Consider the following 45,570-nt stretch of genomic DNA (forward strand, 5'->3'; position numbering starts at 1 on the left):
ACGGTGCGAAATAATTGCCACAGCCGCCATGTTTTATTTGTCAAATCTTGGGCCGGAAGAAGCGGTGCAACTTGCTGCGCTTTCCGCGGCCAAGGGTGCGAGAAGAATAGGTGATGGTTTCCGGCGAGGTCAGTCTCTCATCTCGGATGCTGACAATAAAAGTGTTGGGAGAGCTTGGGCCGAGGCGGTGAATGTTCTTGATCATGCTGAAAGGATAGAGAAAGGTGTATTGCAATCCATTTTTACTTTTAACGATAATGAAATAGTAAAATCAATTGTTACAGGTCTGGAGGGAGGTCATACACAACAGGCGGAATCTTATAGAACAGTGCTGGCCGCTCTGGCACGAAAAAAAGGTGCGACCACTAAAACTCCTTCTGCAGTGATTACCAATATCGACAGCCAAGTTCCAGTTAGAACAACACGAGGACCTCTGGCGTTTGGCCTGCCGGGAAGTAAATTGCCTAAAGCTGAAGCTGCATGGTATTCCGGCAAAGATTTCACACTCACTGGCGCGGAACGGTTTGAGCTGGTTAATTTTGTTGATGGAAAGATGACGGTAACGGAAATTCGTAACGCTTTAAGCGCTGAATTCCGTCCTATCCGGCAACGGGAAGTGAAACGTTATCTTGAAGATTTGATAAAAGTAGGCGTGCTTAAATGGAAATAGGGCGGAAGACAGTTTTATTTGCCGGACAGAGTGTTTGAGTTCACTACTCAAAAACATCCAGGTCTTTTCCTGAAACCACGGCCCCGTTGTAGTTTTCCTGAATTTCTCTCAGTATTTCTTCTTCAGTAGCGCCCCAGAAGATCTGGTGATAGAGCACCAGAAGCTTCGGTCTGGCCTGGGTGGCAATCTCAGCCAGCTCACTTGTGGATGTATGATAGCTGGAGTGATATGCCTTCCATTCTGGTGTCTTAAGCTGAAATTTCTCCAGTGAGTAAACTTCATGAAAAAGCATGTCGCACCCGTTGCACTGTTCAACAATGGATTCACTTGGAGCGGTATCGCCGGAAATGACGATTGTTTTGTCTTCGGTTTCGAACTTGTATCCGTACGCCTCTTCGATCTCCCCGTGATTTACTTTAAATGCTGTTACTTTCAGATCATTATCGTCGAAAATCACACCGGGACGTATATCGGTGGCATTCACTTTGTAGCCGGTCGTATTTTGTGGTTGACGGCCGTTGATTCGGATGTCAATATCTTCCCGGTAAGCTCTGATAATGTTTCGTGCCATGGCCTTGATTCCCCGTGGACCATACACTGCCATGGGCTGGTCCCTGTCCAGAACCCAGGGAGTGAAGATGAGGTCAGCAAAACCGACGGTATGATCAGAATGAAGGTGGGTTACGAAAGCATGGGTGAGATTGGACATGGCCAGTTCCTCAACACCGTTATTGAATGCCTCTGATGCTCTCCTGACAACACCTGGGCCAAAATCCACCAGGTAGGGTTTGCCGTTTGTGATAACGGCAATAGAGGCGCCCATCCTTTCCGGATTGGCGTTAGGGTTGCCGGTTCCAAGGAGAACAACCTTCGTCTGGGCCAGGGTGAGGGAGAGGAGAAAGTAAAGGAGGAGGCCGGCCCTCACTTCGCGAATTTCTGAATCCTCATACCAAAATGAACATCGCCCACGTAGACAGACCCTTTGGAATCAACACCAACATCGTGGGGCCAGTCCATCTGGCCGTCATACTGGCCAAAGGAACCAAAGCTGCCCAGCACATTTCCTGACAGGTCCATTTTTACAATACGACTTCGCTGAACACCTGAAGGACTCGGGTCTCCACCATCCACAACGTAAAGGACCCTGTCTTGACCAACTGCCATGCCCCACGGCCTACCGATTTCTGTGGACTGCCATGCATCAATAAAAGTACCATCAGATTTAAATATCTGAAGCCGGCTATTGCTTCTGTCGGCCACGTAAATGCGGCCGTTGGCATCCATGGCTATACCATGAGGAAGATTGAACTGTCCGTTACCTTCACCACCACTTCCCCATTCAAACTTGAATGTGCCATCCGGTGAGAAGACCGCTACGCGATTATTACCATAACCATCTGAAACATAAATGGTGCCATCAGGGGCAACAACCATATCTGTCGGCTGGTTGAAATGCGTTTTATCCCAACCAGGTACACTTTTCTCACCAAGTGTCATAATAAGTTCACCGTCATGGCTGAACTTGTATACTTGATGGTACTGCACATCTGTGACCCAGACATTATCTTTTGAATCAACGGTAAGTCCATGGGGCGTAAGGAAGGCATCTTTTCCCCAGGAATCCAAAAGGGCCCCACTGTTGTTGTCTAACATGAGGATGGTCGGTTCTTGGATGTTCTGGAACTCGCTATCACTTCCCAGATAGGCGGCATTCTTCCCTCGGTGAAATGCGAAAATGTGATCGTGCGAGTCAACTTCTACTCCCGAAACCTGCCCGAGAATAAAACCCTTCGGCAATTTCGGCCAATCGTGTACCACGCTATATCCAGTACCTGCCTGCTCACATGAGATGAGTAGAATGAGGGAGAGGATTAGATTGATTCTTTTCATTTTAAACCTCCTGCTTTCATAAAATCGACAATTAATGTGGACATTGCTTCCATACCGACCGAAATACATGAATCATCTGCTCTGAAAGTGGGTGTATGATGCCCGCCAGAAACGGTCCCCGGCTTCACCATACCAAGGCGGTAGTAGAAACCAGGTACAATATTAGAGAAAAACGAAAAATCCTCACCGCCCATAGTGGGAGGAATAGCCATGACATTTTCTTTACCTATGGCGCGTTCAAGACTCGGCACAACCTGAGTGGTCAGAGCGGGATTGTTGATGGTAGCTGGGGTTCCCCGGTTGTAATCCAGTTCATATGATCCTCCATAGGCCAGGGTTATACCTTTGAGAATTTCACCCATCCTTCTTTCAACACTGTCCCTGGTCTCTTTGCTGTATGTTCGGACCGTTCCTTCCAAATGGACTTCAGCCGGGATGATATTAAAACGCTCTCCGCCACGGATAATACCAACGGTGATAACGCTGGGCTCCCGGGGATTCAGTGATCTGGAACGAATGGTCTGAAAAGCTGTTACAACCTCAGAGGCCATAACGATGGGATCGATAGATTCATCGGGATGGGCACCGTGGGCTTGCTTTCCTTTGACTATTGCAATGAAATGATCAACTGCGGCAAAAGATGGTCCAGAAGTATACCCAATTTTTCCAACTTCCATACTGGCAAGAGAATGAAGGCCGAAAACTGCCACAGGCCGGGGATTTTCCAGGGCGTTTTCACGCACCATCAATTCAGCGCCACCCTCTTCACCCGGTGGGGGTCCTTCTTCGGCAGGCTGGAAAATGAATTTCACGGTTCCGGGGAGATCTTTTTTCATGGATGCCAAGACAGATGCCACCCCAAGCTGTACAGAGGTGTGGATATCGTGTCCGCAAGCATGCATGACACCCACATCTTTACCGAGATAAGTTGCCCGTACGGTAGACTTGAACGGGAGATCGGTGTCCTCTGTAACTGGAAGAGCATCCATGTCAGCCCTTACGCCCACAACGGGACCCGGTTTGCCGCCCTTCAGAAGCCCGATAACACCTGTATGGGCCACACCAGTCGTTATTTCCATCCCTAGGCTCTTCAGATGATTGGCTATCATTTCGGCTGTCTTGAACTCTCTGTTACCCAGTTCAGGATTTTGATGTATCTGATGACGTAGTTCGACGATTTTTGGTGTATACTTCTTAACAGCTTTCTTTATGGCACGGTCGTTAGCGGTGGTTAAACCGGACAAAAATACAACTATTGTGAACAAGCGAATAAACGAATTGTTTTTAATCATTAACTATCTTCTCCTATTATGACTTACAGTTTACAGTGATTTTTTATGGATGAACTATTCATAATGTTTATACATATTATGTGAACACTTTCATAATGGTTTGTAAGTCATATCCTGAATGTAGCATTGATAATTACAATTGTTCTAGTTAACTCTTCAAGCGTCCCTGAGGGTGTATAGCTATCGGAAGACTGTCTGTCCCACGATGAATTCAGAAAAGTGAAGTTAAGGATAAAGCGCTGTGTAGGTGAAATGGCAATTCCTCCCGTAAGGAAATTGCGATCCGGGTCTGGTAATGAAGATATTGGAGATGGATATATTGCATAACCGCCGCGAAAACTCACAGCCAATCCGCCAATTCGGAGAACATATTCTCCACCGAAATGCAATTCTACTGTTGGTTCATAATCAGATGATAAAATTCGATTTTCAGCGTCGAGATCTTGGTATAAGTCTGAATCAGACGGAATTGTTTTGAGATCGAAACTTGTACTGGACCAGTCCCGAAAGCGGATCGACGAGCCGATTGTAAATGACTGATTTGATAATGAGAGACCACCATCCAAGGTCATGGGTGTTTTGACTTTGTATTCCCAAAAGCCTGCCGTGGTGGTATCAGACTTTGTTCCGTCATCAAAGGTCAATACTTCCTTTATAAAGTGTTGTTCTGAGATCTCAAAAGTCGAAGGCAATGCAAGTGAAAGGCCGACCTTTAAACTGCGGGAGAGTGCCGTCAGAATGCCCCCTTTGATCTGTATTGCGGTCCCTTCCAATGAAAGCTCCTGAGTGACTTTATAGTGGTCAAAGTCAGCTGGGTAGGTTTGAAAGTTTTTTTCTGAATCCTCTTGTGTGAAAAGAAATCTGTATTCTTCCGTGGTGCCAAGAGATGATAAAGAGAGTCCGGCTGTGGTTCTTGGAGAGAGTGCCACACCCATTCCAAAAGAGATTTGATCAATACCTCCCACATTGCGTACCTCTTCTGAGCGAAGTGTGCTCGTACTGAATGGATAAACGATCTCCTGTTCGTTTTCAATAAATGTGAAACCCAGGCTGTTATCCACGTTGCTGAATCCTGAAAAATTAAGATAGTTATCATAACTGGCAATCCGGTTGATTCCAACCGCAATGACAAAACTCCCTCTCACAGTTGGCACTGCAGCCACCAGTCCCATGGCGCTGAGGAAGTTATTTTCATCTGTGGCGGAAGTCATTCGCCCCAAATAATTGACGTTATTGGACAGTATATTTCTGCCGCCTTCAGTGAAAACGCCACCGCCAGGTATGGATGCTAGGCCGGCAGGATTCCAGTAAATTGCGGAAAAATCGTTAGCCATAGCCGTATAGGCTCCGCCCATGGCCATGGCTCTGGCGCCAAATCCAGTTTCATTTTTGATTATTCGGATTGCATCAGCCGCAGTTTGGGATAAGACGGCAGATGGATAACTAACAATAAATATGGCAGAAACAACCAGACAGAGTCGTGCCCAGTTGTACATAGACTTTATTCTGATAATGGCGAGGAAGATTACCGCCGGCGTGTCACCCGGCCGCCGGAAGAAGAAGAACTTGAGCTTGTTCCAGATGAAGAGCTTGAAGAGCCGCTACTAAAAGATCTGCCGCCCGAAGAATTGGACCCGCCAGATCTGGAAGAAGACATAGTACCTCTGTAGGAAGGTCTGCTGTAATCGGTGTTTGACACATCCCACCACCTCTGGTAATTCATCCGTTGGGGAATAGGCGGTTCTTTTCTGATCGGTTTTGCAGTAACAGCTGCCAGAGGCGGCTCGCGTCTTATGATCAGATTGGACCGGCTTGATGATTCGTCTCCATGGCGATCCCAATTGCGACGCACCTCAACATTGTTTTCACTTACAATAACAGGAGTTGTAAGCCCATAACCATATCCTGAATTGTAGTATGGGTGGTTGGTCATACCATAGTAGGAATTGTAAGGTGAATAAAGACTAAAAGGAGACCCATAATACCCATAATTTGACCAAAAAGTTGGATCGTAACCGTAATAGCGCCTTCCGTTATAAGTACTGCCCAGATAGGGTTCGAAATCGGAAGATCTTTCAATGGCTGAAAGACCGTACGGATCATTTTCGCCATACATGGACTGTTCCTCAGGTTCAGGCGTATGAAACAATGCTAACTGTGTATAGCACGCCTGAGTTGAAAGGAGAAGAACTATAATGGGGCATAGTAAGAGTTTTTTAATCATTCCGAATAAGTTTACTGACAGCAACAAAGGGATGTCAAGGTTTTTCTTTAGAACCTTTGGTGAGACAGCCTTCCCCTACGTTCACTTCGCGAAAGGTAAAGTCTTCTCCTATTTCCACAAATCGTATCTTGAAATCTTCATTGATGTCGACAAAACTCCACCGCCCTGGGTTATTGGCCATTTCTTCTGAAACGAATTTTACCTGAAGATCTTCCCATTCGCCTGGATCAACCTTTCTCACTCTGTAGTCTTCCCCACCGATTACGATTTTAATTTTACCGTATACTTTGCAAATCTCTTTTTTAGGTAACTTACTCTTTTCCAGTGTGTAAGTCTCACCATTATCAGGTTTCAAAGATTTTATTAATTCGAAAGTTAGTGTTAACCCCCCTAGGTAATAAAAAAAGGATCTTTCTTTAGGCAAAGTGAAAGGTGCCTCGCCTTGGTCTGGCATTTCCCAAATCATGTTTCTTGCGTAATTCAGTGTGGCATAGGTGATCATCAACCCCATTAACCCGATAATTTGGTTTTGAAGTTGTGTTCTTTTTACGGCTCTCCTGAAGCAGTTACGATATTTTGCCTGATCCTGATAATCTGCGTAAGGGACAGATGCTGGTTGTGGTGCATATAAGTATGCTGCTGCAATGGCGCTGTAGGGAACCAGATAATTGCCTAGGAACCCGCCGGCCCACCACCCTGGACGCCATACAGCATCTCTTGCATCCTGTTGTGCTTGAACACAGGGGTCAACATTTTGGGAAGAAGATGGCGAGATAAAAAGAAGACATAGAAAAAATAGTATGCCGTTTCTCACCGAGGCACTAATCGCTGCTACTTAACTTTCAATTTAAACAGTGCCTGCTATAATAATCGTGACAGATATCACTGTTTTCAGTTCTATCCGATTATTCTTTTCTATACTTTTCGAACCAATCCAGGATTTCAGCTACCTTCGAAATGTGCTGGCTCGGCCGCAGGTAAATTCCATGGGAGGCACCGGGGATTCGAACCAGTTTGGTATCAATTTTCCTGAGCTTTAGAGCTTGATAGTACTGTTCCGATTCAGAGATGGGCGTGCGATAGTCGGCCTCACCGGTCAGGAGCATGGTAGGTGTGGTGACATTGCCTACAAGAGAGAGAGGGGACCTCTTATGGTAGTGATCAGGAATATTCCATGGGAAATCTGGAAACCAGTACTTGATAAAAAATCCGTAACTATCAGCAGTAAGAACAAAACTGTACCAGTTAATTACTGGTTTCGCTGAGACAGCGGCGGAGAACCTGTCCGTTCGGCCAACCAACCATGCGGTGAGAACACCTCCTCCACTCCCGCCTGTAACAAAAAGGTTTTTTTCATCAATATAGCCCTTGGCAATTACAGCGTCCACACCGGACATGAGATCGAAGAAATCATCACCTGGATAGGCATGGTGAATGAGATTACCGAACTCTTCACCGTAACTGGTGCTGCCGCGAGGATTGGTGTAAAGTACCACATATCCGGCGGCGGCAAAGGCCTGTATTTCTGCTGAGAATCTGTTACCGTAATTAGCGAAAGGCCCCCCGTGAATCTCAAGAATCAGAGGATACTTTTTCTTTGGGTCAAAACCGGGCGGTTTTGTGATCCAGCCATGAATATCACGGCCGTCGTGTGATGACTTGTACCAAATTTCCTCCACTTCTGCCAGTTCTTTGTGTCCAAAGAGATCATCATTCAAAGAGGTAATTTTTTTTGGTGTTCCGCCTTTAGCATTTACAATGGCTATATCAGCGGGGCGATCAGGACGGGAAATGGTATACGCAATGTCGCCGTCTTTGGTAACAGTAAAAGAACCGCTGGAGTAAGGTCTCCCGATGGAAGTTCCTCCAAGGTTACTGGCGAGAACTTTTACTTTTCCCTTTACAGTAGCATAAGCCACTTTCCCGTTACCTTTATCGTTATAAGAGACATAGACACCTTTCCCATCTCCACTCCAAACGGGACTTCCCACAGAGCGATCCAGAGACTTGGTGATCATTTTTGAGCTGCTGCCATCCCTGTTCATTGTATAAAGGTGAGTTACCTGATAACCCTGGTACCGGTCATCGTAGCCTGTGTAGGCGATCTTTTTCCCGTCGGCTGAAAGAACGGGTGAACTGTCCGGCCCTTGTCTTTTGGTAATCTGTCTGAGTGAGCCGTCCGCCACTGAAATTTCGTACAGATCTGAATCGGCCGGTTCGTATTCCCAGTCGTTGCGACGGTTAGCTGAAAAGATAATTTTTGAGCCGTCGGTAGTCCACTGAAGCCGTCCACCGTGATGATAGTCACCAGACGTAATCTGACGGGGAGTGCCGCCATCCTCAGGGAGAGTGAAGATGTGTGTAAAACCATTTTCCTGGTATCCAGAGCCGTCGGCGCGGTAGGTCATTTTGTCGATCACCTTTGGCGGGTCAGCCCATTTGGCCCCTTCCGGTTTTTCAGGCATTTTCGCGGGCTTGGATGGAAGTGATTTCACAAACATGGTAAATGCGATCATTTTTCCATCTGGAGCCCACGCAATGTTTCCCGGTGAATATTGGACATTTGTGAGCCTGGCAGTCTGTCCTGTGTCTATCCAGCGAATGTAGACTTCAGAGGAACCTTCCTTGTTTGATACATAGATAAGCTTGGACCCGTCTGGAGACCAGCGTGGCGATCTGTCATTCCGGTGTCCGGTGGTGAGTGGCCTGTGATCACTACCGTCTATGTCGATGATCCAAAGGTTGGAGTAGCGTCTGTCCGTCATAATATCAGCAAAATTCCGGACGTATATAACCTGATTACCCTCAGGAGAAATTTGAGGATCTGAGGCGTATTCCAGCTCAAAAAATTCCCTCATAGTAAAGATTTCACCACTTCCTGCGACGGCGATTCTTGTCAGAATCAAGGTAGACAGAAATACTAACGGCAATTTTTTCATCTCACGACTCCTTGAAAAATGATTGTGAAACATGTGAATGTATATATCCCAGCGTGACGTGGCAAGGAGGTCAGTAAACTGAGACCAAAAACGGGCGGCTTTAACTAATAAATGGAGAGTCTAAATGTGAAATTAATGTCCAAGTGATTAAAGGGAACTGCGTGGGTCGGGAGATTTAGCTGATTACCCTTAAATGACCACTCTATTTCCGGTACAATAAAATTAGGTATTGCATGGTAGCGCACCATCAAGCCAATTGCTGCCAATTGGGAAAGAGTATAATCCAAACCCGTCATCAGCATTCCCCCAACTAATGAGCCTGGAACTTCAGTTGGTGCGTACCCGTCTTGTGTATCCAGTTCGTATAAGACATTGTTGAATGAAAGACCCAGGTTCCCACGAGCAGTAAATGCACTACCTAGTGGAATAGAAAGTCCCGTGTAAATATATTGAGTTTTTAACCTGTAGAGAACAGAAGCAAATTCATCTAAGGGAGTTCTGCCATTTACATTACCGTAATGATCATTTTGAATCCCCACCCCTGCCACTAAGAAATCAGTTGGGGCCAACTCAATTTGTATAAAAGCATTTTCCTTAGAGGCGGGTTCACTAAAAGGATAGACCTCCTCTATCTCAATATAAAGAGGGTGGGAGACAATTCTGCTGCTGGCAAAACCGTTTTTCCCAAGCATTGATAACAAATGTTCAATGGTCTCTGTCTGATGAACACCTAACCCACCTTGAATTTTCAAAGTTGACAGTAATCCTTTACCTGCCTGTCCAGATCCAGTGGATATAAGAAGTAGAAAGAAGAGGAGGAATCTGGGTGATTTTGCTTGGCTCATAGACTTCTTATGGAATTTAGCCATCATGTTTCAAAATCTAACTTGTGGCTATCATTTCAAGTGCATCTCAAAAAGTTTGAATATCCGTCGATATTCATCAGTCCAACTGCTCGGTTCTCGGAAGCCGTGTCCTTCTAGAGGATAGATGGCGACTTCCCAGTTTTCCTTCCCGAGTTCTATGAGACGTTGTGAGAGCCTTACCACATCCTGGAAGTGAACATTTGTATCAATCATGCCGTGGCAGATAAGCAGTGCTCCTTCCAGCCCTTCGGCATGGTAAATGGGTGAACTTCTGACATAAGCAAGACTGTCTGCTTGAGGGATATTCAGGATGTTTGATGTATAAGGGTGATTATAATGAGCCCAATCGGTTACAGGCCGAAGCGAAGCACCGGCAGCGAAAACACCCGGTTCGGTGAACATGGCCATCAACGTGATAAAGCCACCGTATGAACCGCCATAAATGCCGATACGTTTTGGATCGACGTTGAACTTTTCAACGAGCAGTTTTGCCCCATCCACCTGATCACTGAGATCTTTACCGCCCATGTAGCGATAGATGGCAGTCCGCCAATCCCGGCCGTAGCCGGCGCTGGCACGATAATCAATGTCCAGCACGGTGTATCCATTATCAACTAGCAAATTGTGGAACATGAATTCCCTATAATAACTGCTCCACCATTTGTGGACGTTCTGAAGATAGCCGGCACCATGTACAAAGACGACTGCCGGACCATTCTTTTCTGGATTTTCCGGCCTGTAAAGACGGGCATAAACCTCCGCTCCGTCATCAGCTGAGAAAGTGATGATCTCAGGATCGCGCCACGGATAAGCCTTCCACTCACCGGTCTGAGAATCGGTCAGGCGTGTCGCCTTGGCTTTGGGTTTGTTCTTTATGACAAAAAGGTCCCAGGGGCGATTGCTGTAAGAGTGACGGATGGCGACAGTTTTTTCATCCGGAGAGAAGTCTCCGTCATTGTTACCGGTCATGGTTGTTATTTGCTCCCATTTGCCACCGCCTATTGGCATTCTGTAAAGATGAAGTTCGCCGGGATGTACCTCGTTGGAGCGAAAGTACCACCATTTCTTATCTCTGGAGATGCGAACATCTCTTACTTCGAATTTACCTTTCGTCAGTTGGTTTTTTTCGCCCGTTGCCGTATTCACCGTGTAAAGATGGGAGTATCCGGTGGCCTCTGACTGGAACCAGAAGTTCTTGTTGTCAGGCGTCCAGCCGATACTGACGGCACCGCGCCACCGACGGATACCTGGCCCGCCAACCCAGGCATCATCGTGTTGATGATCCAGCAACTTCAGGTTGGCTGAGGTGAGATCCAGAGCCACAATCCACCGGTCTTTATTGTCCAGTGACTGCAGAACGGTTGCGCACTGCTTACCATCATCAGACCAGTAGGGGCCCGAGAAATAGACTTCTCTTTTTTTCGAACCATCTGACTTTTCAAGCTCCGTGAATTGCGGGCGCTCAAAGATTCCTGGAAGGCTGTCTGTGGACACATACATGACGGTATCAGTAAGAATGTTGTAAATACCTAGTTCATACGTGCCGTTGGGGCGACCCACTTTATCGCGAGCATTAAGATCTTCCGTGAAGCCGGTCTCTGCTACGTAACTGGGGACAATGGTACGCTTGGCGTCCTTTGCCGCTTTGTTGAGTTGAAAAGTGACATAATTTCCATCTGGGCTCGGCTGAATATTCTGAACCGCCTTGCTGCCGTAGAATATCTCTAATGGTCGCTTTGGTTTTTCAGCATCTTCCATTTTTTCTGTTCTTTCACGCTTGGTTTTCCTCTCCTCCAGTATACCGATGAGTCTCAGCTCTTCCTGCTTCAGCCATTTTTCGTGTTCTGTCTTGGGCTCTTTGTCCTCACTTTTGTTTTCCCCTTCCCGGAAGTCAGTAATCTGTTTAACGCTCCCGGCAGTCATGAACCACCTGTAGATATTCCCGCCTGACAAAAAAGTAACGCTCTTTTCATTGCTTGAAAATTTTGGGTTTGACTCGCGATCTACTGTATTGGTGATCTGTATTGTGTTTCCGTTCTTGATATTTAGCATGAAAATATCGCCGTTCTTTGAATACACTTTTTTCATCCAATCTTTACTGTAATCTCCGTAGCGGGAGGGGAGTGACTGGCGTTCCTTTGGAGAGACCTTCTGCGGCTTTTCCCCTTTCGGCGAAACTTTGTAGAGAGAATCACTCATGGCCTCATCCGGGTTCCAGTTGAAGTAGATCCATTTTCCATCTTCGGACCAGTGAACATTTGAAGGGGAGATCCCGATCCATTTGGGATCCTGCATAATCTTCGCCACTGTTAACTCGTACGGCTTTTCACTGAACAGTTTTGTGGCACCTATGAGAACGACGCATAAAACACAAAGGGATTTTTTCAGCATACTTGACTCCATATTTAAGTATAAAAGTTTTTATGAAAATACGAGTCCAATGATACAACAGACGTACGAAAGTTTCAATCTGAAGAGAGCATTGGTCTGTTTTTATTCGTTTTCTTGCAAAGTAGATTGGCAACCCTTTTCTGGGTTAAGAATGAACAAAAAATATATAATTCAGTTTCTAGTGGTTCTTTGTGTGCCGTCTTTAGCAGTAGCCCAGGTAACTCAGGCTCAGAAAGTGAATCCTGTCGTCGAAACACGTGACATAGGGAGATCTGAGATCAAACTGGATGGTGTGCTTGATGAGGAAGTTTGGAGTTCCGTCTCTCCAGCTACAGGTTTTATTCAGGAGGATCCCAACGAAGGGGAGCCGTGCACCGAGAGGTCAGAGGTATACATTCTTTATAATAATGAGAACCTTTACATCGGTGCTAAGCTTTACGACAATGATCCTTCTGGGATTTTAGCCTATCAGAAACGCAGAGATGCAAGCCTCCGGACCGATGACCGTTTCATGTGGATTCTTGACACTTTTCTGGATGGCAGGACCGGCTACTTTTTTGAGATTAACCCAGCGGGGCTCATGGGTGACGGTATACTCGGCGCCGGTGGCCATTGGAATGTAAACAAGTCGTGGGATGGCATCTGGGATGCTAGGGTTGTGGTCGATGATGAGGGGTGGTCGGCCGAAATCGTCATTCCTTTCCGGACTCTCAACTTCGATCCGGGGCTCGACACTTGGGGCATCAACTTTCAGAGAACTATTCGGAGGAAAAATGAAGATGCCCGGTGGAGTGGTTACAAGCGGAATCAGAATCTCACACAGCCCATTCACGCGGGGCGCGTCACAGGGCTAAATAATCTCTCCCAAGGCAAGGGTATTGAAGTGAAGCCCTATGGTATCGTTAAAGAGCAGTGGAGTTCCGATGGAGTTCCTGCAAATCCCAATGAAGCAGGCTTTGACTTATCTTTCAATATTACATCAGGCCTGAGAGGTTCCTTCACTTACAATACCGATTTTGCAGAGGCAGAAGTTGATGAGAGGCGCGTGAACCTGACCCGGTTCCCGTTACGGTTCCGAGAAAAGCGGGACTTTTTTCTTGAAGGGTCAGGCGTCTATTCATTTTCAAGCCGGAATGGCGTGACACCATTTTTCAGCAGACGGATCGGAATATCTGAAGGAAGCCAAATACCTATTGTTTACGGTGGTCGCCTCACCGGTCAGGTTGGTGATTATGAAATCGGAATGATAAATGTAAAGACTAAGAGTCTCGGCCCCGTCCCTGCGGAAAACTTCAACGTGGCTCGTGTCAAGAAATCACTCTTCCGGGAATCTTACCTTGGGCTCGTCTACACAAGTCGTTCCGCTGATGCAGATTCTGTCTATAGAGACCAGGATCTTTTTGGGTTGGATCTGGATCTCTCCACCTCCCGGTTCAGAGGTGATCAGAACCTGAAGTTTCAGGCATTCTTTGTGGGCCACTCCTCCTCTAAGGACAATCCGGAAGCGTCGTTGGGCGATCTCTCCACGCGGGGTATTCGGCTCACCTATCCCAACGACCTGTGGCAGGCACACGTGTCGTATCGTGAGTTTGGGGAGGAGTTTGATCCCGCCGTAGGCTTCAACTCAAGGAATGGTTTTAAAAGGATAGAACCGTCGGTGAACTACCGTCCCCGACCGGAGAACTGGGAACTTGTGCGGCAGATGGAGTTCGGAGTTAAGTTTGAATATATGGTTGATATGAGGAACCGGTTACTGAAACGACAAACGAAGGTGACACTGTTCGAACTGAACTTTGAAAGCGCTGACCGGCTCTCAGCGGAGATGATCAATCTGAAGGAGTATCTCGACAGAGACTTTGAAATCATAGAAGGCAATACCATAACTGTGGGGAACTATGTGACGAACGGCTTCCACATTTCCGGCGAAACGTCAGAAAAAAGGATGGTAGCTGGTGAACTGTCATACTCAACGGGTGAATTCTGGACCGGAAAAAAGCAAACGGTTGAGAGTGAACTTTCCATCAAGCCGTTCCCGGGGTTGACTCTTCAGGGCGGTTCTGAATATAATTCCGTTTCCCTGTCTGCGGGAGAATTCGATACCCAACTGTACCGCCTGACCGTCGGTATATATCCCACTCCAAGAACTGCCTTTTACAGCAATATTCAGTATGACGATGTCTCTAATCTGTTGGGCCTCTTTGCCAAACTGCGCCATACCATCCAACCAGGAAGTGATCTCTACTTGGTCTACACACACAACTGGTGGAGTCTTGGTGACAGTTTGTTTGATAGAGAGCTAGAAACCGTTTCCAAGGTGAGTTCAGTCAAAGTAAACTACACCCACCGTTTCTGATTCAAACACTGATTTCCAAATACAGTGATTGAAACTGTTCGTGGTCTTTACTATACTCTCACCTTATCATTTCAAGATAATCAATCACAGGTGAAAAATGAGAAACTACCTTAACTGTTGTGCACCCCTGACAGATGCCAGTTATAATCAGTGCCAACTGACCGGCCTAGTGGTGATGCGTGTCCTCATTGGGTGGCATTTTCTTTATGAAGGAATTGCCAAACTCCTTAACCCTTATTGGTCATCGGCCGCCTATTTGCTGGAGTCAAAATGGATTTTTTCCGGGCTTGCCACCACCATCGTCGCCAACCCAACTCTTCTGACCATGGTGGACAATATTAATATGTGGGGGCTCACACTTATTGGTCTTGCGTTAATGCTTGGTATAGTTGAACGGCCTGCTGCTCTTGTCGGGATGACACTTGTATTGCTCTATTATCTGTTTATGCCGCCTTTCGTGGGATTCGAATACTCACGGCCGGCAGAAGGGAGTTATATCATTGTGAACAAAAATCTTATTGAAGCGGCTGCTCTCTTTGTGGTAGCCTGCTTCCCGAGCGGCGGGATAATAGGTATCGACAAATTTCTTTTTTCAAAGAATGAAACTGACCGGGAGGGATCCTCATGAGTGATTCAAATAAAGAAAATGTGGCAGATATGAATACAGCAGATGAGACCAGTCTGGAGCGGCGGGAAGTATTGAAAGGCCTGGCTACTCTGCCCGTGGTGGGTGTGTTTTTCTATAACTTGTGGAAGAAACTTCGAATCGACGCCATGAAAAAGAACAATATTCTTGCTGATCTGTTAACGACCAAAGATGCACCAGCCGTCGTGTCTTCGGCATCTTCAGGGGATCATCTCCGCATCGGCATCATTGGTTACGGTGGGAGGGGTCAGCACCTTGTCCGTGGCGCAGGGTTTGCTGCACCTGAATGGACGCAAAGGGCATCAGAGAATGCAAAAGAAAACAAGCTTGACAAAGGCTTTGAGACCTTCATGCAACAGGAGGATCTTAATGTATCACTGGTGGGTGTCTGCGACCTTTTTGATGTGAGAGCTGACTTGGGGATTGAGGCATCAAAAAATGAAATCAGACCGGGGGGTAAACCCATGGAGACGGCCAAGCGGTACAGGCATCATGAAAATCTTCTGGAAAATGATGACATAGATGCGGTCATTATTGGCACACCGGACCATTGGCATGCTCAAATCGCCATGGATGCGGCTAATGCTGGGAAACATGTGTACTGTGAAAAGGGTCTTACTCGCACATTTGATGAAGCCATAGATTTGTATGATACAGTAAAAAGAACTGGCATCACTTTTCAGCTAGGTCATCAGAATAGACAGGTAGAGGCCAATGAAAAAGCAAAACAAATTATTGAACAGGGCTTATTAGGGAAAATAAATTTAGTTGAATTAGCTACAAACCGTAATTCTCCATGGGGTGCTTGGGTTTGGGATATCCATCCTGAAGGCAACAGCAAAACCATTGATTGGGATACGTTCCAAAAGAAGGCTCCTAATAAAATAGAGTTTGGGGAAGAAGCGCTTAAACGGTTTTTCCGTTGGCGTTGCTGGTTTGATTATGGAACTGGTCTTTCGGGTGATCTATTGTCTCATGATTTTGATGCCATAAATCAAATTATGGAATTAGGTATCCCCAAATACGCGTCCTCATCAGGAGGAATTTATTATTACAAAGATGGTCGAGATGTACCGGATGTATGGAATGCAACTTTTGAGTATCCTGAGAAAGATCTTACCCTTCTTTATAGTGCAACACTTTCGAGTAATGACCCTCGTGGAAATCGAATAATGGGGCATGATGCAACTATGCAAATGGGTGGTCAAAGTGGAGGCGGATCAGTTCATGGTTTTATTGTAAAAGCTGATCCAGAATCAACCCGTTATAAAGAGCGTATGGAAAGCGGTATCATCAATACACAGTATCCGATTTATACTTACTCACCAGGATCCAAACAAATTGATGGTGTCACATCTGCAACATCCCGCTATTTCGCCAACAAAGGACTCCTTTATACTTATCGTGAAGGCAAACGGGTTGATTCTACCCATCTTCATGTAAAAGATTGGCTCGATGCTATACGTAACGGTGGCCAGCCAAAATGTAATATCGAAGTTGCACTGCATGAAGCTGTGGCCTGTCATATGGCGACAGAATCGTACCTCAAAGGTCGTCGGATTGAATGGGATCCGAAAAGGCGCAGACTGGTATAGCAATATCCTAAACCGTTAAGCAGGGAGGCTCTTCCATGAGCAAGAACAGTCGTCTCGGGACAATGATGTTTTTGCAGTACGCTCTCTGGGGAGCGTGGCTGCCGGTCACGGCCAGATACCTTTCAGCCAGTGTTGCTGAAGGAGGCCTCGGTTTTTCCGGTTCTGAAATAGGGATGATTCTTGGGTTGGCGGGATCCATTGGTGCAGTGGCGGCACCATTCATTGCAGGTCAGATTGCAGACCGCTACTTCAGCACCGAAAGAATACTTGCCGCCCTGGTTCTCATTGGGGGCGTGGTAAAATGGATAACCGCCTTCCAAACCACCTATTCAGCCTGGCTCATCCTTTCCATTATTTACAGTATTGTCTACATGCCGACCCTGGCACTCTCAAATTCAATCACCTTTTCACATATGCAGGACCCGGACAGCGACTTTCCCAAGATCCGGGTCTGGGGCACCATTGGATGGATAACCGCCAGCTGGGCCTTCCCCATGATCTGGCTCCAGACAGACCTCGGCTTTCAGTGGATGCCGCCGTTCATTGTGGGGTCAGAAGTAGCCAATGTGACAAGCCGTTTGGCAGATGCACTCATTTTTTCTGGTGTCATCTCTGTAGCTTACGGAGCGTTCTGTTTTACACTTCCACATACGGCGCCGAAGCGGGACGCTATAGAAAAATTGGCATTTAAAAAAGCATTCCGGCTCTTTAACTATTCTTCGTTCACTGTTCTTGTCGTTGCCAGTTTGGCGGTTAGTGTGATTCATCAGATTTACTTTCTTCAGACCGGCCCGTTCCTATCATCAATTGGACTGAAAGACAGCCAGATCGGACCCGCAATGACGGTGGGGCAGTTTGCTGAAATTGCAGCCATGGCTTATCTTGGATTCTTTCTGAAAAGACTTGGTTTCCGGAAAGTGATCTTCCTGGGCGTACTCGCATACTCCGCACGTTACGCTGTTTTCGGTACTGTATCGTTTCCTATTTGGATCATGGTAGTCAGTCAGGCTTTCCACGGAATTTGCTATGCTTTCTTTTTTGCAGGAGCTTATATCTATGTTGACAGGATCGCCGATGAAGATGTCCGCCATTCTGCTCAAACTGTCTTTGGAATTATCATTCTTGGCGGCGGTCCGGTAATAGGTGGCTGGCTCTCTGGCTATCTCCAGGAGACATACACTCAAGAAGGTCTGTTCAACTACGCACCGTTCTGGTACACTCTTTCAGCTGTAGGTTTTATCACCGCACTTTTTTTCGTATTTATGTTTAGGGAACAGTTAGAAGGAGGAGAAGCGTAGCATGCCCACTAAAAGATTAGGAATCGGCTTTATCGGTGGTGGTTTTATTTCCCGCTTTCACATTCGGTCTCTCATCGGAGTGCGGGATGTGGATGTGCACGGTGTCTGTTCAAAAACAAAAGCTTCCGCGGAGGAGACAGCGGCACTTGCCAGAGAAACAGGCGTTGGCCAAGCGAAAGCCTATGACTCCATCACAGACATGGTGGCAAATTCTGATATAGATGCACTTTGGATCTGTTCTCCCAACTTTACCAGAATGGAAGTGATGGAAGAGATTGTTCAGGCTGTGGAGTCCGGTAAGGGAGAACTTATTGGTATAACGTGCGAAAAGCCTCTTGGCCGTAATGTGAGTGAGGCAAAAAGAATGGTGGAACTCGCCCAAGGAGCTAATCTTTTGGATGGTTATCTTGAGAACCAAGTTTTTGCACCTTCTGTTACTCGAGGTAAAGAGATCGTCTGGGCTCGCGGTGCCTCTACTACGGGGCCGCCTTTCCTTGCTCGTGCGGCGGAGGAGCACAGTGGTCCTCACATGCCTTGGTTCTGGGAAGGTGAACTCCAGGGTGGTGGCGTGCTTAACGATATGATGTGTCACTCGGTAGAAGAGGCACGATTCATGCTGACACCTCCGGGCGAAAGCAGGGAAGTACTGACACCCATAAGTGTAAATGCTTACACCGCATGTCTGAAATGGCAGCGGCCAGAGTATGCAAAAATTCTGTCAGATAACAGTAGCGGGAAAACAGACTATATAAAAAGACCTTCAGAAGATTTTGCCAGGTCTCTCATTGAATATGTGACAAAGGACGGTCATAAAGTCGTAGTAGAGACCACCACATCCTGGTGCTTTGTTGGTGCGGGACTGAGGCTGAGCATGGAGCTTTTTGGTCCTGAATATTCTATGTTTGTAAATACACTCGACTCTGATCTTCGGGTCTTTTTCAGCAGGAATGTGAAAGGGTCTGAAGGAGAAGATCTTGTTGAAAAGCAGAATGCCGAATCGGGCGAGATGCCGGTGGTAAGCAATGAAACCGATGCCTATGGCTACACCGCCGAAAACCGCCATATGGTCCAATCATTTCTAACCGGAAACAGACCGGATGAAAACTTCAATGACGGACTAAACGTAACAGAACTCCTCATGACCGCTTACATGAGTGCTGAACAAGATAAAACTATATCATTTCCGCCACCCGATCTGGACACTTTTATCCCCGCTGTTGCCCGGGGCGAATGGAATCCCAAGGAGAGTTAACGCAATGATGAAAAGATATTTGTTTCCTGTTCTTTTTCTGGTATTTCAGGCGTGCAGTTCAAATCTTGAAAGAGAGGGTTTTGAACGAATATTGAAAGAGAATGAAGGTGTCTTTTCCAAACACGGTTGGAATCATTACGGTCCAGGGCATTTTGAACTGGACAAAGAGACAGGCGTTCTCAGTTCCTCCGGCGGCATGGGACTTTTCTGGTACAGTGTCAGTAAATACAAAGATTTTGTCCTTGAAATGGAATTCAAATGTTCGGAGTCAAAAACCAATTCGGGTGTTTTTTTGAGAGTACCTGAAGTTCCTTCTAGCGATGAATATATTTATCACTCATTCGAAGTTCAAATCAATGAGGATGGGGAAGGCATTCACAAAACGGCGGCTGTATATGATGCGGAGCCACCATCTCATGATGCTTCAAAACCCACTGGCGAATGGAATCAATACAGAATCACTTTCTTGGGAAAGCGTATTCAGGTTGAACTAAATGGTGAGACAGTAGTGGACTGGGAGGCCGAGCCGAGGGGGAAAATCACTGACTTTGCTGACGAGGGTTATATCGGCCTACAAAACCATGACTGGGACACAACCGTCTCTTTCCGGAATATTTACGTTAAAGAACTGAAGTAGTTCACTTATTCAGTAAGGTTTTACGTTCATTCCTGAACTTTGCTGAGATCTAAACCGGTCCGCAGTTTCCCTTATAATTAAGAACGCTTCCACTTCCGGGAGTGATTCCACCAGTTCCAGTCCATCGGTTATAGACATTACCATAAGAGCTGTTGCCAAAGCGTCAGCATCTGTGCAGGTGGGTGCAGTGACAGTAGCTGATGCAATTCCAGATTGGGAGGGATATCCTGTCCGAGGATCGATTTCATGGGAGTATATCTCACCGTCAATCTCAAAGTAGTTTCGGTAATCTCCTGATGTAGCCATAGCTTGATTATCCAAATTTATCACCCAGTCAAAACCTTCTTCTCTTTCGGCCGACAGTTTAGGTCTCTCAATAGCTATTGCCCATTGTTTTGCTTGAAGGTTTTTACCTTTTACTCTGACTTCTCCGCCAATCTCAACCATCATGTCAGAGACGTTTTGAGACTCCAGATAATCGAACACCGCATCCACTCCAAAGCCTTTGGCAATGGCGTTTAGATCTATGCTGATGTAAGGATCAAGTTTCACAATTGAAGATTTTTCAGTTCTGATTTTTTCATAGCCAACATGGGACATCCTTCGGTTGATTGTCGATGAATCAGGGAATTGATCCGGCACTCCTGTATCCCCGGGGCCGAAGCCCCACAGGTAGAGAAGAGGGAAGACGGTAATGTCAAAAGCGCCATTACTTTTTCGGGACCAGTAGAGAGCGCGGTTTACTACATAATAAAATTCTTCCCCCACAGTAATAGGTTCGGTGGATTCTGAGCGGTTGAACCAAGATATTTCACTGCCAGGTATATAGGTTGACATTTGTCTGTTGACTTCTATTAACACAGAATCGATACCTACTTTTAGGACTGCCGGGACTGTCAGGCCGTTTGGGGAAACATATTTTAGCTGATAGGTTGTTCCCATGGTAATCCCCTCCAGTACCGTGAGGCTGGAAGGGCCGCCACAGGCGGTAAATATAAGTGAAATTGTAGCGGCAAGAGTGAGTGATCGAAACATGGGAAAAGGCTATATTCCAGGGGAAAAAATGAGGTCAAACAATAGGATGAAACAGATTGGAAGAAGAGAATTTATTAAAAAATCAATTGGACTTGCTGGAGGTGTGAGTATCATGAGTGTAACAAGTACCGGTTTAACCTCATGTTCTGGTACGCCGTCATTCAAAATCTCTTTAGCGGAGTGGTCGCTCCATAGAGCAATCAGGGCCGGAGGAGTGGAACATCTTAATTTTGCTTCCATCGCCAGAAATGAATTTGGTTTAGACGCTATTGAATATGTGAACATTTTCTTTTTTGACAAGGTGGAGGACCAATCCTACCTGAAAGAGATGAAATCTCGGGCTGACAGTGAAGGAGTGAAAAGCCTTCTGATCATGTGCGACAATGAGGGGAATCTTGGAGATCCGGACAGTGAGGCCCGGCACCAAGCCGTTGAGAATCATCATAAATTGGTGAGGGCGGCGAAATATCTGGGCTGTCACTCCATTCGGGTAAATGCCAGGAGCGAGGGTAGTTGGGAAGAGCAGATGAAACTGGCGTCGGACGGCCTCAGAACTTTGACGGAATTTGGGGATGATCTCGGTATCAATGTGATTGTGGAAAACCACGGTGGTCTTTCAAGCAACGGTCAATGGCTATCGGGCGTGATAGAGAAAGTAGATCATCCCCGGTGCGGCACACTGCCCGACTTTGGGAACTTCCAGTTGAGCGAGGGTGAGTGGTACGATCGTTACAAAGGGATCGCCGAACTGATGCCTTATGCCAAGGCTGTAAGTGCAAAAAGCCACGATTTTGATTCAGACGGTAATGAGATTAACACAGATTATTTCAAGATGATGGGGATCGTTCTTGACGCCGGTTACAAAGGTTATGTGGGGATAGAATATGAGGGGCAGAATATTTCTGAAATGGATGGGATCAGGGCGACAAAGAATTTGTTAGAGCGAGTACGAATTAGTTTGGAATAACTCAACTTAGTTACAGGAAAATCACCTCAATAAAGATGAACATGTTGGAGCATTGATCAAGAGTAATTGTTCTACATTTCACTGCTTGTTTCAAATCGCTCTCTGAGATAATCCTCATAGAGAATTCTCCAATTCTGCTGCACGCGGAGCATATTGTCCACTCTAATGATAATGCCGAATCCGACATCGTGAAATTCAGCTATTATTCGGTCACTGTAGATCAGATGCTCCAAGTCATTTTTACTTATGAGGTGACCGCACTGAGATTCAAATGCTCTTGTGGGTAAGAAATAGACCGCTTTCCCATTATCACCTATAAGGGCGATGTGAGACAAAGTTGTGAGACCAGTCCAAGAAAATTCATCCAAATTGAATTGAATACACATTTCGATTGAATCCTTTTTTACGTTTTCTAAAAAAATGAGATTGAAAAAAAGGATGCTCCCAATTCCTCCTTTTACTTTTGATGAGAGTGTAGTGTAATCCTGGACACCGTTGTTATACTGCCGAAATATAATCACTTTGTTTAGTCGACTCTCTGTCCTTAGTACTCTATAACGCAGGTTAGACATTGCCAATTGATGTTCAGAGATAAGCACTTTGGTCGGGGACCGAATAAAGCCGAGAGGTATTTCAAAATGGGTAGTAGAGGATGCCGTCATAGGGAAAGTGGTATTAACAAAATGACGACCGAATTCATTGGTGGTTCCCAGACGCCATTCACCAATCTTGGTGGGAAATGAGAAAGAGAGAGAAAGTGCAATTGATGTGAAATTCTGATTTCGAGCGCGAAACTGGTGATTATAAAAGTCTGAGTGAGCATTAATTCCGGTTCTGAAATAATGGTTACCTGATATGGCGAGACGTATGAATTTTCCAACAGGAGCTTCTATACCAAAGCCCAAATAGCTTTTCCGCCAGCTTATTGAATGGGGAACATTCACTTCTTCCCAGATGGGATCTTTAGCCAACATATAGCTCAGGCCATCTTCAAAAGACACAAAATGAAAATTGGGTGTGATCTTCCGCCACCTAAAACGGGGGCCAGCATAATATTTCATGCCAAAGACCAGTCCACCGCCTGAAGCTGTCAGTTGACTGTATTCCCATTGGTATCCAAAAGGGTTATGTACCCAGAGATTTGAAGCAAGCCCCTCCAGTGGAACAGGTTCATTTAGTTCATAACTATTCTGTCCAAGAATGAGAGAAAATCCATCCTTTATTTGCTGAGCAGATGTAGTGACGGGCCAGAGGAAAATAAGGAATGACCAGAGGAGCTTGAGAATCAAGCTGATGGGTCAACCTTCAATCGTGTTAAAGCAATCTCACTTTCCAGTAATCACACCTGTGAGATTGTGCTTTCTCAACAGCCTATCGAAAGTTGGAATATCATCACGCAAAATTTCATCAAACTGTCTTTCATAGCTTGTAAGCCGTTCTTTCAGAATTTGATGGACTTTTCGTTGTTGATCATTGGGAGGGAAATCAGCCACCGCCACATTGCCGGCGAGATAATTGAGCCTGCCAGCTAACTTGGTAGGCCACCGAACGCGATCCTGACCGGTGCCTGTAAGTTTCATCTGATACAGTTCACTTTCTACATCAATGAGTTTTTCATTCAACGATTCAACAGCCGATGCAATCTCATCAGCTGCGTCATGATCTTCAGTCATTGTCCTTAGGTTATAGATCTGGCTGCGGATTATCTCGATTCTGTTTATGAAAGATGCCACCGAGTTCATGTCAGCCTGAATATCCTGGACCATTTCTGTCTGCTCAACAATGTCAGATATACTGCCTTCTGAATGAGGGTCTTTAACCACTGCTAGTCTCTGACTGGATTTTTGGTCGCCAGTCTCGAGTTCCACGATGTATGTACCGGGAGGTGCCAAAGTTGAAATCCTGCCCACAACAGCATCCCGTGTACCTTCTTCGTCGAGCTGGACCCAGTCAGCGTAAAGGGGCTTGGTCCGCATGACAATCTTGGTGGTTGGTTCGCCTTGCAGATTCCACCAGACACGATTAATGCCAGCAACACTCGGTCCCTTCATTTTCTTGATCAGGTTGCCCGAACTGTCTGAAATTTTGATTGTAGCACTGTCATCAGATGCTTGTTTCAACCAGTAGTTAATTGATGCGCCATAGGGCGGATTTTCACCAGCTGATGGATCATCAAACATTGTAAAGGGGGACGTCATGGAGCGGAAACGGTATGCTTTTCTCGGCTCAAACAGATAAGCATCTGATGATGTTACCTCATCCGTCAGTTGCTGAAGCGGCGTAATATCATCTAAGATCCATATGCCGCGGCCATAGGTTCCTACTACAAGATCATTGAATTCCTCTTGAATAACGATCCAGTACATGGGGGAAGCAGGCATATTATTCATGAGAGGCTGCCAATTATCTCCGTCATTCAAGGAGACATAGAGAGTATTCTCGGTACCAAGATAGAGAAGCCCCGGTCGGATGGGATCCTCCCGGACATTCCGCGTGTAACTGAGGGTGCTGCTGGGAATACCCCTTGTAATCTTTTTCCATCGTCGGCCATAATTCTCAGTCTTGTAAATGTATGGTTCAAAATTACCCACTTGATGAAAGTCAACAGTGATATAAGCTTTGCCAGCATCCCATTTGGAAGCGTCTATGTTCCGCACAGTTCCAAGAGGCGGGAGAGCGGGGATATTGCCAGTAACATCCTTCCAAGTCTTTCCATCGTCTCGGCTAACATGGACAAGACCGTCATTTGTTCCGGCCCATAACACACCTTTTTCTACAGGTGACTCATCAAAAGCATAGATGACGCAGCAATATTCCACGCCAATGTTGTCAGGTGTAAGACCACCGGAAATGCCTTGTTTACTCTCATCATTGGTACTCAAATCGGGGCTGATAACGTCCCAGCTCTGTCCACCATTTCTGGTCTTGTGGACATGTTGGCTTGTCACATAGACTGTATTGTTATCGTGAGATGAAATATGCAGTGGAAAAGTCCACTGGAAGCGATACTTCAAACCTTTGGCTGGCCACCCACCGGTGCTTTCGGGCCACACTTCCAATTGTCTATATTGACGGTTCTTTTCATTATATCGAACCACAATGCCACCTCGAGCGCCCGCACCGGAAGCGCTGGACCAAATGATGTCAGGATCGATTGGATCAGGGGTGGCAAAACCGCTTTCGCCACCACCTACAGAATGCCACATGCCTCTCGATATGCCACCTCCAAAAAATCCGCCTGTCCTGCTTCGACTGGGACCTCTGGTAGAAGGCCCGTCTTGTCGATTGGCATACACGTAATAAGGAACGTTATTATCCACGGTGACATGATACAGTTGAGCAACAGGTAGCTGTATCCGGAACCATGTTTTCCCCCGATTATTTGAAATGGCAACACCACCGTCTCCGGCCACTGCCATCCGGTCAGCGTTGGTGGGATCTATCCACATGTCATGATGGTCCCAGTTTGGGCGGCCAGCATCTGTGATTACTTCAGAAGTAAGGCCGCCATCCTTAGTCGTGCTGTATGCTGCTGCAAGGAAATATACTTCATCAGGATCATCGGGAGAGACGGCACATCTCGAGTAATAGGCTGTCCGTCCTGCCAAGTCTCGATTGTGATTCACCAGTTTCCAGGTATTGCCGCCGTTGTCCGTACGCCAGAGTTCCCCTGATTCCGTTTCTCGGCCGTGCCAAGGGACACCGTCCCCAGTTTCAATTAGAGCATAGATACGGTTGGAATTGGCTGGAGTATTACAAACCGCTACTTTCCCAACGGGGAGCTTCGGAAGTTCACTGCCCTTAAGCCGTTCCCACGTGTCACCACCGTTTCTGGTCATGAAAAGCCCACTGCCCGGACCGCCACTCTCCCGTCCCCACGTCTTAATATCAAGTTGCCACATTCCGGCAAATAGGATTCTCGGATTATTGGGGTCCATCACCAGGTCAGATGCACCTGTACTGTCATTCACTGCCAAGACCAGGTCCCAGGTTTCTCCGCCGTCTTTTGTTCTGTAAATCCCGCGCTCCTTCTGCGGGAGATAGGCATGACCTAGGGATGCTGCGTAGACTACATCAGGATTGGTGGGATGGATGACCATACGACTGATTCTTCCTGTTTTATCAAGCCCCATATGAGTCCAGTTTTTGCCGGCATCGGTAGATTTCCAGACACCGTCACCAATGGAAACATTGGACCGGATGAAAGGCTCTCCAGTTCCTGCCCAGACAACATTTGGATCAGATGATGCCACTGCCAGTGCACCGATGGCGTGCACAGGTTGCCCGTCAAAAATGGGCTGCCAGTTCAAGCCGCCGTCAATAGTTTTCCAGATTCCACCGGATGCAGCACCGGCGTAATAGGTTAAAGGGTTACCGGGTATGCCTGCGACAGAAACAACGCGATTGCCCACGGGGCCGATGTGCCGGTATTTCAGCTGATCATATTGGTCAGGCGAAATATCTTGAGACAAGGCCGGTACCAAGAAAATGATCAACAATAATGAGATGAATTCTGCGAAGGGCAGTCTCTTTTGTTTAATAGAATTGGTATTCATAAGTACCTCCTTCATGCCGTACGGTTCAATTATCACTCACGTTCTCAGACAGAATACAGAGGATTTCATAAACAAGTGTGGCCGCTACCAATGCTGTGTTTCCTGACTGATCAAAGGGAGGGCTCACCTCCACCACATCAGCTCCTACTAGATTTTTGTGTCTCAATCCACGGATTATCTGTTGACCTTCGTACGGTGTTAGTCCTCCGATCTCCGGCGTCCCTGTGCCGGGGGCATAGACGGGGTCAATAGAATCTATATCGAAGGAAAGATAACTTTTCTCCTCTCCAATAACAGATTCAATCTCATTTAAAACACCCTTAACACCAAGCTCTCTGAACTCCTCAATAAAGATAACTCTCATACCTGAGTCTTGGGAGAATTTCCACCCTTCGTCAGAGTTCTGAGCTCCCCGGATACCGACCTGAATGGTCCTTTTCGGGTCCAACAATCCATCTTCCACAGCACGGCGGAACGGTGCCCCGTGATTCAGTTTTGATCCCATCCATTGGTCCCAGGTATCAGTATGAGCGTCGATGTGCACCATACCGATGGGTCCGTCTTGAGCCACTGCCTGAAAGATAGGGTAGGTAATAGAATGATCCCCACCAATGGAAAGTGGGATAAGATTATTTTTTACCAACTCTTTATAGAATGAGGCGATCTGTCTGTTAACCTCAGTTAGATCATAAATGTTGGTGAGAGGAACGTCACCCACGTCACCGATTCTGCAAAGATCGTAGGGGTTGATCTTAGTGACGTGGTGGGTGGTACGCATCATACTGGACATGTCTCGCACCTGTCTCGGACCGTGCCTGGCGCCGGGTCGGTTGGTTACAGCGCCGTCAAAGGGGACACCAACAAACGCAATGTCAATGGAAGAAAAATCTTCCACATATGGCACTCGCATAAAGGTAGCTACATCGCGAAAACGCGGTGCCATCATTGATGATTGATCAGTCTTGCCCGTCACACCCAGTTGAGAACTTTGTAAAGAATTAAAGCAAAATACTCATAGATGACCTGAGTGGAAAGGGAAAGGTTTCCTACATTGGGGACCAGAGTGAAGGGGTCAAAACGTTCTCTTTTTTTGGGCATCCGAAAGAGTCTTGCTCCTACAGGGATTACATCATAACCTAGTTTTGAGAATACGCCTACTGAGCGCCGCATGTGTATCGATGAAGTGACTAGTGCGATGGTATGAATATTCAGACTGTCCATCATGTCCTTAGTATAAAGGGCGTTCTCCCGGGTGTTCTTTGATTTTGATTCTGAAATGATACGATCTTTCGGAACGCCGAATTCCACCAGGAAATCGGTCATCCTGTGAGATTCTTTCTGTTCCTCCTGAAGAAGTTCTCCACTTCCACCAGCGGAGACGATTACTGGGGCAACTCCTTGTTTGAAGAGTCGAATTCCTGTCAGCGATCGTGCCGGTTCACCGCCAAGAATAATAATGGCATCAGCTTTAATCTCTGACATTATTTTAGAAGAAGCTACCCGAAGCGGGCGGACAAGAAGTCTCTGTACCGGTGTAATACTGAAAAGATATAGTACTGCAAAGCCGACAAAGAAAAATCGTCTGAACAGACGCCTGTCCCGTTTATGCTCAAACCAGTATGCCAGTAGAAGACATCCCATCCCCAGTGTTAGCGGGTAGAGACCCCAGACAAGGATCTTTGAAAGATAATGGTAGATCACAGCTGACCCTTCCCGTTTAGGCATCCCTGAAGTAGTCAGCGACGACGTCTGCCAAAGCAGTTAAACACTTTTCACCAATCTCTTTGGACATACCTCGGGCGTCTCCCAGAATACCGTTGGGTGTCACCGCTTGGAAACCGTCATCTATGATCTTTTGGATAACTGCTTCATCCAGTTCAGCTGAAAATCCTTTTTCCGCTTTTTCTTTTCTTACCAGATCCGGATGCATGAGAAGCATGAGTGAACTTTCGGCAATGTCGGCATGACCTCCCACGCGATGACCCAAACCATTTTCCTCATCGACGACTTTTTTCCATGTTTTAACCAGCTCAATCAGGTCGGTGTATGCTACCACTTTGCACCCTTCTTCCACAGCACCGTTCAATTTATCCAAGATTTTATCCAGTGGTTTAAAGTTGCCGCCGTGAGAGGGAAGCATGCATATCTTGGTGAAGCCGTGGTGGGAGAGGCTTGCACAATAGTCACGGCAAACGGCGTGGAAAGTGTCTTCCTGAAGAGAGATCGTCCCCGGAAAACTCATATGATGTTCTGAACATCCTACCCGGATGGTGGGTGCCACAAGGGTATTGCCAAGGCGTTTAGCCACTTCGGCTCCCAGATAAGTTCCATGTTCGGAATCCATAAAAAGAGGGAGGTGGGGACCATGTTGTTCCACTGCACCACACGGAACAATAACAGTGGTTGTGCCTGATTCAATGGCAGCGTCAATTTCAGGCGACCGCATCCGTTCCAGGAAGACTTCACCGTTCCTCTTTTTCAATCTCTCCCGATTCCTCATCACGTTCATATTTCCCATCTCGATAATCTTTGTGGATCTGGTTGATGGTCTTGAGGCTGTAAACAAATACAAAGAGACCACCGGCAAGGAATCCGAGAAAGAAAAAAAGTAAGTAGGCAGCCATATTTATCAATCAGAGCTGACTGGAATCCAACTTAAACTTTTTCCCAACTTCTGAAAAATCATATACCCATGTCATAGTAGTGTCAGCAATACTGTAGTGTAAGTTTTCTTTACTCTCCCCGCGTCCGCAGTCGTTGGTCATAGTCAGGGCGTTTCCGCTGGCAATCCACGTACCGGTGCAGTCGTACCTGTTGATGAAGTTTCCCTGCTGAATGGTATGCGTCCCGTTCGATTCAAAGGTGACGATGTAAAATGAGCTGCTCCCCACCGGTACCCAGCCGGATGAGACGGAAGTCTTTTTTTCAGTCTGTTCCCAAGTTCCGAGAATAGAACCGTTTGATTCTTCATTCTCCTGGTTTGCGAGATCACAGGACAAGAATATCAGACCAACAGCCACTATTATAAATACTTTTACCGATAACATGGTATCAATAACTGAGGGAATGTATAAAAATACAAACTATCAGACGAAGCATAGCTTACAAGCACTGACTATGCTAAAGAATCGCCAGAACTCTTGCGAACTGGTTTTAACGCCGAGGAAGAGGTTCCCCTTCTATCCAAGGTGCACCGGCTTCAAGCAAGTCCTGCGCCAGTTCGGACATTTTCTCCCGTGCTGATTCCAGGTCTCTCCTGGCTTCTGTCAACTGATCCATAGCGATCTCCAAGCTCATTCTGTTGGTTTCCGTAGGACCATAACTGGACTGGCCTACGCCACGAGATACGGAGAAGAGGCGATCGGTGATGGTCGGTTTTGTTTTTTCACCGGGCTCATTTTTAGACTGGTTTCCGGATACTTTGCCTTCCAGCTCCAGAATTTCCATACGGAGATCGTGGAGACGCTTGTCAAGATCTCCGGCATCGGCAGTGGAGTTTGCCAATGCCAACTTCATTCCTTTTACTTTAGTCATAGCGTTATTGAAAGCCAAGTTAAGCGCACTGGCAGAGCGGGCTGCATCTTCATACTTTCGCCAAAATTTAGCCACATCTGCGGGTCTGGCACCAGACAGTGCCCCTTTTCTGAGACGAACTACTTCAAACTGCGCTGTTTCCGACAGTTTTTCTACTTTACCGTCCATCTGTTTGTACAGGGTGGCTGTGTAAGTTCCGGGCGGTGCCAGGAAGCCTCCGGACGGTTCATCAAACAAGGGTTCTTCGCCGCTGGCTTCCAATTCGATGGCATCCGGGGCCGGGTATCTTAAATCCCAGGCCACTCTATGAAATCCCTTCTTAGCAATCCCAGGTACTCGCCTGACTACGTTGCCACCGCGATCTTCCACAGAGATCCAGATTTTAGGTTCTTCCTGCCGCCGTTCAGCCTCAAGGGCGTCCCAACCAGGGAACGGAACATCTCGATTTTTTTCATTTAATGACTCTTCTTTTTTCAGCCGGATATCTTTCAATGTTTTGTAATCATCTTTCAGGTAGTAAGTGAAGACAGCACCATGCGGTGGGTTGGGTGAAACGAAGTGGTCGGCACCCTGATCACCTTTTTGGCCGTAAAAGCCGAGATGTGACCTGGGGATGTACCACCACGTCTTCCGGACCGGGAAAAGTGTTGCTTCCTCCTGCATCTGTTTTTCAGAGACCCCCCGAAGAACTGTGTAATCGTCAAACACATAAAAACTCCGACCAAAAGAAGCACCCACAAGATCGTTCTCTCTGCGCTGAATGGCCAGATCACGGAACGATATAACCGGGACACCACCTGTCAGTTTCGTCCACACTTCACCTCCATCGACAGAAAAGTAGATGCCGAATTCTGTGGCAGAAAATAGCAATTCAGGTTTGACATGATCCTGAACAATGCGCCATACCAGTGTCCTGTCTGGAATGTTTCCCTTTATGGAACGCCAGCTCTTGCCTCCGTTGGTAGTTTTATAGAGATAGGGTTGATAATCACCGTATTTGTGGTTGTCCAAGGCTATGTAAGCGGTGTTGGCATCGAAGAGATCCGCTTTGATGTCATTTACATAAGCTGTGGCGGGGACACCGGGTAGTGTGCCCACTTCAATTTCCTTCCAGTTTTTACCACCGTCTTCGGTCATTTGGACTAGACCGTCATCGGTACCGATATAAATCAACCCTTCCTTTTGGGGGGATTCAGCAATGGAAGTTATGGTGTTGTAGGTGGACATGGCTCCCACGTCCCATGCATTGTCCCAGCTTTGTAATCTTCCCATAATTGGGAGAGAAAAACGTTCTTCGTTACGCGTGAGATCACCTGACACAGCTTTCCAGCTATCACCTCTATTATCAGATCGCCAAAGCCGATGTGAGCCAAAATAAAGCCGGGTGGGGGAGTGGGGACTGACAAAAATGGGCGCATCCCAGTTGAAGCGTTCATAGTCTTCATCAACACCAGGTTGGGGAACAATGTCCACCACTTCACCGGTGGTTAGGTCGATTCTGGACAACGTTCCCTCCTGACGCTGTCCGTACATGATGTCAGGATTACCGGGCTCAGTAGCAGGCTGGTGACCGTCCCAGTCCAATACCACCCTCCAGTCAGAATTTTGAATGCCCTGTGCATTGTCTGTTCTTGACGGACCGCCCTGGGTGCTGTTGTCCTGCGTGCCTCCATAGATATTATAGAACGGTTCGGCGTCATCTACCGCCACCTTGTAGAACTGTGTAATAGGCATATTCTCCATGAATCGCCAGTTTTCTTCTAGATCAAAACTTTCATACAGACCGCCGTCAGTTCCCACCAGAAGGTAATCGGGATCATCTGGACGGAAAGCGATAGCGTGGTTGTCACCGTGCTTGTTCTGTTCTTTCATCCGTCTGAAGGTTTTACCACCGTCTTCGGAGACCTGCATGCGGCTATCCACGAGATAAAGCCTGTCAAACTTGTGAGGTGAGGCGTAGAGCTCCTGGTAATAGTGAGGGCCCGTGGCACCTGAGACTGTGGTCGACCTTTTCTCCCAAGTGACCCCCCGATCTGTGGAACGGTACATAGCTCCTTTCCTCCGGTCCAGCTCAATGGCTGCGTAAAGAACGTCTGGACTTTGGGAAGAGATGGCGAGTCCGATCTTTGCCATGTTGGTTGTGGGCAGACCTTTGGTCATTTTCTCCCAACTTTCCCCACCGTCATTACTTTTGTACAGTGCTGTGCCGGGACCACCACCCATGTAGGCAGCGATGGTTCTGTGTCTCTGCCAGGTGGCGGCATAAAGTCTTTCAGGATCCCGAGGATCAATAACCATCTCCGTAGCACCTACCCATTCCTTGTCACCCAGGACTTGCTTCCATTTATTACCACCATCTATGGATTTGAATACACCCCGCTCACCCCCTTTAGACCAGAGGGGTCCCTGGGCCGCTACCCAGATGATGTTGGCATTGTTGGGATGAACGATGATCCTGGATATATGTTCGGACTCCTTGAGCCCCATGTTGGTCCAGCTTTGTCCGCCGTCATCACTACGGTATATGCCGTCTCCGTAACCCATATGCCTGCCACCCACATTTTCACCTGTTCCCAGCCAGACTGTTTCCGGGTTGTTGGGATCGATGGTAACTGTACCCGTGGAGTAAGAGCCTTGGTCATCAAAAATGGGTGTCCAGGTGACGCCTGCATTCACTGTTTTCCAAACGTTCCCTGATCCTACGGCTACATACCAAATATTGTCATCATGGGGATGGATAGCGATATCGGCAATTCTACCCGCCATGAGTGCCGGACCGATACTCCTCAGCTTAAGCCCTGAAAAATTTTCATCGGTCCAAACAGACTTGCTCTGCGCCGTGAGGGAGGTGCTCAATAGAGCTGTAGCTAAAAGAATAATGAACGGTGATTTATGATTTTTCATGATTTCATCCCCACTTCTGATTTTTTGAACTTATGGAATCTACAAAATTTTCTCCATGTGCGATTTTCTATGTTGCAGGTACATCCATCTAGTTGCCTACATGGTCAACTGTCAGGGTCGGTATTCCGTCCTTCCAGCGTACAACATAAAGGTCTCCGTACTGATCATCTTCAATTGTGATTTTCTCAGGAATAACCAGCAACTCAATGAGGCCAGGTAAAGTGTTAGAGTGTCCGGCAATGACCACATTCTGATCACAATTATTCTTGAACAGAACGTCTATTTGTTTCTCAGGATCATCCGCCGATATTACGACTGCCTCCACGGACCACGCTTTTGTCAGCGGGGCTACAGTTTGCTGTGTCCTTTTATACTGGCTTGAATAGACAGCGCCTGCCTCAATAGTGCTCATGGCAAGAGCGAGTGCCTCAGCGCGTTCGAAACCTTCAGATGTTAGATCAGGGTCATCTTCCCCTGGGATAATCATCTTTTCAGCGTGGCGAATAAGATAGACAACTGAAGGTCTGCACACTTCCTCGACAACAACCACAGCAATCTTATCACCTCTGGGGCTCACAGCAAGGCGGGTGATGCCGGTGAGACCGAAATCGCTCAGGTCGGCTATTTCCGTCCAGTGTTGCTCCTTTTCGGGATCAAGTTTGTAGAGTCTGGCGCCTTCCCCGGTGAGGAGCTTTCCGGAAGGAGTCCAGGCATAATCATCCGACTCCTTATGGGTCATGCCGATATAACCGATCTTTCCCGTTTCAGGGTGGAATGAATTAATTGTCCACTGTTTCTCCTTCTTACTCACATAACTCATCACTTCTCTTCCGGGAACAGCATGGAGAGACCGCCCGATGGTATTGTCCAGTACCGTATTCGTTCCCCGTTTTAGATCAGAGGACTGAAGGGTAGGAGGGTCGCCCAGTACGAAAGATATGAGACGGTTTTTGTCAACCCAGCTGTGATAGCCGATCTTGAGATCGGGAACGAGAACTTCCCCTTCGCCGCTCCTCATGTTGTATTTGTAGAGCAGCTGAGTCCCGTCTTTCTCCAGAAGAATGGCAGAGAATGTTTGTGTACTCCCAATTTGAATAGGGGAGTATTCACTTCCTTCTGTTTCAGTGAGCCAGGTTTTCCTGTTGATTCTCATGTTATACCGAACAATATCGGTTTGGCCGTTGCGGGTGGAGGTGAAGAGAACTTCCCGGCCATTTGTCATGAATGAAGGCTGGTTATCATATCCCCGATTGCTGGAGATATTAACGGGGTTAGAGACTGAAAAGTGGTTATTGACCTCTTTGAGATCGAATAAGTAAACCTCACTCGCAGGCTGTCCTGAAACTGCGGAGAGATACACAATTGAGATCAGAAGAAGTTTTGATCTCACAATTTGAGTCCTATAGCCCTTTTCGCAAGTAGCGCCTTATGGCGCCTACTGCCCTTTCCACATCGCTATTTGAGTTATAGAAGTGGGGGGAAAAGCGAACCCCCGCCCAATTCTCACCTCCCAGGTTAGCAGCGACAATGCCGTCCTCTTCGAGGGCTTTCACCACTTTCGCCGGCTCGAGGTTAGCGGGGCGGAAAGTGACCACCGCCGAACGGAGGGCGCGTTCATTCGAGGTAAAGATGTATACACCTTTTATCTTTTGAAGCTCTTCAATGATTTCGGTTGCGATATCCCCGCTCCTTTCTTCGATCTTCTCCTGACCGATTTTCCGGAGAAACTTAATTTGTTGCCCAAAGGCGTGAATGGCGGGAGTATCACGCTGGCCTAGTCCTTCGTGTGTCTGGGCCAACCCCTCACGACCCTTGTAGGCGCTGTAAATGGAAGGCCAAAACCTCTCCTGGATAGATTTGTTTACAAACAGAACGCCGGTCTCCTTGGGACCGCATGGCCACTTGTGAGCGCTGCCGGAGTAAAAGTCGGGCTGAATCTCGGAAAGATCAACATCCAGCAGACCTAGGCTTTGAGCACCGTCTATCAGCGTGATTATCCCCCTCTTTCTTGCCATACCGCAAAGCTCCTTGGCGGGGAAGAGATCTCCCACTGTGTTGCTCAGGTGCGTGAAAGAGAGGACGCGGGTGCGAGGAGTCAAGGCCTTTTTAAACGCTTCCAAGTAGTAGTCAAAACCGGGGTGGGGATTCAGAGGAGAAACTTCATTAACAGTGAAGCCGAATCGCTTACCTCTCTCTTTCCACGCCTCATTGTTGCTAGGATGATTATCCGAAAAGATTACTACTTCATCACCGGCTCTCAGATCGAGACCGTTGGAGACCCAGTTGTTGGACTCGCTAGTGTTTCGTGTGATTAGAATCTCTTCCGGGGTTACTCTCAGATATTTGGCCAACTGTTGACGTGTCTTCTCCTTAACCTCTCTCATCTCTGCCCGGTAGCTCGGTACCGGTTTACTATCGAGGCGCTTCGTGTAATTGTAAACGGTCTCAAGAACCGGCGCAGGGGACGGGCAGAGATTAGCAGCATTTAGCACTGTGAGTTCAGGCGGCATGAGGAACTGAGATCTTATAGTTTTCCAGTCCACTGTACCGGCAGACGTAATTGGGTCAGTCATTCTTACCGGCTTTGAACCGAGCAATGTCTGGTGGCTCAGGATTGCGGCAGAACCTCCCATTGCAAAAAGACGGGCAAACTCACGACGGCTCATGGAATGTGTCGTCATAGAAACCTCCACTGTTGAGTTAAATAACCTGAGCTACCCCACGAACGGGGAAACTAGCAACCGAAGGCGGTAAAACCAACCTGAGTCAGTTAAGTAGGAAACGGTTTGAAGAGTTAGTAACTCAATTAACCTGGAGATCAGAATAGAGTGAAAATCAACGTCAGAATCACTGTGTCAATTCCTTTTCCGGGGCAACTTTTCATTCAGCTTGGCCGCGTGGTAAACAAAGGAAGCCATGATGACAGCATTTTTTTTCAGGTCATCAATGGGCAGTGTATCATAGTAATCCATGTTGGTGTGGCCTCCTGTGCCGCCGACACGGTCCTGCAAAAACTGGAATGCCGGAAGGCCAACCCGGTCAAAAGATACATGATCTGTACTCCCTACACTTTGAGATGAGATAGTTGTCATTCCAAGGTCCTTAAAAGGTTCCATCCAGGATGTAAAGATTTGCCGAACATGTTCATTTTCCTGGAGATGAATACCTCTGTATTGTCCTGGGCCATAGTCTTGATTGAAATAGGCTGAAAATTTCTTATAGCCCGGTTTCAAACCGATCTCAGGGTCATCAGGATTGCCGAAATGCTTGTAGACATATTCCCTGGAGCCGTGGATTCCCTGTTCTTCACCTGACCAGAGGGCAATTCGAATAGTTTTCCTGGGCTTGGCGCCCACTGCTTTCAGGATACGGACAGCCTCCAGCATAACTGCCACACCGGAGGTGTTGTCGCTGGCGTTGGGGCTGGCGTGCCAGGTATCGAAATGGGCTCCCAGCATCACTACCTCATTCTTTTTGACTGACCCCGGTATTTCACCCAGAACATTGCTGGCTTTTTGAACTTTCTTACCCACCGTGGTTTCGATTTCTATTTTAATTTTTACAGGGATGTCTCTTTCAAGGATCCGGTACATACGGTTGTAGTGTTCAGGGTTAACGGCGACAATGGGCAGGTGAGCCAGTGTTTCTTCTCGCGCCCATTTATCGATCTTGGCTCCGGGTCGGGCAAAACCGCGAACGGCGCCGGGCCAGCCACTACGGGATTCAAGGATCACCACGGCACCTTCTTCTTTAAAGAAAGTGTTCCGTTCTACATTTGTAATCAGGTCGGGATTGGCAGGGGGGCGAGGTTTACGGGGACCAGGCGGTATGGGTTTTTCGGCCTTTTCCCGCAACTCCTCATCACTCCACCGCTGGACACCTTCACTGTAGCGGGTCAGATCAATGATTGGCGGTGGTGTTGCCAGGACCGCCTTTCCCTTAAGCTTGTTTTTGAACTTCTCTTGGTCAGCTTTTGTCTTTATATCCGCAATAACGACATCAAGTTTTTTCCGGCCGGTGATACCCGGCGTATGGGCAATGGGGTACCCGACCATGACCTGGTAATCCGGTTCCAAAAGATGTAATGAAAAATAGGTGTTGTCCCAGCTGACGCCGTAATCCATAAACGGTTCTATCTTCCTGTTTTCCAGACCAATACGCTTCATTTCCTCCATGGCCCATGCCTGAGCCCGGCGCATGTCCTGTGAATTGGTGAGGCGGGCGCCTAGAACATCGGTCATATAGGATAGGGTGTTGGGGAGCTCTGAACGGTGAAATCCTTCCTCCCGGATCTTGGCAACCATTTCCCAATCTACTGGGTACTGTTGATCAATATTCTGTCCGTTGACATGTGACTCAGCAAGCAGGAGCAGTAACAATAAAATTGTAAACATAGTGTGAAGGTATTTCTTCACGGAAAAATCCCCGTTTCTGGTTGAAATTGGCAAATTAGGTTGAAAAACATAATGTTGATATTAAAAGGTTTGTTTAAAAGGGCGTATATCCGTTTTCTGCATCAGTGCTTGTCAAACCTACATATAATTGAAGCGGAGTGACAAGTCCTGAGAGGAAAATACAATAAATCCCTCATTATACAGTGGTTTCTTGAGTGGTCAGGGCAAAAGTACTTGTCATGTAGTAGGTGGTAGTTCAGCTAATGGCAATTTCTTCAAGTTATTCCATAAGATTACCTAACTTTGTCGAAACTTGAACTTTTTATGGTAGGCACGACACACTTAGATCAGGCTATTGATATCCTGAAGGCTCACAAGGATGAATGGGCCCTGATGCCCATGGAGGAAAGGATTCCCTATTATGAGGGCCTGGTTAGCAAAACAGCAGCAATAGCAGAGGATTGGGTCTTTGCTGCCGCAAAAGCAAAGTCGATTCCCACAGATTCACCGCTCGTGGGTGAAGAGTGGTCCTCAGGACCATGGGCATTCATTTATGGAGTTGACAGTATTCTTGGTACGCTGCGGGCACTGAGCCAAGGGAAACCCCCTCCTATTGGTAAGGTCCGAGAAAGGTCTGATGGACAGATTATTGCGAATATTTTCCCAAACAGTATTTATCACAGGCTGCTTCTGAATGGTATCCGGGGTGAAGTGTGGATGCAAAGTGAAGTTACTCGGGAAAACCTTCACGATAATATGGCCGTCGCTTATAAGAATGGTGAATCAAAGGGGCAGTTGTCTCTTGTGTTGGGTGCTGGCAACGTTACCAGCATACCTTCCTTGGACGTTCTTGATAGGCTGTTTGCCCACAAGTCAGTTTGTCTACTGAAACTTCATCCTCTAAACGACTATCTTGAGGAATTCTTTCTTGAGATTTTTCAGGATTTTATCTCAGCCGGTTTTGTTCAGATCGTTACCGGTGGGGCAGATATCGGCAAATATCTATGTGGTCATGAATATGTTGACCATATACACATCACTGGCGGGGACAAGACCTATGAAGCTATTGTTTACGGGCCGGGGCCGGATGGCCAGTCCCGGAAAGAACGGGATGAGCCCATAACGAACAAATCCATGACTGCCGAGCTGGGATGTGTTTCTCCTGTCATTGTTGTGCCGGGGCCGTGGTCTGAAGCTGACATCAAATTTCAGGCGGAGAATATCGCCTCGCAAAAAATGCACAATGGTGGTTTTAACTGTATCGCCAGTCAGATCCTGGTCCTTCCGGGAACCTGGGACAGGAGTAAGGGCCTGCTGGACAGTGTTCGCAGCACTATTGAGAGTATGGCACCCAGAGAACCGTACTATACCGGAGCTGGTAACCGTTATGATGCCGTGAAAAATGCATATCCCAACGGCGAACTACTTGATGAACCCGGTGAATGTCAGGTACCACGAATGCTGATCACCGGTCTCGATGCGGATGACCGCGAGCAGTATGTCTTCAATAAAGAGGTCTTCGTAGGTGTGCTGGGTCAGACGGCCCTACCTGGTGCTGATGCAGGTGAGTTCTTACAGAATGCAGTACAGTTCTGTAATGAAAAACTGTGGGGAACGCTGGGCGCTAGTATCATCATCCATCCCAAGACCATGAAAGAACTTGGGGCTGAGTTCGAAGATGCCATAGGGGACTTGCGCTACGGTGCCATCGGTGTAAATGCGTGGTGCGCTCTGGCATTTCTGACAGCGGAATCGACCTGGGGAGCTTTCCCGGGTCATGTAAGATCAGATATCCAGAGTGGTACGGGTGTTGTGCACAATTCACGGCTTTTCGAAAAACCGGAGAAGACAGTAGTTTATGCGCCTTTTACTCCGTTTCCTCGCAATCTCATAACAGGTGAAATGCATATGTTCCCTAAACCGCCTTGGTTTGTAAAAAACAAACAGGCACACAATGTTTCTAAGAGGTTTACTTATTTCCAGGCAAAGCCAGGCCCCATGCATCTACCGGGGCTGTTCTTTTACGCCCTACGGGGATAGAAGAAAAACTCCTTCTTTATAGACAGACAGGCTTATTTGATTACCGGGGTGATAGGATTTGAACCTACGCTCCCTGCTTTTCGGAGAGTATTCATCTGACAAAAAATAGTAAACCAACCGTAATCACTGCAAGAATGACCAATACATACGGCATTAACCTTGCAAAATACAGTGTCATAATCATTCTATTACTGGTGTTCAAGTGTGGGAACGGTCTATTTTCCGGTATGCCCACACCCAAAAAGTCACACAGCGGTCCCCAACCGTCCTTCACGTCAAATATCAGCAGATCTTCTTCAGGTACAGTTTGCCTCACATTTTGAATATGATCTTGATATACCCTGCTAGCAAATTCTTTGTTGCTAAACCTGCCCTTAAAGAGGCCGTCCCAGATCAACAGATCGGTCATTTCAATAAACTGTCCCATAGGAGGAATGATACGCTGCAGCCATACCGGAACAGTTGAGGGCACCCTGTAAATAGTCCTGACCGTACTCTGATACCACGAATCCGTGTCCCGTACCGTAAGGATAATTTTTGCGTCTGGGTATCTCGTTTTTAGTTCGTTGTAGAACAGGCTGGCAGGGAAATCCACAGTGGCATTGAACTTCTTAAATATATAGTCCCAATCCACTGGCTTGTCCCTTCCCGCATCGCGCCACGCCCTGATATGTTTTGGCCGTTTGATGACACTTTTCATGTGGTAGCATTTGCCGAAACCGAGGAGTTCTAACGCAACTTTTAAAGACAGCGTGCCTGTGCGGCCGAATCCTGCACCGATAACTTTCATACAACTTAAGAATCTGGCGGTGTGTTACATATTGTTACAAAGGAGGGTGGTTATAGGCTTTTTCATTATTGCAAATAATTACCCTATAGTGTGGCTCCTTAAGATTGGGAATTAGGTTGAGAAGGATCAATTTTCTTTACTAAGTGTAGTTGCTATAGCTGCCTCTGCAAGAGTGGACATTATTTTGTATCCATTCTTGTTTGGATGAACACCATCATAAGTGTAATCCTTTATTAACCCTTTTTTATCATCTACCATTAACGAATAATAATCAAGATACATGATTTCATTATTTAGAGCATAATTCCTGATGATCTCATTTAAAGCGTTGATCTTTTCAACGGGATTAAGTCCGGTCTTCCAAGTGTAATCATACACTGGTAGGACCGAACAAATAATAATCTTTATATCATTAATTATTGATAGTTCAGCCATTGAAATAATATTATTGGCTATCATTTCAATGGTTGAAGGACCAGTATTCTCAGCTATGTCATTGGTCCCAGCTAATATAATTACTAGTTCCGGGTTTAGATTGATAACGTCGGCTCTGAACCTTAATAACATTTGCGGAGTTGTTTGTCCGCTGATACCGCGATTGATATATGGTTTACCTGAAAAGAATTCGGGGTGAATCGTCTTCCACCCTTCAGTAATTGAATTACCCATAAATACTATTCTATTCCCATTTGAAGGAGTTAACGCGAGTTCTGCATTTTCATTTCTGTATCGGCTAAAATTGGCCCAATCTTGAGCAGACACAACAGTGTCTTGAGCGGACACAATACTCAAAAGAAAAAATGCATAAAATAATTTATTGGATTTTTCCCTCAACATTGTCTCTCTTTCATGCCGACCGTTTCCAGGTCGGTTTCCAGGTTGAGATTGAGAAACTGGTTTAGGAGTGTGACAACGACTTGTTTCACTGCTAAAATACCTCGTATAACCATTTACCTGTCCTGACAACAATTAGTAATGTGCAGAACCAACTGAAGGACAAAAGTATTAGCATCAATAAAACTACCATCCAGATGACGTAATAACTTTCACCGCGAAGCAAACCCTGACTTACAATGATATAAACACCAAAGGCATTGGGTATTAGGAAGCTGAGCTTGGCAATTTTTTCCACACCTTCATTCGTAATCCCGATCCAATCAATTATTTTCTTTAACCGAAAGTTGAAAAGAATACTCATGATCCTGTATCTACATTACATGATGAGGTTTCCATTTATGCTTTTTGGGATAACGCTCACAATAAAGAAATTATTATCTTGATTAACTTGATCATCTGAAAAAACAGTTACTGGATATAAAATGTAAGAGTAGCCCAATTCGATTCGTAGTCAAAATCTTTCTTGTCACTTTTCACCATATGGATGAGACGGATATACCACTCGCCACTTTCAATTAATTCTATCTTTCCAAATCCTTTAGCATCAGTTCTTGTCGTAATTGCTTCTTCATGACTGCCATCATCGGAATGTCCGTGGAAATCGCCATGGCTTGCGTAGACAAGTTGATTGGCTACAGGCTTGCCGTCTCGGAGAACCTGGAACGCCATTTCATCTCCCTTTTGAAGTTTGTAAGGATTTTGAGAAGGGATGATCTCAATTGGGTAGCCGAGATTGGCGTTGAATGACCCGGTTCGTTTGGTACCTACCTGAATCACGGTTTTGACATGTTTGGAGTAAAGCTCCCGGGCGGGCTGATTAGTTTCACCACTTTTCTTGCGTTCCGCCAAAACATCCGTGACCCCGTCATGTGTCAGATAACCATTGAAATCTTCGGCGGAGAGTTCAATAGTATTTGTCTTTGTTGAGACACCTACCACGTGGGTTCCGGTTTTATTCATCTCTAAATCAAGTAAAGTTTCATACCACCCGTCTCGCCATTGCTTTTTGTCGATACTCTTTCGTTTACCGTTGGGATCTACCATGCTGACATCAATCATTCGGTCCCTGGTAATGATATTTTCACTTTTCTCAAACGTTCCGTTATAGAGTGCGACCGTTATACTTGTATTTGGCTCAACAATATATAATCGCAGTTTCAGAAACATATCGTGCGCGGTGAGAAGGGAGACACCGAGCAACAGAGTGATGCATAAAGCTGTAAACTTCTTCATAATTGATCCTCTACTTTCGGTTGGTTGTTATTTTTATAGCTATTAATTAAAAGTTATTTTGAGAAGAGATTCTTCAACATGATTATTTTATCGTATTTCTCTCGATGAGATCCAATATTGATACTGAAACTTCTTCATAGGCTTCTTGTATCAACCAGTGACCAGCATCTATTTCAACAAATTGATAGGGTCCCATCATATATTTTTTAGTTAACTCAGCTCCTGTCCTGCCCAGAGCAATATCCTTATTACCCCAAATTAATTGACTAGGCGTTTTTACTTCACCGAAAGTGATCAAATTATCATCAGTGATCTTTGTACCAATGTTAGCCCTGTACCAATTTAATGCAGCTTTCAGTGCGCCTTCCTGATTGAAGACATTCATGTAAACCTCAATTTGATCATCAGTACTCTTTCTCCAGATTTTTTTCAAATTTCGATAGTTGTTAAATGAAAAATAAAATTCCGGTATAAGAGGAAGTCTAAAGAAACCGAAGTATCTGCTCTTTTTTCTTTGATCTTTATCGTTTTGATACGCTGTACGAAATGCTAACATATGGGGGACTGACATTGCTGTCCAGCTAAGAACACGATCCGGCTTTAATGCAACAACCCCCCAGCCAATAGATGAACCCCAATCATGACCCACTAAATGGAACTTCTCAAATTCGAAAGAATCTGCAATGGAAAACACATCAGCCACTATTTTCTTCATGGTGTATTCAGTTATCTGCTTTGGCCGAGCTTTGGAGCTGTAACCTCTCTGATCTGGAGCAACAACTTTATGTCCCTTACCTGAAATCAGTTTCATTAGATCGATCCACATGTGGGATGTTTCAGGGAAACCATGAAGGAGAATAACACCATCGCCATCGTTTGACATACCCGCCACCCGGCAATCAAAAACAAAATTGCCAATATTTACTTCAGCTATGGATATATCTTGGATTTGAATTTTCTGTTTTGGGTTCGTTGATTTTTCTTGACAGGCAATATTTTGTAAGATCAGAATGATTATAATAAATAATTTTATCATTATCTTCTAACATAATTCATTAATTATCAATACTCCTACAGACCAAAAACTCTGCTAGCAAAGTTACAAACCCAAACCTATCGAACTATGAGACCTATTGGAGGTCTTCTAATTAATCGACTAGCGTGATGATCTAAATGATTTATGAAATTTATGCTGGATGTGGATGGGGGGAACTTATTTTTTTTTCATTTTTAAAATATACCGTCAGCAAAAATGATGTAATGAAATATAAAATAAGTGCATAAACATAAACGCCATTTAAACCAAACCAGTTATAATTTTGAAAATAGAGCAAGCTAAATACCAAAATCAACTTCACAGATTCTGCTGCCAACGCATAATTGCGTTGATCTAATGTAGATGTGAATGAGAAAATGTTGGCAATAAGAATAACCGCGTATAGATAATTCATGGTTGTACTGAAACTTGGAATAATTGAAAAAAAATGGAACATCAATATGTTCGTTATCACAAGCTGTGTCCATGACCAGGCAATCAACAACGGTGAATTTTTCGTATTATATTTTATTTGTTTTTTTGGATCTGCGATCGTCTGAAGTGGATATTTTTCTTTTACATCAGCCGGGCGCCAACCGGTGGGCATAAACCAGATCCGTAGCTTATCAAGGACCCGTTCCGTGTGCCAAGCATCTTTGATCAGATGCCACATATGCTTGAAATTAATTATCATAGGATTCCAGGTCTTCATCTGTTTAAGTGTACCATAGACCGGGTTTACATTATCTAGTTCCGGCTGGAAGGTTCCAAACAGCTTATCCCAGATAATTAAGATCTGGCTATAGTTTTTGTCGATATACTCAGGATTAATCGCGTGGTGGACCCTGTGATGAGATGGCGTAACCAGGATATATTCTAACAAGCCCAGTTTACCGATCAGTTGTGTGTGATACCAGAACTGCATAAAAAGATGCAAAGGGCCCAGAATTGCGAAAATTGCGGCAGGAACACCTAACAATGCTGCGGGTATCATAAAAATTGCCGAAAAGCGTAGCGTATTTGAAATCGACTGGCGCAGGGCGCAGGAAAGGTTAAAATCTTCGCTGCTGTGGTGGATTATATGTCTGTTCCAGAAAATATTTACGCGATGATTTAGCCGATGCATCCAGTAGCCGGAAAAATCTTGAACCATAAAAGCTATAACAACGGCAAGCCAGACGGGCTCCAGCTTATAGACAGTCATATGATCGACCAACCAGGCATAACTGATGATTGCAAAGCTAAATTTTACTCCATCACGGATCGTATTTGTAATTCCGGAGCTCAGGCTTGAGATTACATCTGCAGAACGGTTGATTTCTACTCCTTTGAATTTCGCAGCTATCGCTTCAAAAAGAATAAGCACTATAAAAGTGGGAATCACAAAGAATAGGGATTTTATGTAGAATTGCATTTCCGCCGTGTTTGTTTAAGGTTGTTTAAACAATTATTAGCCTAATTAGGAATTACTCCAATGAAACAATATTGCACTTACCAGTTCTAAATGTCTATTAACAATAATCCCGCCGGGCGGGTGTTACAATTACTCAACAATTTGCGAGAATGTTTTATTCTGACTGTACCCCAGTCATTTTCCAGGTTGCGATTGGGAAAGTGGTTGAAAAGAGTGGTAATGGGCTTTTTCATTTTACACTCTACTTAAAAGGCTTTTTATAGTATACCTGTTTTAGCTATCGGCAAAGTAAACCTTCTTCCTCTAATTGTTTTAAACACTTATTGAATATTTTTTTTGCCTCACGAGATTCGGCCCCTTCCATAGCATCATCTATTTTTTTTGAACATCTGAGCTTTACGTCAAGCTTCTCTCCAGTTATTTTATCTACTACTTTGTAATATTTTACCTGGCTGATTACAGTATCACCCTTTCCAAATTGTCCTTCCGAAAGCTTTTTTTCGATTGAAAGCATATTGTATATAAAAAAATCATATTTTTCGCCATTTGTTATTGTTTCTCTTTTTACGAGATGAATATTATCGTTATACATAGCGAACTCTCCAATAAAATAACCTGCAAAAAATTAATCAACTATGTGTCGTCTTCTATTATCCCAACCCTATTCCAGTCATCGGCCAAGTTTACGCAAGTGTTTGAGAAAACAAAATCATTTCA

Annotated in this window: 36 protein-coding genes; 9 read left to right on the forward strand and 27 right to left on the reverse strand. The window is 46.0% G+C overall.

What is annotated here, in order from left to right; all coding sequences use genetic code 11:
• Nucleotides 1-28 precede the first annotated feature (28 nt).
• Nucleotides 29-670 carry a hypothetical protein gene (locus EYO21_02290; protein HIB02640.1) on the forward strand — a complete coding sequence of 214 codons (642 nt, stop codon included), beginning with the start codon at nt 29-31 and terminating at the stop codon, nt 668-670.
• A gap of 43 nt (nt 671-713) precedes the next feature.
• Here EYO21_02290 and EYO21_02295 read toward each other — a convergent pair whose 3' ends face one another.
• From EYO21_02295 to EYO21_02335, 9 genes are all read right to left on the reverse strand, one after another.
• Nucleotides 714-1,493: an MBL fold metallo-hydrolase gene (locus EYO21_02295; GenBank protein ID HIB02641.1), complete on the reverse strand. Its 780-nt coding sequence runs from the start codon at nt 1,491-1,493 to the stop codon at nt 714-716.
• A 98-nt stretch (nt 1,494-1,591) separates the two neighbouring features.
• Nucleotides 1,592-2,629 carry a 6-bladed beta-propeller gene (locus tag EYO21_02300; protein ID HIB02642.1) on the reverse strand — a complete coding sequence of 346 codons (1,038 nt, stop codon included), beginning with the start codon at nt 2,627-2,629 and terminating at the stop codon, nt 1,592-1,594.
• On the reverse strand, nt 2,557-3,852 hold the full coding sequence (locus tag EYO21_02305) for an amidohydrolase (protein HIB02643.1): 1,296 nt from the start codon (nt 3,850-3,852) through the stop codon (nt 2,557-2,559). Before EYO21_02305 ends, EYO21_02300 begins: the two co-directional genes overlap by 73 nt.
• A 107-nt stretch (nt 3,853-3,959) precedes the next feature.
• A complete protein-coding gene (locus tag EYO21_02310) occupies nt 3,960-5,348 on the reverse strand; it encodes a hypothetical protein (protein ID HIB02644.1) in 1,389 nt (462 codons plus the stop codon).
• Nucleotides 5,349-5,377: 29 nt separating this feature from the next.
• Entirely contained in the window at nt 5,378-6,076 is a 699-nt protein-coding gene (locus tag EYO21_02315) for a hypothetical protein (GenBank protein HIB02645.1), read from the reverse strand.
• Nucleotides 6,077-6,110: 34 nt separating this feature from the next.
• Nucleotides 6,111-6,890 (reverse strand): hypothetical protein, encoded by a 780-nt coding sequence (locus EYO21_02320; protein HIB02646.1) that lies wholly within the window; start codon nt 6,888-6,890, stop codon nt 6,111-6,113.
• Nucleotides 6,891-6,981: 91 nt separating this feature from the next.
• A complete protein-coding gene (locus tag EYO21_02325; GenBank protein HIB02647.1) occupies nt 6,982-9,015 on the reverse strand; it encodes a S9 family peptidase in 2,034 nt (677 codons plus the stop codon).
• A gap of 104 nt (nt 9,016-9,119) precedes the next feature.
• A complete protein-coding gene (locus EYO21_02330; protein ID HIB02648.1) occupies nt 9,120-9,887 on the reverse strand; it encodes a hypothetical protein in 768 nt (255 codons plus the stop codon).
• 24 nt (nt 9,888-9,911) lie between these two features.
• Nucleotides 9,912-12,284 (reverse strand): S9 family peptidase, encoded by a 2,373-nt coding sequence (locus EYO21_02335; protein ID HIB02649.1) that lies wholly within the window; start codon nt 12,282-12,284, stop codon nt 9,912-9,914.
• A 139-nt stretch (nt 12,285-12,423) separates the two neighbouring features.
• On the opposite strand from EYO21_02335, the gene EYO21_02340 reads away from it, so the two are divergent.
• The 6 genes from EYO21_02340 to EYO21_02365 all read left to right on the forward strand — a co-directional run bounded on the left by EYO21_02340 (nt 12,424) and on the right by EYO21_02365 (nt 20,053).
• Nucleotides 12,424-14,625: a hydrolase gene (locus EYO21_02340; protein HIB02650.1), complete on the forward strand. Its 2,202-nt coding sequence runs from the start codon at nt 12,424-12,426 to the stop codon at nt 14,623-14,625.
• A 97-nt stretch (nt 14,626-14,722) separates the two neighbouring features.
• Nucleotides 14,723-15,253, forward strand: a complete 531-nt coding sequence (locus EYO21_02345) for a DoxX family membrane protein (GenBank protein HIB02651.1) — start codon at nt 14,723-14,725, stop codon at nt 15,251-15,253.
• 29 nt (nt 15,254-15,282) lie between these two features.
• Nucleotides 15,283-16,866 (forward strand): Gfo/Idh/MocA family oxidoreductase, encoded by a 1,584-nt coding sequence (locus tag EYO21_02350; GenBank protein HIB02652.1) that lies wholly within the window; start codon nt 15,283-15,285, stop codon nt 16,864-16,866.
• A 35-nt stretch (nt 16,867-16,901) separates the two neighbouring features.
• On the forward strand, nt 16,902-18,164 hold the full coding sequence (locus tag EYO21_02355; protein HIB02653.1) for an MFS transporter: 1,263 nt from the start codon (nt 16,902-16,904) through the stop codon (nt 18,162-18,164).
• A 1-nt stretch (nt 18,165) separates the two neighbouring features.
• Nucleotides 18,166-19,416: a Gfo/Idh/MocA family oxidoreductase gene (locus tag EYO21_02360; protein ID HIB02654.1), complete on the forward strand. Its 1,251-nt coding sequence runs from the start codon at nt 18,166-18,168 to the stop codon at nt 19,414-19,416.
• 4 nt (nt 19,417-19,420) lie between these two features.
• Nucleotides 19,421-20,053: a DUF1080 domain-containing protein gene (locus tag EYO21_02365; protein HIB02655.1), complete on the forward strand. Its 633-nt coding sequence runs from the start codon at nt 19,421-19,423 to the stop codon at nt 20,051-20,053.
• A 9-nt stretch (nt 20,054-20,062) separates the two neighbouring features.
• Here the strand turns inward: EYO21_02365 and EYO21_02370 are convergent, their stop codons facing one another.
• The gene (locus tag EYO21_02370; GenBank protein HIB02656.1) at nt 20,063-21,088 is read right to left on the reverse strand and encodes an FAD:protein FMN transferase; all 1,026 of its coding nucleotides are present in this window, start codon (nt 21,086-21,088) and stop codon (nt 20,063-20,065) included.
• 46 nt (nt 21,089-21,134) lie between these two features.
• Here EYO21_02370 and EYO21_02375 point away from each other — a divergent pair, with 46 nt between their 5' ends.
• A complete protein-coding gene (locus EYO21_02375) occupies nt 21,135-22,055 on the forward strand; it encodes a sugar phosphate isomerase/epimerase (protein HIB02657.1) in 921 nt (306 codons plus the stop codon).
• A 71-nt stretch (nt 22,056-22,126) separates the two neighbouring features.
• Here the strand turns inward: EYO21_02375 and EYO21_02380 are convergent, their stop codons facing one another.
• From EYO21_02380 to EYO21_02425, 10 genes are all read right to left on the reverse strand, one after another.
• On the reverse strand, nt 22,127-23,344 hold the full coding sequence (locus EYO21_02380; GenBank protein ID HIB02658.1) for a hypothetical protein: 1,218 nt from the start codon (nt 23,342-23,344) through the stop codon (nt 22,127-22,129).
• 36 nt (nt 23,345-23,380) lie between these two features.
• Complete coding sequence (locus EYO21_02385; protein ID HIB02659.1) at nt 23,381-26,611, reverse strand: sialidase; 3,231 nt, start codon at nt 26,609-26,611, stop codon at nt 23,381-23,383.
• 25 nt (nt 26,612-26,636) lie between these two features.
• Nucleotides 26,637-27,557: an agmatinase gene (gene speB, locus EYO21_02390; GenBank protein HIB02660.1), complete on the reverse strand. Its 921-nt coding sequence runs from the start codon at nt 27,555-27,557 to the stop codon at nt 26,637-26,639.
• Nucleotides 27,558-27,580: 23 nt separating this feature from the next.
• Nucleotides 27,581-28,336 (reverse strand): YdcF family protein, encoded by a 756-nt coding sequence (locus EYO21_02395; protein ID HIB02661.1) that lies wholly within the window; start codon nt 28,334-28,336, stop codon nt 27,581-27,583.
• The gene (locus EYO21_02400; GenBank protein ID HIB02662.1) at nt 28,329-29,111 is read right to left on the reverse strand and encodes a creatininase family protein; all 783 of its coding nucleotides are present in this window, start codon (nt 29,109-29,111) and stop codon (nt 28,329-28,331) included. The genes EYO21_02395 and EYO21_02400 overlap by 8 nt, the downstream gene beginning before the upstream one ends.
• A 133-nt stretch (nt 29,112-29,244) precedes the next feature.
• Complete coding sequence (locus tag EYO21_02405) at nt 29,245-29,631, reverse strand: hypothetical protein (GenBank protein ID HIB02663.1); 387 nt, start codon at nt 29,629-29,631, stop codon at nt 29,245-29,247.
• 133 nt (nt 29,632-29,764) lie between these two features.
• A complete protein-coding gene (locus EYO21_02410; protein ID HIB02664.1) occupies nt 29,765-33,049 on the reverse strand; it encodes a glycosyl hydrolase in 3,285 nt (1,094 codons plus the stop codon).
• Between the two features lie 88 nt (nt 33,050-33,137).
• Nucleotides 33,138-34,439 (reverse strand): hypothetical protein, encoded by a 1,302-nt coding sequence (locus tag EYO21_02415; GenBank protein ID HIB02665.1) that lies wholly within the window; start codon nt 34,437-34,439, stop codon nt 33,138-33,140.
• Between the two features lie 10 nt (nt 34,440-34,449).
• A complete protein-coding gene (locus EYO21_02420) occupies nt 34,450-35,730 on the reverse strand; it encodes an aminotransferase class V-fold PLP-dependent enzyme (protein HIB02666.1) in 1,281 nt (426 codons plus the stop codon).
• 174 nt (nt 35,731-35,904) lie between these two features.
• The gene (locus EYO21_02425) at nt 35,905-37,464 is read right to left on the reverse strand and encodes a M20/M25/M40 family metallo-hydrolase (protein HIB02667.1); all 1,560 of its coding nucleotides are present in this window, start codon (nt 37,462-37,464) and stop codon (nt 35,905-35,907) included.
• 282 nt (nt 37,465-37,746) lie between these two features.
• Here EYO21_02425 and EYO21_02430 point away from each other — a divergent pair, with 282 nt between their 5' ends.
• Nucleotides 37,747-39,483 carry an aldehyde dehydrogenase family protein gene (locus tag EYO21_02430; protein HIB02668.1) on the forward strand — a complete coding sequence of 579 codons (1,737 nt, stop codon included), beginning with the start codon at nt 37,747-37,749 and terminating at the stop codon, nt 39,481-39,483.
• A gap of 91 nt (nt 39,484-39,574) precedes the next feature.
• Here the strand turns inward: EYO21_02430 and EYO21_02435 are convergent, their stop codons facing one another.
• From EYO21_02435 to EYO21_02465, 7 genes are all read right to left on the reverse strand, one after another.
• Nucleotides 39,575-40,273, reverse strand: coding sequence for a sulfotransferase family protein (locus EYO21_02435; GenBank protein ID HIB02669.1), 699 nt, complete (start codon nt 40,271-40,273; stop codon nt 39,575-39,577).
• A 126-nt stretch (nt 40,274-40,399) separates the two neighbouring features.
• Entirely contained in the window at nt 40,400-41,110 is a 711-nt protein-coding gene (locus tag EYO21_02440; protein HIB02670.1) for an acylhydrolase, read from the reverse strand.
• A gap of 91 nt (nt 41,111-41,201) precedes the next feature.
• Nucleotides 41,202-41,471, reverse strand: a complete 270-nt coding sequence (locus EYO21_02445; protein ID HIB02671.1) for a hypothetical protein — start codon at nt 41,469-41,471, stop codon at nt 41,202-41,204.
• 107 nt (nt 41,472-41,578) lie between these two features.
• Nucleotides 41,579-42,403: a DUF4198 domain-containing protein gene (locus tag EYO21_02450; GenBank protein ID HIB02672.1), complete on the reverse strand. Its 825-nt coding sequence runs from the start codon at nt 42,401-42,403 to the stop codon at nt 41,579-41,581.
• Between the two features lie 82 nt (nt 42,404-42,485).
• A complete protein-coding gene (locus EYO21_02455; GenBank protein HIB02673.1) occupies nt 42,486-43,439 on the reverse strand; it encodes an alpha/beta hydrolase in 954 nt (317 codons plus the stop codon).
• A 151-nt stretch (nt 43,440-43,590) separates the two neighbouring features.
• Entirely contained in the window at nt 43,591-44,853 is a 1,263-nt protein-coding gene (locus EYO21_02460) for a sterol desaturase family protein (protein HIB02674.1), read from the reverse strand.
• 277 nt (nt 44,854-45,130) lie between these two features.
• The gene (locus EYO21_02465) at nt 45,131-45,445 is read right to left on the reverse strand and encodes a hypothetical protein (protein HIB02675.1); all 315 of its coding nucleotides are present in this window, start codon (nt 45,443-45,445) and stop codon (nt 45,131-45,133) included.
• Nucleotides 45,446-45,570 lie beyond the last annotated feature (125 nt).

The organism is Candidatus Neomarinimicrobiota bacterium, assembly GCA_012964825.1.
GTDB lineage: Bacteria > Fidelibacterota > Marinisomatia > Marinisomatales > S15-B10 > UBA2125.

Bases quoted from the DNA above. Each gene is read 5' to 3' on its own strand.
- EYO21_02290 (HIB02640.1), top strand. From the start codon at position 29: ATGTTTTATTTGTCAAATCTTGGGCCGGAAGAAGCGGTGCAACTTGCT.
- EYO21_02295 (HIB02641.1), bottom strand. From the start codon at position 1,493: ATGGGCGCCTCTATTGCCGTTATCACAAACGGCAAACCCTACCTGGTG.
- EYO21_02300 (HIB02642.1), bottom strand. From the start codon at position 2,629: ATGTATTTCGGTCGGTATGGAAGCAATGTCCACATTAATTGTCGATTT.
- EYO21_02305 (HIB02643.1), bottom strand. From the start codon at position 3,852: ATGATTAAAAACAATTCGTTTATTCGCTTGTTCACAATAGTTGTATTT.
- EYO21_02310 (HIB02644.1), bottom strand. From the start codon at position 5,348: ATGTACAACTGGGCACGACTCTGTCTGGTTGTTTCTGCCATATTTATT.
- EYO21_02315 (HIB02645.1), bottom strand. From the start codon at position 6,076: ATGATTAAAAAACTCTTACTATGCCCCATTATAGTTCTTCTCCTTTCA.
- EYO21_02325 (HIB02647.1), bottom strand. From the start codon at position 9,015: ATGAAAAAATTGCCGTTAGTATTTCTGTCTACCTTGATTCTGACAAGA.
- EYO21_02330 (HIB02648.1), bottom strand. From the start codon at position 9,887: ATGATGGCTAAATTCCATAAGAAGTCTATGAGCCAAGCAAAATCACCC.
- EYO21_02335 (HIB02649.1), bottom strand. From the start codon at position 12,284: ATGGAGTCAAGTATGCTGAAAAAATCCCTTTGTGTTTTATGCGTCGTT.
- EYO21_02340 (HIB02650.1), top strand. From the start codon at position 12,424: ATGAACAAAAAATATATAATTCAGTTTCTAGTGGTTCTTTGTGTGCCG.
- EYO21_02345 (HIB02651.1), top strand. From the start codon at position 14,723: ATGAGAAACTACCTTAACTGTTGTGCACCCCTGACAGATGCCAGTTAT.
- EYO21_02350 (HIB02652.1), top strand. From the start codon at position 15,283: ATGAATACAGCAGATGAGACCAGTCTGGAGCGGCGGGAAGTATTGAAA.
- EYO21_02355 (HIB02653.1), top strand. From the start codon at position 16,902: ATGAGCAAGAACAGTCGTCTCGGGACAATGATGTTTTTGCAGTACGCT.
- EYO21_02360 (HIB02654.1), top strand. From the start codon at position 18,166: ATGCCCACTAAAAGATTAGGAATCGGCTTTATCGGTGGTGGTTTTATT.
- EYO21_02365 (HIB02655.1), top strand. From the start codon at position 19,421: ATGATGAAAAGATATTTGTTTCCTGTTCTTTTTCTGGTATTTCAGGCG.
- EYO21_02370 (HIB02656.1), bottom strand. From the start codon at position 21,088: ATGTTTCGATCACTCACTCTTGCCGCTACAATTTCACTTATATTTACC.
- EYO21_02375 (HIB02657.1), top strand. From the start codon at position 21,135: ATGAAACAGATTGGAAGAAGAGAATTTATTAAAAAATCAATTGGACTT.
- EYO21_02385 (HIB02659.1), bottom strand. From the start codon at position 26,611: ATGAATACCAATTCTATTAAACAAAAGAGACTGCCCTTCGCAGAATTC.
- speB (HIB02660.1), bottom strand. From the start codon at position 27,557: ATGATGGCACCGCGTTTTCGCGATGTAGCTACCTTTATGCGAGTGCCA.
- EYO21_02395 (HIB02661.1), bottom strand. From the start codon at position 28,336: ATGCCTAAACGGGAAGGGTCAGCTGTGATCTACCATTATCTTTCAAAG.
- EYO21_02400 (HIB02662.1), bottom strand. From the start codon at position 29,111: ATGAGGAATCGGGAGAGATTGAAAAAGAGGAACGGTGAAGTCTTCCTG.
- EYO21_02410 (HIB02664.1), bottom strand. From the start codon at position 33,049: ATGAAAAATCATAAATCACCGTTCATTATTCTTTTAGCTACAGCTCTA.
- EYO21_02420 (HIB02666.1), bottom strand. From the start codon at position 35,730: ATGACGACACATTCCATGAGCCGTCGTGAGTTTGCCCGTCTTTTTGCA.
- EYO21_02435 (HIB02669.1), bottom strand. From the start codon at position 40,273: ATGAAAGTTATCGGTGCAGGATTCGGCCGCACAGGCACGCTGTCTTTA.
- EYO21_02440 (HIB02670.1), bottom strand. From the start codon at position 41,110: ATGTTGAGGGAAAAATCCAATAAATTATTTTATGCATTTTTTCTTTTG.
- EYO21_02445 (HIB02671.1), bottom strand. From the start codon at position 41,471: ATGAGTATTCTTTTCAACTTTCGGTTAAAGAAAATAATTGATTGGATC.
- EYO21_02450 (HIB02672.1), bottom strand. From the start codon at position 42,403: ATGAAGAAGTTTACAGCTTTATGCATCACTCTGTTGCTCGGTGTCTCC.
- EYO21_02455 (HIB02673.1), bottom strand. From the start codon at position 43,439: ATGATAAAATTATTTATTATAATCATTCTGATCTTACAAAATATTGCC.
- EYO21_02460 (HIB02674.1), bottom strand. From the start codon at position 44,853: ATGCAATTCTACATAAAATCCCTATTCTTTGTGATTCCCACTTTTATA.
- EYO21_02465 (HIB02675.1), bottom strand. From the start codon at position 45,445: ATGTATAACGATAATATTCATCTCGTAAAAAGAGAAACAATAACAAAT.